The sequence below is a fragment of the Microlunatus sagamiharensis genome, assembly GCF_900105785.1.
GTDB classification, from domain to species: domain Bacteria; phylum Actinomycetota; class Actinomycetes; order Propionibacteriales; family Propionibacteriaceae; genus Microlunatus; species Microlunatus sagamiharensis.
On the sequence record NZ_LT629799.1, the window covers coordinates 569,749 to 626,511 of the forward strand.

Below are 56,763 nucleotides of genomic sequence, written 5' to 3' on the forward strand. Positions count from 1 at the left end.
GACGCCGACCTCGACGTCGGCCAGGGGCTCGGCGTCGGGGCCGAGCCGGGTCCAGCCGCCGTGGTTCTCGAAGCCGGTCAGCAGCGCTGAGTCGTCGGAGTCCCCGGAGCGGCCGCGCCAGCGGCTGAGGATCTCCCCGACGGCCCGCCGTGGTCCGCGCGTCGTGGTGACGTCGAGCAGGCCGAGGCCCTCGATGACCTGGTCCTCGCCCCCGGGCACGGTCGGGTCGCCGACGGTGAACGTGCGCCCGGCGATCTGGTAGCCGGCGCACACCGCGAAGACGACGGCGCCGCGGTCGACCGCGCGGTGCAGCCCACCGTCGGCCTGGAGCGCGCGGACGGCGGAGATCTGCGCGGCGTCCTCGCCCCCACCGAGCAGGTAGACCTGCCCGGTGTCGGGCAGCGGCTCGCCCGGCTCGACGACGGTGAGCACCGCGTCGAACCCGCGCCAGGCCAGCCGACGGGCCAGCACGGTCGCGTTGCCGCGGTCGCCGTAGATGCCGAGCAGCGACTGGTAGACCAGCACGACCTCGACGCGGGGCCCGTCGCCCGGGCCGTACTCGCCGGAGACGTCGGCCAGGAGCGCGTCGCCCATCAGATCCCTCCGAGCTTGCGCAGCCGCTGGAACGGCGTGTACGTGGCGACGACGTCGACCGGCTCGGTGTGCCCGCGCAGCGCCTCGGCCAGGTCGGGGACGACCCGGTGCTCGACGCCGGCGTACGCGAGGCGCACGGCGAGGTCCTGCGCGCGGGGTCCGGTGGCGACGACGGTGCGGCCGGCCAGCTGCTCGTACTCGACGTCCCACAGCCAGGACACGTCCCGGCCGTCGGCGGCGGCCGAGTCGATGGCGAGCACGACGGTGGCCGAGGTGGCCAGCGGCAGCGCCTCGGCCCAGCCGGCGGGGTTCTTGGCCAGCAGCAGGCGGGCCGTGCTGCCCGAGATGGTGGCGGTGCCGAAGCGGCCGGCGGGCGCGCTGACCGTGCGCATGCCGGCGACCGCGGTCGCCGGGTCGATGCCGAGCAGCTCGGCCGCGGCTAGCGCGCACGCGGCGTTGGAGACGTTGAAGCCGCCCGGGACGTTGAGCTCGGGGGTGACCGACGAACCGTCCGGCCGCACGATCGTGTCGCCGACGACGCGGTAGGCGGCCTCGGGCTGCGCGAGGTCGCACCCGGTGCAGCGCCAGCCGGTCCCGTCCTCGCGGACCAGCGGCGAGCCGCACTGCGGGCAGAGCGCGGCGTCCTGCGTCCAGGTCGTGGCGGTGTCGACCCACACGACGCGGCGGGCGGTCTTCACCGCCCAGACGATGAGCGGCTCGTCGGCGTTGGCGACCACGACGGGGCCGTCGTCACCGGCGGCGGCGAGCGCGTCGCGCCAGCTGCGGCCCAGGCCCTTGATCTCGTGGTTGCGGTCGAGCTGGTCGCGGCTGAAGTTGAGCAGCACGAGCACCTCGGGCCGTCCGAGCCGGACGAGGTCGGCGACGACGCGCTCGTCGGTCTCGAGGACCGCCAGGTCGGCGCGCGGGTGCTCGCTGAGCGCGGAGGCGATGCCCGCGTGCAGGTTGGCCCCGTCGGCGTTGTGCACCAGCCGGTGCGTGTCGGCACCGAGGGCCTGGCGCACCGCCGCCGCGATGAAGTGCGTGGTGGTGGTCTTGCCGTTGGTCCCGGACACCATCGCCACCCGGCGGCCGGCGACCAGCTCGCCGAGGGCGGCCGGGTCGAGGCGCAGCATCACCGAACCGCGGATCGACGTCCCCGAACCTCGCCCTGTCAGCCGCGACGTCACCGCCGCGGCCCGGCCGGCCCAGATCGCGCCGCGCAGCCGTACGCGGGCGAGCGGCGGGAGTGCGGGTCGGCGGACCGGGGCGGGCAGCTCAGCCGCGATGGTCGGGCTCCCACGGCGAGCGGGGCAGCGGGCGCGTCGGCTCGGTGCCCAGGGGGTCCACGGTGGTCGGCTCGGGGTCGGACCAGGCGCGCGGCGCCAGCGCGGCCGGCGGGGCCGACCAGGGCTGCGCCGGGCGCGGAGCCTGCTCCCACGGCTGCGGGACCTGCTGCCACGGCTGTGGCGTCTGCGCCCACGGCTGCGGCGGGTGAGGCAGCGCTGGGGGTGCGTACGCCTGGACGACGACCACGGGGCGGTCGCTGCCGCAGGCCATGACCAGGGCCACGACCCAGCCGATGACGGTCCAGCCCAGGAAGAGGTTGATCAGAGCCGTGGCGGCGACGTTGCTGCGGTTGCGGGTCGCGGCGACCGCCCAGGGCAGCAGGTAGAGCCCCGTCAGCGCGGTCAGGACCCACGCGATGACGACGTGGGCGGTGGAGCAGCGGTAGGGCTGCACGAGCACCTGGGTCTGCGGAGCCAGGTAGCCGTACGGCTGGTAGCTCACAGGCTGGTCTCTCATGCGCGGCCCCTGACGACGAGGTGGACCCGTGGTCGCCCGATCGACGACGTGGGGTGAGTGACGGGACTTGAACCCGCGGCCACCTGGACCACAACCAGGTGCTCTACCAACTGAGCTACACCCACCGTGGCAGCGCGTGGCCGAGGCCGGTGCGCTGCGCGTCGACGAGTGTAGTGGTCACGGGCGTCAGCGCCGAACTCATTCCGCCGCGGTCGTCGCGGACGGGTCCTCGGGGCCGTCGGCGGGGTCCTTGCGGGGCCGCCCGCCGGTGGCACCGGTGATCGCGCCCTGGTGCCGCGCGGCGATCTCCCGGGCGCTCGCCGAGTCGGGGCCGGGCAGCGGGACGAAGACGGCGTCGCGGTAGTAGCGCAGCTCCTCGATCGACTCCTGGATGTCGGCGAGGGCGCGGTGGTTGCCGCTCTTGGCCGGTGAGGCGTAGTAGGTCCGCGGGAACCAGCGCCGGGCGAGCTCCTTGACGCTGGAGACGTCGACGTTGCGGTAGTGCACGTACGCCTCGAGCGTCGGCATCCCGACGGCGAGGAAGGCCCGGTCGGTGCCGATCGAGTTGCCGGCCAGCGGTGCGCGGCGCGGCTCCTTCACGAAGGTGCGGACGTGGTCGAGCACGAGCTCCTCGGCCTCGGCCAGGCTCAGCCCGCCGTCGAGCAGCGGCAGCAGCCCGGAATGCTCGTGCATGCCCCGCACGAAGTCGCCCATGTGGTCCAGCGCGGCCGCGCTGGGCTTGACCACCACGTCGATGCCGTCGCCGAGCACGTTCAGGTCGCTGTCGGTCACCAGCGCGGCGACCTCGACGAGCTCGTCGTGCGCGAGGTCGAGGCCCGTCATCTCGCAGTCGACCCAGACCAGGAAGTCCTTCACCGCCGTCACTCTAGACGTGGCTCAGCCCGTACCGGCGGGTCGCCGCGGGATCCACCTCGCGAGCCAGGCGACGCCGGTCCAGGTGAGCAGCCCCATGGTGACGGCGGCGGCCGCGAGCGGGGCGACGGCGCTGACGGCGCTGACCACGAGCGGACCGGTGGCGTTCCCGACGTCGGCGCACAGGCGCCAGCCGCCCAGGAATTGCGTACGCGACTCGGCGGGGGCCGCGTCGGCGCCCAGGGTCATCACCACCCCGGCCGAGATGCCGTTGCCGAGCCCCATCAGGCCGGCGACCGCGGCGATGGCGGGCGTGACGTGGGTCAGCGGGAGGAGCAGGAAGCCGAGGCCCAGCACGAGCATCGACGGGACGGCGACGAAGACCCGCCCGTAGCGGTCCATGATCGCGCCGCCCGGGTAGAACAGCAGCATGTCGACCCCGGCCGACACCCCGTAGACGAGGCTGACCGTGCTCGGGCTCAGCCCCTGCGAGGCGGCCCACAGCGGGACGATCGTCTGGCGCGTGGCCCGGGCGGCGGAGATCACCAGCACGCCCGTGCCCAGGGTCAGCAGCGTGCGCCGGTGCTGGCGCAGCACCGACAGCACCGTGGCGTGCGCCTCGCCGGTGCCGGCGCGCGCCCGGCGCTGCGTCCGCGTCACGTCGGGGAGGAAGGCGGTCAGCAGGGCGGCCGAGAGGCTCATCGCGGCGGCGAACGCGTACGCGGTCCCGACCCCGCGTCCCGCGACGAGCGCGGCGCCGATGAACGGGCCGATGAAGAGCCCGACGCGGAAGGTCCCGCCCAGCGTGGACAGGGCGCGGGCCCGCATCCGCATCGGCACGGTCTCGGTGAGGTAGGCCTGCCGGGCGAGGCTGAAGACCGCCCCGGCCAGCCCGGTCACGAAGATCGCCAGCGCGAGCACCCACAGCGAGTGGGCGAGGAAGGCGCCGACCAGGGCGAGCGCGTCGACGGCGCAGGCGCCGACGAGGGCCTTCTGCTCACCGATCCGCGCGGCCAGCGCCCCGGCGGGCAGGTCGCCGACTAGCTGCCCGATCCCGATCAGCGCGACGACGAAGGCCGCGACGCCGACGCTCGCGCCCAGGTCGCGGGCCGACAGGGCGACGAGGGGGAGCGTCGCGCCCTGGCCGATCGAGACGAGGATCGTCGGTCCGTACGCGGGCACCGCGATCTGGCGCCAGCTGACTCCTCGCTCTGGCTGGCTCACCGGCCCCAAGGTACTGAGCCTGGCGAAGCTTTCGTCGCTCGGTGGACGCTCACACCGCGTCGAGCCCGTGGCGCCGGATCTCCTCGGCCCGGCTGAGGGCGCCGCGCGCGAAGCGCTCGGTCAGGCGCGTGTAGGTCTCGACGTCGGCGGCGTCCCAGTCGCTGAGGACCTGGTCGGTCAGGCGGTCGCCGAGGTCGTAGAAGCGCTGGGCGACGTCGAGCCCGGCCGGGGTGAGCAGGACGCGGTAGGCGCGGGAGTCGCCGGGGTCGGGCTCCCGGGCGACCAGGCCGCTCGTCTCCAGGCGCTTGACCATCTTGCTCACGTTTGAGCGGCCGGTGCCGAGCTCGTCGGACAACGCGGACGGCCGCATCGGTCCGCGGAAGCTCAGGTGCCGCACCATCCGGTGGCAGGCCTCGTCGAGCGGGACGCCGTCGTCGACGGTCACCTCGAGGTGGAACTCGGGGAGTCCCAGAGGTTCAGCAGCGCGCCCAGGCTGGCCATGAGGTCGGAGCGGTAGGGGAGCTCGACGACGTCGCGCTCCGCCGCCGGCCGGTCCTGCGCGGCGAGCGGACGTCGGCTGCGCCCTCGGGTGGTCATGGCCAGGTCACCCTAGCGACCACGAGGAGGGCAGGGCGTGAGCCGCCTCACTTGACGGCGAGCGCGTTCGGGGGCGATGCGATGCCCCCGACCTTGTTGAGGGGCGCCGAGGTCAGCAGGAACTCGTAGACCCGGTCCTCGGCGCAGTCGCGCGCGAGCTCGTCGAGGAACCACATCTCCCCGATCGGGATGCCGAGGAGCGCGAGGACGTCCATGTGGAGGTACTCGCCCGGGCGGAAGCGGTGCGGCCAGGCCTCGGAGGTCGAGGTGTCGGTGGCGGCGCCGGCCACGTGGGTGTCCCACAGGAAGCGCGCCATCTCCTCGCTGCACTCCAGGCCCGGTCCCTCCATCGTCTGGGCGACCGCCACCCGCGCGACCTCGACCCGCTCCTCGTACGTGGTCGACTCGTACCACTCCATCCACCCGGTCCGCACGAGCAGGATGTCGCCCTCGCGGAGCTCGGTGCCCTGCGCCCGCGCGATCGCCCGGAGGTCGGTGACGGTGAGGTCGCGCGTGCGCGTCGGGTGGATCGGGTCGCCGGCCGCCGCGAAGTGGCGCCCCGCGTCGAGCAGCACCCCGCGCCCGACGATGCCCCGCCGCGCCCAGTGCTCCACACCGTTGCGCGCGCCCGGACGTCCGGTGAAGTCGGCCGGCGTACGGCCGTTGTAGTAGCCGTACGTGGAGTGGCCGACGTGGCTCAGGCCGTCCCACTGGCTCGACTGCTGGGGGTAGAACGCGTCGTAGTAGTCGTCCTGGCCGTCGCCCTGGTCGATGACGGTGTGGCGCAGCGGCCCGCGGCCGTAGAAGGGCGGGTCCGGGAGCTCGAGGTCCCAGTTCAGCGCGAACACGGCGCCGCGACGCACGAGGGCGGCGCCCTCGCGCACCCGCTCGGGGGTCAGCAGGTTGATCGCTCCCACCTCGTCCTCGTCGCCCCACACCCCCCAGGCCGAGCGCGGCGGGAGGTCCGGTCGGACCGGCAGGTCGTCGTAGTCGGGCAGGTGGGTCACCGGGCCGCCTCCGCCGCGGCCTGCAGGGTGCGGGCGGCCTCCTCGGGCGAGGTCTTGCCCGTCGCGACGGTCACGCCGGCGTCCCCGATGGCGGTGGCGAGGTCGGCGTTCGCGAGCAGGCGGTCCTCGGTGACCGTGCCTGCGTCTCGGATCAGCGCCTCCAGCGCCGGCTGCTGCCGGTCCTGGTCGACGAGTCCGTCCAGCTGCGGCGTCACGCCGTTCAGCGCCGGCACGTCGGCGAGCGAGTCCGCGACGATCTGCTGGCCGGCCCTCGCCGACGACAGCCAGACCGCGAAGGTGGTGGCGGCGTTCTTGACCCGCGACTTGCGGTTCACGGCCAGGCCGTAGTCCGGGCTGCCGAACAGGGCGCCCGGCCGACCGGTGTCGGTCGCGGCCGGGAACGGGATCGGCATGGCCGTGAACGGCTTCGCGTCACGGACGCCGGCCGCCTTGATGGCGGCGGCCATGGTGTCCCGCTTGGCGTACTGGGCGTACCAGAAGCCCATCTGCACCATCGCGTAGCGGCCCGAGAGGAAGCCGTTGTTGGCGTCCGGGTACTGCTGCTGGCCGAGCGCGCCGGACTGCATGATCCCGTCGGAGAACATCGAGCCCCACACGGTGAGCGCCTGCACGAGGCCGGGGTCGGTCCAGCTCGCCCCACCCCGGGTCGCGCGGGTGAACAGACCGGGCTCGATGGTGTCGGCGATGGCCTGCAGCGTGTCCTGGTTGAACGCCACCTGGGACGCGCCCTGGACGAAGCAGCCGACGTCGTGCTGCGCGAAGGTGCGGCACACCTGCTTCCACTCGGTGAAGTTCCGCGGGGGCTGGAGGTCGTAGCGGTCGAAGAGCTCCTGGTTGATCCAGACCGGGCCGGCGAAGCCGAGTCCGACGGGCAGCGCCTTGAGCTGCTGCTGGTCGTCGGTGAAGGCGCTGACGCCGATGGGCGCCATCGAGGAGCTCCACTCCGGTCCGCGCGCCGCCTCGACCGCGGGCCGCAGGTCGATGCCGGCCGACTTGAACTGCTCGAACTGCGCGCCCGAGGCGACGTCGAAGACGTCCGGGCCGGCGTCGGAGGCGAGCGCCGGGCGGATGGCGGCGGCGTAGCCGTCGATCGTGAGCAGCTTGTAGTTGACCGTGATGTCCGGGTACTCGCGGTTGAAGGCGGCGATGTACTGCGGCGCCAGGTCCGCCTCCGGCACCCACCCCCACCACTCGACCGTGCCCTGGGTCGCGGGGTCGTCGGCGGGTGCCTCCGCCGCCCGGGTGCCGCAGGCCGCGAGGGCGACGACGGTGAGCGCGACCACGGCGCGCAGTGCGTGGCGGAGCAGAGGGTGCTGCACAGGGGACTCCCGGGAGGTGGGCGGGGCGGCGAGGGTCACGACCTCGGGGCTGCGGCCGTCGTCGGCCGACGGTATTGGTGTCCTCAGGACACCGTCAAGTGTCGTGTGGACACCATCTCGCCCTTCGGGGCTCGCCCGGTCTAACCTTGACGAGCACCTCGCGCGCGAGCGCCTGTAGCTCAACTGGACAGAGCAGCGGGTTTCTACCCCGCCGGTTGGGGGTTCGAGTCCCTCCAGGCGTGCTCCACGGGCCCGACCGGTCGCGCTCCGCCAGGCCGTGCCGGCCAGTACGGGAGACATGGCCTAGGGTTCACGGATGCCGAACGTGCAGCTCGCGAACGGGCCGGTGCTGCGCTACCGGGAGTGGGGCCGCCCCGACGGGGCCGTCCTCCTCCTGCTGCACGGCACCACCGCCGACGGCAGCACCTGGGACCACGTCGCCCCCGTGCTCGGCGAGCACTTCCGCGTCATCGCCCCCGACCTGCGCGGGCGGGCCGACAGCGAGTGGACCGACGACTACTCGATGCAGCTCCTCGCCGACGACGTCGTCGCCCTCTTGGACGCGCTCGGGGTCCTGGGTGCCGTCCTCGTCGGCCACTCCACGGGAGCGTCGGTCGCCTTCCTCGTGGCGAGCCAGCACCCCGAGCGGCTGCGGATGCTCGTGCTCGAGGAGATGCCACCGCCCGACGCGGCCAAGCCGCGCCTGGAGCTGCCGCTGGGTCCGGACCCCGAGGGCCGCTGGGACTGGCGCTTCGTGATCATGATGCGCCGCTGGCTGAACGAGGCGCACCCGGACTGGTGGGAGCTGGCCAACAAGATCACCGTGCCCACGCTCGTGATCGCCGGCGCCCGCAGCGCCGCCGACGAGGGTCGTCAGCACGACCTGGCCCGGGCCATGCCGGACGCGACGTTCCGCAGCCTCGACCTCGGCCACACCCCGCACGCGGAGCGCCCGAGCGCCTTCCTCCAGGTCGTGGGGCCCTTCCTGGACCCGCTCGCGAAGTAGCCCGCCCCTCGCCGGACCGCCTCCGCTGCGCCGGGCCCCGCCTATCCTTTGACCCATGTCCGCCCCGGTCGCCGTGCGCCGTCCCGCGAACCGGAGCCGGGACGAGGCGCGCAACGGCCTCCCCGTCGAGCCCGACACGAGCCAGCCGCTGCCCAAGCGGCTGCTGCGGACACCGCTCGCCTGGCTGACCGCGCTCGTGGTCGTGGGGTACGCGGTCTGCCTGGTGCTGCTCTACCGCCAGGTCGTGCCGGACCAGGAGGTGCCCGGCGGGGTGCTGCCCGGGCTCGGGCGCGAGGCCGTGCCGATCGCGGCGCGCTACGCCGCGATCACGGTGATCCCGCTGACGCTGCTCTTCCTGTGGGCCGACCGGTTCCGCCCGCAGCGCTTCTGGGTCTGGTTCATGACCTTCGGCTGGGGCGCCTGCGTCGCGACCTTCTTCTCAGCGCAGGTGAACAGCTGGGCGGCCGCCCACCTGTCGATCATCGGCGACGGCGACCCGGCGACGGGCGCGCGGGCGGCGATCTTCGTGGCGCCCTTCGTCGAGGAGGCGGCCAAGGGCACCGTGCTCTTCTGGCTGGCGATCCTGATCCGCTACGCGTGGGTCAGCCGGCTGAGCGGCATCGTCCTCGCGGGACTCTCGGGCGCCGCGTTCGCCTTCGTCGAGAACATTCTCTACTACGGCCGGGCCTACCGCTACGCCGCGCGGACCATCGGCTCGGTGCCCCCCGAGGAGGCGCTGCGGCAGGTCTTCGTGCTGCGCGGGCTGCTCACCTTCTTCGGCCACCCGCTCTTCACGTCGATGACCGGCATCGGCCTGGCCGTGGCCATGCGCTCGAGGTCGAAGACCGTACGGGTCGTCGCGCCGCTGGCCGGCTTCTGCTGCGCCGCGCTGCTGCACATGACCTTCAACACGGCGGCGAGCCTGCTGTCGGGCCGCCAGCAGCTGATCGTGTTCCTCTTCGTCGCGATCCCGCTGGTCCTCGGCTTCGTCGGCTTCGTCGTCCGCCAGCTCCTCGCCCAGGGCCGCCTGATCCGTACGCGGCTGGGCGACTACGTCCGCGTCGGCTGGCTCGAGGCCGACGACCCGGTCCCGCTGTCCCGGTTGCGCACCCGCCCCCGCGCGCTCTGGCACGCGCTGTTGCGGGGCCCGTCCACCTTCCTCGCGACCCTCCGGTTCCAGCGCGCCGTCACCGAGCTGGCCTACCTGCGCGACTCGATGGACCGCGGGCTGGTCGACGCCGCCGGGCACGCCCGCGAACGCGTGCTGCTCGCCAAGATCAGGACGCTCCGGCCGGCCGCGGTGATCCAGCCCGTCGGCGCCGCCGACTACCCGTGGAGGCGCTTGCGCCGGCGCGGCCGCGTCGCCGCGGTGCCCGCGTACGCGCCGCCGGCCTTCCCGGGTCCAGCCGGGCTGGCCGGGAGCTACCCGGCCGCTCCCGGGACCCCGGGCGCGCCCTCGGCCGCGCCCGGCCCGTTGGGGCAGACTGCTACCCGGTACTCGGAGGTCGACCCCACCTGGAAGCCTCCCGGCGAGCAGTAGCGAGGGAGGCGGAGCCGTGACCGAGCTCGTGCCGACCCGGGAGCGCACGCCGCTCGAGGTGTCGCTGGTCCGCCTGCGCGAGGTGCTGGGCCGGGCCCGCCTGCCGCTGCCCCTGCCGGGCGCGGTCGAGCAGCAGGGCGCCGCCGAGTCGATCGGCGCCCAGCTCGACGACTACGTGCTGCCGCGGCTGGCCTCCATCGACGCGCCGATGCTCACCGTCGTCGGCGGGTCCACGGGGGCGGGCAAGTCGACGCTGGTCAACTCCCTCGTCGGGCACCGCGTCACCGAGCCCGGCGTGATCCGCCCGACCACACGGGCGCCCGTCCTGGTGCACCACCCCGACGACGCGCGGTGGTTCACCGACGACCGCGTCCTGCCCGGGCTGGCGCGCTCGACGGGGTCGGGCCGCGCCGCCACCGGTCTGCAGCTCGTGCCCCTGGCCGCCGTGCCGCGCGGGCTGGCCGTGCTCGACGCGCCCGACGTCGACTCGGTCGTCGTCGAGAACCGACAGCTGGCCGCGCAGCTGCTCGAGGCGGCCGACCTGTGGCTGTTCGTCACCTCGGCCGCCCGCTACGCCGACGCCGTGCCCTGGGACTACCTGAGTGCCGCCGCGGGCCGGAGCGCCGCCGTCGCCGTCGTGCTCGACCGGGTGCCGCCGCGCGCGATGCGCGACGTGCCGCCGCACCTCGGGCAGATGATGAGCGAGCGCGGCCTCGCCGACTCGCCGCTGTTCGCGGTGCCCGAGACCGCCGTCGACGCCGACGGGCTGCTGCCCGACGCCGCCGTCGCGCCGATCCGCGGCTGGCTCTCCGCCCTCGCCTCCGACCGTTCCCGCCGGGCCGCCGTGGTGCAGCAGACGCTCGACGGCGCGGTCGGCTCGCTCGTCGCGCGGACGCCGTCCCTGGCCAGGGCCGCCGACGAGCAGGCCGAGGCGCTCGACCGGCTGCGGTCCGAGGTCGACCGCTCGTACGCCGAGGCGGTGCGGACCGTCGGAGTCCAGACCGAGGACGGCACGCTGCTGCGCGGTGAGGTGCTCGCGCGCTGGCACGACTTCGTGGGGACCGGCGAGTTCTTCCGCGCGCTCGAGCAGCGCGTCGGCTGGTTGCGCGACCGGGTCGTCGCCGCGATCAAGGGCGAGCCGCCGGGCGCGCGCGACCTCAAGGTCGCCGTCGAGTCGGGCCTGGAGTCGCTGCTGCTGCAGGAGGCCGACGCGGCCGCCGAGCGGGCCGAGTCGTCGTGGCAGTCGACGGCCGCCGGACGCGACGTGCTCGGTCGGACGCCGGCCGACCTCTCCCACAGCTCGCCCGAGCTGCGGACGCGCGCCGCACAGGTCATCCGCGACTGGCAGGGCGCGGTGCTCCAGCTCGTCGCCGACGAGGGCATGACCAAGCGGTCCCGGGCCCGGTTCCTCGCCTTCGGCGTCAACGGCATCGGCGTCGCGCTGATGATCGTGGTCTTCGCCCACACCGGCGGGCTGGTCGGTGCCGAGGTCGGCGTCGCCGGCGGCACCGCCCTGCTGGCCCAGCGTGTCCTCGAGGCCGTCTTCGGCGACCAGGCCGTACGCCGTCTGGCCGAGACCGCCAAGACCGAGCTCGACTCCCGGGTCGAGGCCCTGATGGCCGAGGAGCTGCTGCGCTACCACCGGCTGCTCGACGGGCTGGCCGTGGACGCCGGCCTGGGGTCGGCGCTGCGCGACGCGGCGGGTGCCGTGGACGAGGCGCGGCAGGTGCTCCCTGCCGGCTCGTCCGGAGTGGCCGGGTCCTCGGCGCTGCGCGTGCCCGAGCCGGCGCCCGCGCTGACCGCCGGACCCGGTGCGGGTCCGCTGGGCGGCTCCGACGATGCCGACGACCTCGGGGACGACGTGGTCGACGCCGAGCTCGTCGAGCCCGACCGCGCGCGCGAGCTGCGCTGATGGCCGGGTCGCTGGTCGCCCGGGGTCGCGCGCTGCTGCAGCGCGAGGACCCGACGACGGCTCTCGTCGACCGCGTGCGGGCGCTGCGGGAGGCGGCCGACGCGTGCGAGGGCCGGGTGTCGGGCGAGGCGGTCGACGAGGCGTACCGGGTCGGCCTCCAGGTCGACCGACGGCTGGCGATCTCCGGCGGCGCGACCGTCGTGGCCCTGGCCGGGGCGACCGGGTCGGGCAAGTCGAGCACGTTCAACGCGCTCACCGGGACCGACGCCGCGACCGTCGGCGTCCGGCGCCCGACCACCTCGGTGACGATGGCCGCCACGTGGGGCGCCGAGGCGGGGGAGGAGCTCCTCGACTGGCTGCAGGTCCGGCGACGCCACGTCGTCGACACCGGCGCCTTCGCCGACGCGGTGGCCCTCGACGGGCTGGTGCTGCTCGACCTGCCCGACCACGACTCGACCGCGGCGGAGCACCGGACCGAGGTCGACCGGCTCGTGGCCCTCGTCGACGTCCTCGTCTGGGTGGTCGACCCGCAGAAGTACGCCGACGCGGCCCTGCACGAGCGCTACCTACGCCCGCTCGCCGGGCACGCGGCCGTGATGCTCGTCGTGCTCAACCAGGTCGACACCCTCGCTCCCGACGCGCGGGCCGCGTGCCTGCGCGACCTCCGCCGGCTCCTCGACGTCGAGGGGCTCGGCGGCGTCGAGGTGCTCGGTGTCTCGGCGGCCACCGGCGAGGGCCTCGACGCGCTGCTCGCCCGCCTCGGTCACGTGGTCGCCGGCAAGCGGGCCGCGGCGGCGCGGCTCGCCGCCGACGTCGGGGCCGCCGCAGACCGGCTGGCGACGGCGTCGGGTACCGGACCCGCACCGGAGCTGTCCCGACGGACGGTCGCCACCCTCGACGCCCAGCTCGGCGAGGCCGCAGGCGTCCCGGTGGTGACCCGGGCCGTCGACCAGGCCTGGCGCCTGCGCGGCGGGCTCGCCACCGGCTGGCCGGTGCTGGCCTGGGTGGCCAAGTTCAAGCCGGACCCGCTGCGCCGCCTGCGGCTCGGCGGCGGAGGGCGCCGCGAGATCGCCTCGCCGACCGCGACCTCGCGCACCTCGCTCCCGTCCAGCTCGGGCGTCCAGCAGGCGCGGGTGGACTCCGCCCTGCGGACCCTGGCCGACGAGGCGTCGGCGGGGCTCACCCGCGGCTGGGCCGACGCCGTGCGCGCGACGACGCGACGCTCGTCGGAGGGGCTGGCCGACGCGCTCGACACCGCCGTCGCGACCACCGACCTCGACGTGGAGCGGCACCGGCGCTGGTGGGGCGCGGTCCGGGTGCTCCAGTGGCTGCTCGTCGCGGCCGTGGTGGCCGGGCTCGGCTGGCTGGGTTCGGCCTTCGTGCTCGCCTACCTGCAGCTGCCGCCGCTGCCGCCGGTCACCTGGTGGCGCTTCCCGGCGCCGACGGTCCTCGTGGTCGGGGGCGTGGTCGCCGGGCTGCTCGTCGCCGCGCTCGCCCGCATCGGGGTCGCCGTGGGCGCCCGCCGACGGGCCCGGCTGGCCCGCCAGCGCCTGCTCGCCGCGGTGTCCCGCGTCAGCGCCGGGTCCGTCGTCGCGCCCGTACGGGTCGAGCTCGAGCGCTACGAGGCCGCACGGGCGGCGATCCTGCGCGCCCGGGGCTGACGTCGCGCCGGTTTTCTTACCGCAGTGCGGCGGTTCGGCCCTCGACCGGCCTGTCGCCGCGATGCGGGTAAGAAAATCGGCGGCGACGGGCGCCGACCGGCCGGAGGCGGTGGAGGGGCCTCGTGCTCAGCTCTGCAGGGTCGCGTCGGTCACGGTGACGGTCTCCGCGACCCGGACGACCAGGGTTCCTTTGAGGTCAGCGCCCTGAGACCAGCAACGGAAGACGACCGCGCCTAGCTCAACGTTCACAGAGACCTGGACGACCAGCTCCCGATAGACCGTCAGACGCTCGGCGTCTGCCGATCTCCACCAGACGGTGAACGACCGGGCGAGGACGTCCCACGTGACCTTGACGCTTTCGCCGTCCTTGGCCCAGGCCCTGACCGACAAGACCCCGAGATCGTCCTCGGAGAGGATCTCGACCGGCAGGTGCTCGAGGTCTGCCCGGGTGGGGGCCTCGAACGGGTGCTTCGACATGTCGTCTCCCTCAGAGTGGGCGTCATCGGGCCCAGGTCTCGGACCAGGCGCGACCTCGCCCCACTGGCATACTGGGTGGTCGCCCGTGCCGCAGGGCTGACCGCGCACGCCGAACGCTCTCCAGACGAAAGCACCCATGCCTGAATTCATCTACTCGATGCACAACGTCCGCAAGACGCTGGGCGACAAGCTCGTGCTCGACAACATCACGCTGTCGTTCTTCCCGGGCGCCAAGATCGGCGTCGTCGGGCCGAACGGCACCGGCAAGTCGACGCTGCTCAAGATCATGGCCGGGCTGGAGAAGGCCAACAACGGCGACGTGATCCTGGCCAAGGACGCCACCGTCGGCATCCTGCTGCAGGAGCCGCCGCTGACCGCCGGCAAGACGGTCCTCGAGAACGTCGAGGAGGCCGTCGCCGACGTGAAGGCGCTGCAGCGCCGGATGGACGAGCTGGGCGAGGCCATGGCCGACCCGGACGCCGACTTCGACGCGCTGATGGCCGAGATGGGCGACGTCCAGACCGAGCTCGACAACCGCAACGCGTGGGACATCGACTCCCAGCTCGAGCAGGCGATGGACGCGCTGCGCTGCCCGCCGCCGGACGAGATCGTCGACGTCCTCTCCGGTGGTGAGCGCCGACGCGTCGCGCTCTGCAAGCTGCTGCTCCAGCAGCCCGACCTGCTGCTCCTCGACGAGCCCACCAACCACCTCGACGCCGAGAGCGTGAACTGGCTCGAGGGCCACCTGAACTCCTACCCGGGCGCCGTCCTGGCCGTCACCCACGACCGGTACTTCCTCGACAACGTCGCCCAGTGGATCCTCGAGATCGACCGCGGCAAGACGCACCCGTACGAGGGCAACTACTCGACCTACCTCGACACCAAGAAGTCGCGGCTCCAGGTCGAGGGCAAGCGCGACGCCAAGCGGGCCAAGATCCTCGAGCGCGAGCTCGAGTGGGCGCGGTCCAACCCCAAGGCGCGCCAGGCCAAGAACAAGGCCCGCCTCGCCCGCTACGAGGAGATGGCGGCCGAGGCCGACCGCAACCGCAAGCTGGACTTCGAGGAGATCAACATCCCGGCCGGCCCGCGCCTGGGCAGCCAGGTGCTGGACGCGGAGAAGCTGGTCAAGGGCTTCGGCGACCGGCTGCTCTTCGACAGCCTCGACTTCACGCTGCCGCGCGCCGGCATCGTCGGCGTCATCGGCCCGAACGGCGTCGGCAAGTCGACGCTGTTCCGGATGCTCGTCGGCGAGGAGCAGCCCGACTCCGGCGCGCTGCGCATCGGCGAGACGGTCAAGGTCAGCTACGTCGACCAGGGCCGCTCCGGGCTCGACCCGAAGAAGAACGTCTGGGAGCTCGTCTCCGACGGCCTCGACTTCATCAAGGTCGCGAACTTCGAGATGCCGTCGCGGGCGTACGTGGCGTCGTTCGGGTTCAAGGGGCCGGACCAGCAGAAGCCGTCCGGCGTGCTCTCCGGCGGTGAGCGCAACCGCCTGAACCTCGCCCTCACGCTCAAGATGGGCGGCAACCTGCTGCTCCTCGACGAGCCGACCAACGACCTGGACGTCGAGACGCTCCAGTCGCTGGAGGACGCGCTGCTCGAGTTCCCGGGCTGCGCCGTGGTGATCTCCCACGACCGGTGGTTCCTGGACCGCGTCGCCACCCACATCCTCGCGTGGGAGGGCGACGACGAGGAGCAGGCGAAGTGGTTCTGGTTCGAGGGCAACTACGCCGACTACGAGGCCAACAAGATCAACCGGCTCGGCGCCGAGGCCGCCCGGCCGCACCGGGCGACGCACCGCCGCCTGACGCGCGCCTGATCTGCCGGGACCCGGCCACGGTCCCTGAGCTTGTCGGAGGGCGCCCCTCGACGAGCTCAGGGACCGTGGTCGTGCAACCGCTCCGTCGTCAGTCGTGGGCGCCGGGGACGACCTGGTCCCAGTCGATGACGGAACCCGTCACCACGCCGCTCTCGGGCGAGAGCAGCAGCACGACCAGGCGCGCCGCGTCCTCGACCTGACCGAGCTTGCCCATCGGGAGCTGCTCGGCCGCCCGCGCGAGCCAGTCGTCGCCCGCGCCGTGGAAGCGCCGCTGCGTCTCGTCCTCGCCGGGCGTCTCGGTCCAGCCGATGTTGACGCCGTTGACGCGCACCCGGTCGAAGCGGTGCGCGTGCGCCGCGTTCTTCGTCAGGCCGACGAGCCCGGCCTTCGACGCGACGTACGGCGCGAGGTACGGCTGGCCGCCGTGCGCCGACATGGTGATCACGTTGACCACCGAGCCCGGCTCGCCGCGACGGACCATGTCGGCGACCGCGGCCTGCATCAGGAAGAACGGCGCCCGCAGGTTCACGGCGACGTGGGCGTCGAACAGCTCCGGCGTCGTGTCGAGCAGGGTGCCGCGGTCGGTCAGCCCGGCGGCGTTGACGAGCCCGTCGACCCGTCCGAACCGTTCCACGGTCGCGGCCACGCTCGCCCGGGCCTGCTCGACGTCGGTCACGTCGGCCCGCACGAACGTCGCCGGGTGGCCGCCGAGCGCGTCCAGCTCGGCGACGAACGCCTCGCCGACCTCCGCCCGCCGCCCCGTCACGACGACGTGCGCGCCAGCGGACACGGCGGCGCGGGCCACGCCCGCGCCGACGCCCTGCGTACCGCCGCTGACGAGGACGACGAGGTCCTGCAGCGATCCCGGCATCAGATCTCGTCCGTGCGGTGGCGCACGTCGTAGGTGTCGAGCGTCTCGGCGAGCGCGTCCGGCTCGACGTCGTCGGCCAGGGCCTGGGCGACGATCTCCGCCTGCGAGAGCGGCGTCAAGCCGTTGACGTTCGCGTCGAGGTCGAGGTTCGTCGGGAACGGGTAGCCCTCAGCGGACGCGGCGAGGGCGTTGGCGAGCGAGGCGGCGTCCACGCCGGCCGCGCGCCGGGCCCGCAGCACCGGGTAGACCGCCCGGACGACCTTCGAGCGGTCCACCGTCTCCATGGCCCGGCCGAAGGCCGAGCTGACCTGCAGCAGGTTCGCCATCCGCTGCACGTCGGCGGAGACGTTGGTGCCGGCCCCGTGGAACAGCGCCGGGTTGAAGAACGCCGCGTCGCCCTTGGCCAGCGGCAGCTGCACGTACGAGCGCAGGAAGTGCTCCCGGAACTCCGGCAGGCGCCACGCCAGGTAGCCGGGGGCGTACTGGTGGCTGTACGGCAGGTACATCGTCGGGCCGCTCTCGACGGGCATGTCGGAGTGCGCGACCGCGCCCTGCAGGGTCAGCACCGGGGACAGCAGGTGGACGTGCGCGGGGTAGCGCGCCGCCGTCTCGTTCGACAGGAAGCCGAGGTGGTAGTCGCGGTGCGGGTCCTGCGCCTGGCCGCCGGGGCGGACGACGTTGACCTGCGAGGTGACCTGGTAGGCCGGGCCCAGCCAGGCCGACGACACCAGCGCGAGCAGGTCGTTGCCGTAGTAGTCGACGAACGTGCCGGGGTCGCGCACCGCGAGCTTCTCCAGCGCGTTCCACACGCGGTCGTTCGCGCCGCTGCCGAAGTGGTCGTTGCCGCCGGCCCCGCCGGCCCGCTCCGCCGTGATGATCTCCTCGAACGCGGCGGTGGCGCGGTCGACCACCGCGGTGTCGGGGAACGCGCCGCGGAAGGCGACGACGCCGGGCCCGTCGGTGAGGGCGCGGACGAGCTCGGCCTGCACGGTCTCGCGGCCCGCGTCGTCGACGGCGACCCGGCGCAGCGTGGCCGCGTCGTAGACGAGCACGTCCTGCACCACCTCGGCGGCGTGCGGGTAGTCGGCGACGTCGGTTCGCTGCTCGAGCAGGGCGAGGAAGTCGTCGAGCCGGCAGTCGGCCTCGGTGAACCGGGCGGGGAGCTGCTGGGAGCCGGGGCGCTGAGCGGTGACCGTCATGGTCTCTCCTGGTGGGTAGGACGGGTGGCGTACGCAGAACAGTAGGGGAGCGTGAGAGGCTGGCGACCTCATCAAACCCCTCAGAAACACCTCAGAACGAGGTCAGGCCGTGCCTCACCACCCCTACCGGATCCGCGAGATCGCCGAGCAGTCCGGGCTCAGCCCCGCCACCGTCGACCGCGTGCTCAACGAGCGTCCCGGCGTGCGGGCGAGCACCGTCGCCGAGGTGCGCCAGGCGATCGTCGACCTCGACCGGCAGCGCGACCAGGTCCGGCTCGCCGGGCGCACCTTCCTCGTCGACCTCGTGATGCGGGCGCCGCGGCGGTTCACGGCCGGTGTCCGCGCCGCGCTGGAGGCGGAGCTGCCGACGTTGCAGCCGGCGCTCGTGCGCGCCCGCTTCCGGCTGCGGGAGGAGGGACCGGTCGCCGAGGTGGTCGAGACCCTGGACGCCATCGCCCGACGCGGGTCGCACGGCGTGCTGCTCAAGGCGCCCGACCACCCCGACGTCGTGGAGGCGGTGGACCGGCTGGTGGCCCGCGGCATCCCGGTGGTCACGCTGGCCACCGACCTCCCGCTCAGCCGGCGGGCGGCGTACGTCGGCATCGACAACCGCGCGGCGGGGGCGACGGCGGCCTACCTGCTCACGCGGACCGGCGGCGCCAGCGCGGCGCCGGTCCTGGTGACGCTGAGCAGCACGAGCTTCCGCGGCGAGGAGGAGCGCGAGGCGGGGTTCCGCTCGACGATGCGGGAGATGGCGCCCGGTCGGGTGCTGCGCGAGGTCTCCGAGACCGACGGGCTCGACGCCTCCATGCTGCGGGCCGTCGGCGACGTCCTCGACGCCGAGCCCGACCTCGACGCGGTCTACTCGATCGGCGGGGGCAACACCGCGGTGCTGGAGGCCTTCCGCGCGCGGGGGCGGGTCCCGCAGGCGTTCGTCGGCCACGACCTCGACGAGGACAACCTGACGCTGCTGCGCCGCCACCAGATCACCGCGGTCCTGCACCACGACCTGCGCGCCGACGCCCGGCAGGCGTGCCGCCTGCTGCTGCAGTGGCACGGCGCCATCCCGGGCGTCGTGTCGTCCGCGCCGTCGGCGATCCAGGTCGTCACGCCCTTCAACGTGCCGCTCGACGCCGGTCGAGGTGGCTCGTAGCGCCCGTGGTCCTGACGACCGGGAAGACGTACGCGGTCGTGGGCCCGTCGACGGACCCCGGGGAGTGAGGTCCGGGTTCAGTGCCGGGCGGCCCAGTGCGGGTTGCTCATGAACCCCAGCACGTTGTCGAAGGGGTCGACCACCGACGCCGTCACGAAGCCCTCCCCGCGCGGGGTGACGGGCTGCCGCTGGGTGGCACCCAGGGCGACGAGGCGGTCGAGCGCGGCCTGCGGGTCGTCGACGTGCCAGCTGAGGACGGCCCCGCCCGGCGTACGCGGCTCGTCGGCCGGGGCGTAGCGGGCGTCGATGATGCCGAGCTCGTCCTCGTCCGGCCCGACGCGGAACTCCACGTAGCCCGGGGTGACGTGGTAGGGCTCGACGCCGAGGACCTCGGCGTACCACCGGGCCGCAGCCTCGAGGTCGGCGGCGTAGACGTTGACGTTGGACATGCCCTGGAGCATCGGTGTGCCTCCTGCATCGGTTCGGCTGACTCGACCAGGGTCGCGGAGAAAGTGATCACCTCCCGATCACTTTCTTCACGAGGATGAGCGGGTGCGCGCGGACCGCCTGGTGAGCCTCCTGCTCCTGCTGCAGTCACGCCGACGCCTGACCGCGGCCGAGGCGGCGCAGGAGCTCGAGGTGTCCGTCCCCACGGTGCGGCGCGACCTCGAGGCGCTGTCGGCGGCGGGCGTGCCCGTCTACGCCCAGCCCGGTCGCGGCGGGGGCTGGTCGCTGGTCGGCGGGGCGAGGACCGACCTGAGCGGGCTCACGGCGCCGGAGGTGCGGGCGCTGTTCCTGCTGGTGGGCCCGGGGAGCGACGTGTCGCCGGCCGTCCGGACCGCGCTGCGCAAGCTGGTGCGGGCGCTGCCGTCGACGTTCCGGGAGCAGGCCGAGACCGCCGGGTCCGCCGTCGTGCTCGACCGACGGCGCTGGGGCGCCGAGCCGGTCGCCCGCCCGCCGCACCTGGACGCGCTCGAGCGTGCCGTCGTCGAGCGGCGTCGGGTGCGGCTCGCCCACGCGGGCTCGAGGGGCGGCGCGACCGAGCGCGACGTGGAGCCGCTCGGGCTCGTCGACCACGACGGGACCTGGTACCTGCTGGCGGGGACGGTGGCCGGGCAGCGCACGTTCCGGGTCGACCGGGTGAGCGCCGTGACGGGACCGGCGAGCGGCGAGGAGCGGTTCGAGCCGCCGCCCGGCTTCGACCTGGGCGCCGCGTGGGCGGCGGTCGCGGCCGGGATCGAGCGGGCCCGCTCCGCCGTCGAGGCGACGCTGACCCTGCCCGAGGACCGCGTGGGCGCCTTCCGCGACGTGCTCGGCCCGGCCTACGTCGACGTGGTCGGCAGCGAGGCGGGGCGCACGCGGCTGCGGGCGCGCGCCGACACGGCGACGATGCTCGCCCGTCAGCTCGCCGGGTGGGCCGACCTGGTCGTGGTGGAGGGACCCGAGGAGGTGCGCGCCGAGCTGGTCCGCCTCGGCGCGTCCCTGACCACGGCGTACGGGACCTGAACCGGCTCAGCGGATCGCGCGGACCCCGACCGGCTGCACGTACGGCACCCCGGTGCGCAGCGTGGCGGAGAAGGCGTCGTCGGCCCAGACCAGCAGCGTGTGGTCGCCGGGCTGCAGGCGGTAGACGGAGTCGTTGGGGAAGAAGGGCTGGAGGCCGGGCTGCCCGTCCGGGGCGTACACGATGGCCCGGTTCGCCGCGGCCGGGCTCGGCACCACCCGGTAGAGCCCGGCGCGGGTGACCCGCAGCGTCAGCAGGGCGTAGCCGCCGTCGGTGAAGGTCACGTCCCGCACGACGTCGGGGTCGAGGACGCCGGAGGGCACGTCGCTCCGCTCGGCGTTCAGGACCATGAGGACCTGCGCGCGGCTGAGGCCGCGGGCGTAGCCGAGGACCGCGTCCGCCACGCTCTCGGGCAGGCTGGTGCGCCACCCGTCGCCGTCCTGCACCGCGGTCAGCGAGAAGGCCCCGTCGTGCCCGAGCAGCTCGAGCGCGCCGAGCGTGCCCGCTCCGCCCGCGTAGCGGTACGGCGTCGGGCGCAGGCACGAGGTCCGGCGGCCCACGGTCGCGCACGGACCGGCCAGGTCCAGCGACGTCCCGAGGCGGAGCGCGCCGACGCGGACGACGGTGCGCCCGCCCTCGCTCGGCCCCGGCGTCGTCAGCAGCCCGGACACCTGCGGGGAGGAGCGGTCGGGCCCGCTGAGGGCGAGCCGGCCCGCCCAGAGCTGCACGACGTCCGACCCCGACGCGTCCAGGGTCCGGGCGAGCGGCACCGCGTCGCGCCGGGCCTGCGGGTCGAGCAGGGCGCGGAGCGTCGACTCGACCGCGGCCTGCGGGTCGGGTGCGGGGGTGGGTTCGAGGGCCTCGACCGCGGTGGGGCTGCCGGCGGGGACCGCGGGCCCGAGCAGCGTGGCGAGCACGCTCACGTACCACCGGCCGCCGCGCTCGACCGCGACCAGCCCCGTGCGCCGCCCGAGCCCGGGCAGGTCGCCGACGCCGTACGACTCCACCTCAGGCTCGCTCACCCGCTCGCGGGCGAGCCAGGTCCGCAGCAGCCCGTGGGCCCGGGCGGGGTCGCTGCGCACGCGGACGACCAGGTCGCCGAGCCCGACGACCGCGACGCCGCCGCCCTCGGACTCCACGCGCGGCGAGGCGCCGGTGAGGGTGAGATCGAGCCCGTCGAGCGGACGGGCGTCGTCACCGGCGCGGCCGCCGCCGACGGCCTGGGGGAGGTCGAGGTCCACCAGGCGCTGGGCGAGCGAGGAGCCCAGGCGGGCGAGGGCGGCGCGCTCGGAGGGTTCGACGAGGCGGGCCAGGGCGCCGAGGTCCTCGTGGTCGAGGGCCGTGACGACGCCCGAGGCGAGCCGGGTCGGCGAGGACGCCCCGCCGCGCAGCCGGTCGACCACCGCGAGGCCGCCGAGCACGAGGGCGACGACCAGCACGCCGACGCCGAGGACGAGCAGCAGCCGTCTGTCGACCGGACGGGGCTCGACGGCGAGCACCTCCGGACCTGCCGGTGCAGGCGCCTCAGGGGACGTCGACGGACTCCTGGTCCAGGGTCGGGCGCTGCTGAGAGGTCGGCGGCTCGGCGGTGGCGGACCCGTCGTGTCGGTCGGCCGGGGCCGGTGGCGCGACCGCCGGGTGCGGCCCGCGCGGGGCCCGGAAGCCAGGGGAGAGCAGCTCGGCCAGGGTGACGGCCTGGCGGTCGGCGAGCTCGGCGAGCTGGGTGCGGCAGGAGAAGCCGTCGGCCAGCACCACCGCGTCCGGCCGCTGCCGCACGGCGGGCAGGAGGTCGTGCTCGGCGACCGCGACGGAGACGTCGTAGTGGCCCTGCTCCACGCCGAAGTTGCCGGCCAGCCCGCAGCAGCCGCCGACGGTGGTGACGGTGGCCCCGGTCGCGGCGAGCAGGGCGGCGTCCGCCCGCCAGCCGATCACCGAGGCGTGGTGGCAGTGCGGCTGCGCGACGACCTCGACCTCGCTCAGGTCGGGCGCGCTCCAGCCCGGCGTGCGCTCCAGCAGCTCGGCGAGGGTGTGGACGCCCGCGGCCACCTCGGCGACGCGCGGGTCGTCGAGCAGCTCGGCGGCGTCGCTGCGCCACACGGCCAGGCAGGACGGCTCGAGGCCGACGACGGGGACGCCCGCGGCGATCACCGGGTGCAGCACGTCGAGAGCCTGGCGCAGCTGGCGCCGGGCCCCCTCGCGCTGGCCGGTGCTGATCCAGGTGAGCCCGCAGCAGGCGTTGCGCTCGAGGAAGCGCGGCGCGTAGCCCGCGGACCGCAGCACCTCGACGACCGGTCCGGCGCCCGCGCCCTCGAAGCAGTCGGAGAAGGAGTCGACCCACACGACGACGTCCTGGCCGTCGGCCGACGGACGCCCGAGGTCCACCCGGTCCCGCGCGGGCCGGGCGGAGAAGCGGGGGAGGGAGCGGCGCTGGTCGACCCCGGCGCCCCAGCGCAGCAGGTGCCGGAGGCCGGGCGTCGCGCCGGTGACGTTGATCAGGGCGGACAGGCCGCGGACCTTGGTGATCAGCCGTCCCCAGCGCGGCAGCCAGCCGAGCGCGTAGTGGCTGCGCGGGCGCAGCCGTCCGGCGTACGCGTGGTCGGTGGCGATCGACTTGTACGACGCCATGTCGATCCCGGTCGGGCAGTCGCGGGCGCAGCCCTTGCAGGACAGGCAGAGGTCGAGGGCGTCGTGCACCTCGGGCGCACGCCAGCCGCCGGGCAGCGTGCCCTGGACCAGCTCTTGGAGGACGCGGGCGCGGCCGCGGGTGGAGTCCTTCTCCTCCCGGGTGGCCTGGTAGGAGGGGCACATCACGCCCTGGGCGCCGGTCGTGTTGGCCAGGCACTTGCCCACGCCGGAGCACTTGTGGACCTCGGCGGAGAAGTGGCGGCTGACCGGCAGCGGCCGCCCGACCAGGCCCGAGGCCCGCAGGTCGGCGTCGACGGGGGCGGGGTCGACGAGCACGCCGGGGTTGAGCAGGTCGTCGGGGTCGAAGGCGGCCTTGACCTGGCCGAAGAGGGCGATCGCGGCGGGAGAGTACATCGCGGGCAGCAGCGCCGAGCGCGCCCGGCCGTCGCCGTGCTCGCCGGACATCGAGCCGCCGTACGACGCGACGACGCGTGCCGCCTCCTCGACGAAGCGCCGGTACGTCTCCGAACCGCCCGGCGAGGTCAGCGGGAAGTCGATGCGGGCGTGCACGCAGCCGTCACCGAAGTGCCCGTACGGCAGCGCGTCCAGCCCGAACTCGGTGAGCAGGGCGTCGAAGTCGCGCAGGTACGCCCCGAGGCGGGCGGGCGGCACGGCCGCGTCCTCCCAGCCGGGGTACGCGGGCTGCTCGAGGCTGACGCCGGCCAGGCCGGCGCCGTCCTCGCGGATCTTCCACAGCGCGAGGGCCTGGGTCGGGTCGGTGACGACCGAGCCGTCGAGGGCTCCCGCGTCGGCGAGCACCCGCGCGGCCCGGGCCTCGACCTCGGCCGGGTCGTCGCCGACGACCTCGACGAGCATGAAGCCGTCGCCGCGGGGCAGCGGCGGCACCGCGGAGTCGCCGCGGCGACGGCGGACGACGTCGACGATACGGCGGTCCAGGCCCTCGACGGCGGTCGGACGGTGCGGCAGGACGGCGACCACCGCGTCCGCGGCGTCGGCCATCGTGGCGTAGCCCAGCGCGACCATCCGCTTGTGCGGGGCGTCGGCGACCAGGCGCACGGTCGCGCCGGTGATCACCGCGAGGGTGCCCTCGGTGCCCGCGAGGAAGCGGGCCACGTCGAAGCCGCGCTCGGGGAGCAGGTGCTCGAGGCTGTAGCCGGACACCTGGCGGCCGAAGGTGCCGAGCTCGGTGCGGATCGTGCCCAGGTCGCCGGCGACGACGTCGCGCAGCGCGGCCAGGCTGGTCGCCTCCGGCGCGGCACCGCCGTGCTCGAGGTGCAGCCGCTCGCCGCGGCCGGTCACGACGTCGAGGGCCATCACGTTGTCGGCCGAGCGCCCGTAGCCGAGCGCGCGCGGCCCGCACGCGTTGTTGCCGATCATCCCGCCGATGGTGCAGCGGTTGTGCGTCGAGGGGTCCGGTCCGAACCGCAGCCCGTACGAGGCCGCCGCGGCCTGCAGCGAGGACTGGACGACCCCGGGCTCGACCCGGGCCGTGCGCGCCTCGGGGTCGACCTCCCCGATCGCGGTCAGGTGCCGGCCGACGTCGACGACGAGGCCGGGCCCGACGGCGTTGCCCGCGCAGGAGGTGCCGGCGCCGCGGGTGGTGACCGGCACCCGGGCCGCCCGGGCCGCGTCCAGCACCGCCACCAGCTCGTCGACGTCGCGGGGCCGGGCGACCGCCCGCGGCACGACGCGGTAGAGCGAGGCGTCGGTGGAGTAGAGCGCGCGGGCCAGCGTGGAGGAGTCCAGCGCGCCGAGCGCGTCACGGGAGCGGAGCTCGCGGGTCAGGTCGCCGAGACCGTCGGGGACGTCCCCGTCACCGGGGGCCAGGAGCAGGGGTGCGGGCGAGGACATGGTCGTGCCCGATCGTAGTCGGGCGGTGGCGCCCGGACGTCCGACCGGCGTCAGTCCTGGGACGTGGCCACGACGGCCCGGAAGACCCGGCCGACGGCCTCGAGGTCGGCGTCGTCCACGGCGTCGACGAAGTTGCGCCGCACGCACTCGACGTGGCTCGGCGCCGCGTCCTCGAGGAGGCGGTAGCCGGCGTCGGTCAGGTTGGCCCACACGCCGCGCCGGTCGACCGGGCAGGTGGAGCGCTCGATGAGCCCGCGCTTCTCCATGCGGGTCACGGTGTGGGTCAGCCGCGAGCGGCTCTGGTGGACCGCGTCGGCGAGCTCGGCCATCCGCAGCTGGCGGTCGGCGGACTCGGACAGGGTCACGAGGATCTCGTACTCGGCGAGGTCGAGACCGTGGTCGCGCAGCTGGGCGTCGAGGCGTTCGCTGAGGACCGCGCTGCCCAGCAGGTACGCCCGCCAGGCGCGCTGCTGGTCGTCGGTGAGCCAACGCGCTGCCGGGGGTGCAGTGGTGGTCATGGTGAGGAAATGATAGGTCGTTGATGAGCCAATCACCTACGCCGGCGTCACACCCGGCGCGACGGTGTCGTCCCCGTGGGTGACAGGACCGCGCCGGGACTGCTCCGGGGACGCGGGGCCGGTGTCCGGTAGCCTGACGCGACCAGCCTTCACCGTGGCCGGCTGACGCTTTCGAGGCGGCCCGTACAAGCATGCGGAGCCCTCATGGACCTTGCCGACCACACCGACCGCGCCGCCGAGATCCTCGCGAGCCGGCCGTCCTCGATGGGGGCGATGCTGCTCGAGCAGGTGGCCGCGTCGGGTGAGCGGGAGGCCTTCCGGCACCTGCAGGACGGGCGCTGGGTGTCGCTGACCTGGAGCGACACGCGCGACGCGGTGTTCGAGATCGCCGCCGGTCTCCTGGCCGTGGGGGTGGAGCTCGAGGACCGCGTGGCGATCGCCTCCGGCACCCGCATCGAGTGGGTCCTCGCCGACCTGGCGATCATGTCCGCCGGCGCCGCGACCACGACCGTCTACCCCACGACCCAGCACGAGGACGTCGCCTTCATCCTCGGCGACTCCGGTGCCCGCGTCGTCTTCGCCGAGGACCAGAGCCAGGTCGACAAGATCGAGGCGCACGCCGACGAGCTGACCGACCTCGAGACGATCGTGCAGATCAGCGGCACCCCGCGCGGGGGGCGGACGATCTCGCTCGACGAGCTGCGCTCGCGCGGGCGCCAGCGGCTCGCGGAGCACCCGGGCTGCGTCGAGGACGTGATCGCGCGCACCGGGCCCGACCACCTGGCGACCCTGATCTACACCTCGGGCACCACCGGGACGCCCAAGGGCGTCCGGCTCGTGCACGACTGCCTCACCTACGAGGGCGCGGCCGTCGAGGCGTACGACATCATCTACCGCGACGACCTGCAGTACCTGTGGCTGCCGCTCAGCCACGTCTTCGGCAAGGCGCTGCTCGCGATCCAGCTGCGGATCGGCTTCGCCAGCGCGGTCGAGGGCGACATCGACTCCCTCGTGGAGAACCTCGGCGTCGTGCAACCGACCTTCATGTGCGGGGCGCCGCGCATCTTCGAGAAGGTCCGTGCCCGCGTGATGACCAGCGCGTCGTCGGGGCCGAAGAAGCGGATCGTCTCCTGGGCCTTCTCGGTCGGGCGCCGGACCTCGCCGCTGCGGCTCGCGGGCGGGCGTCCCAAGGGGCTGCTCGCTGCCCAGCAGGCCCTGGCCGAGCGGCTGGTGTTCTCGGCGATCAAGGCCCGCATGGGCGGCAAGATCAGGTTCTTCGTGTCCGGCTCGGCGGGCCTCAACCGCGAGGTCCAGGAGTGGTTCCACGCCGCGGGGCTGCTCGTCCTCGAGGGCTACGGGCTCACCGAGACCAGCGCGGCGACGTTCGTCAACAACCCGCGCGCGACCCGCTTCGGCACGGTCGGACCGGTGATGCCCGGCTCGGAGGTCAAGATCGCCGACGACGGCGAGGTCATGATCAAGGGCCCGGGGGTCATGCGCGGCTACCACCACCTGCCCGAGGCCACCGAGGAGGCCTTCGTCGACGGCTGGTTCGCGACCGGGGACCTCGGCGAGCTGGACGACCACGGCTACCTCAAGATCACCGACCGCAAGAAGGACCTGATCAAGACCTCCGGCGGCAAGTACGTCGCGCCGTCCGAGGTCGAGGGCGTGATCAAGGCGGCGAGCCCGTACGTCAGCCAGGTCGTCGCGCACGGCGAGGGCCGCAAGTACATCTCCGCGCTCATCGCGCTCGACCCGCAGGCGATCGCGGAGTGGGCCGACGGGCAGGGCCTGTCCTACGGCTCGACGGAGGACCTGACCAGGGCCCCCGAGGTGCGGGCGCTGATCGACGGTCACGTGCAGGCCGCGAACCGCAAGCTCGAGCGCTGGGAGACCGTCAAGCGCTGGGCCTTCCTGCCCGGCGAGCTCGACGTGGAGAACGGCGAGGTGACGCCGAGCTTGAAGGTGCGCCGCGCCGAGGTCGAGCGCCGCTACCGCGACCTGCTCGACTCGCTCTACGACCTTGACTGAGCCGGCGGCCGCACCGACCCGCTTCGTCCACCGCTCGCCCCGGCGCTGGGGCGACCTCGACGCGCAGGGACACGTCAACAACGCGGTCTACCTCGACCACCTGCAGGACGCCCGCGTGGCGTTCCTGCACGCGGGGGCCGAAGGGCTGGCCGACATGCTCACGACCGGGGTGCTCGTCGTGTCGCACCAGGTGGAGTACGTGGCGCCGGTCGGCTACGGGCCCGAGCCGCTCGAGGTGTCGGTGTGGATCGACGCGCTCGGCGCCAGCCGCTTCGTCGTCGGCTACGACGTGCTCGACAGTGGGCGCGTGGCGGCGCGCGCACGCACCGCGCTGGTGCCCTTCGACCTGGCCGGCGGCGGGATGCGCCGGCTCCACGAGGTCGAGCGGGCCGCCTTCGCCGCCTACCTCGACCCGGCCGAGCCGCTGCGCCCGCTGCCCAAGGTCGGCGTGGGGGAGGGCGCGGCACGCTACCCGCTCACCGTGCGCTGGTCGGACCTCGACGCGTACGGCCACGTCAACAACGTGAAGTTCTACGACTTCGTCCAGGAGGCGCGCGTCGCGATCATCAGCGCGACGCTCGACTGGTCGGCCGGGGTCGTGTGGTCGGTCGTGCGCCAGGACCTCGACTACCTCAAGCCGCTCGACTTCCGCTGCGAGCCGTACGAGGTGGCGACGAGCGTGGTCGCGGTCGGCAACCGGTCGTTCACCCTCGCCGCGGAGATCCGCGACCCGGCGACGGGCACGACGTACGCTCGCGCCCGCACCGTCGCCGTCGGGCCGCGACCCCTCGACGACGGGGAGCGACGCGCCCTGTCGACCTGGGCGCTGCCCGGTGCGGTGGGGGTTCCGGGGGCCTGAGCCGCTTTCAGCCCTCGGTGGGCCGACGCGGCTGCAGCGAGACCGTGCGGCCGCCGACGGGCAGGCCCATCGAAGGAGCGGTAGGGGCCGCGCCCCCAGACTCACCGGGGCTGTTGACCATGAACTGCGCCGCGCGCTCGAGGTAGGTCCACATCTCGTCGCGCTGGGCCTGCGGCAGGTCGAGGGAGTCGACGGCGTCGCGCATGTGGGTGATCCAGCGGTCGCGCATGTCGGGCGTGACGTCGAAGGGCGCGTGCCGCATCCGCAGGCGCGGGTGGCCGCGCTGCTCGCTGTAGGTCGTGGGCCCGCCCCAGTACTGCTCGAGGAAGCCGCGCAGCCGGTCCTCGGCCGGCGCGAGGTCCTCCTCGGGGTAGAGGTCGCGGAGCGGCTGGTCGCCCGCGACGCCCTCGTAGAAGCGGCGGACGAGGGCGACGAACGTGGGGTGCCCGCCGACCGCGTCGTAGAAGCTGGTGACGGGTGCGGCGGAGGGCGCAGGGCTGGCTGACGGCTCGGACATCGCCTCCATCATCCCCCTCCCGCGCCGACCGCCGGGTGGACGAGACCGCCCGGCGCCGCCGAGGACGGCTTTGGCACGATGGGTCGCGGACGACCGACCCGGTCGCCCGACGCACGCGCCGGCCACCGCCGGCGACCCACGATCACGCAAGGAGCTGCACATGGCTGTCGTCCGTACCGCCGAGGCCCACTGGGAGGGCTCGCTCATGGAGGGCCAGGGCGAGGTCGAGCTGGTCTCGTCCCAGGTCGGGAGCTTCGAGGTCAACTGGCCGTCGCGCGCCGAGGAGCCGAACGGCAAGACGAGCCCCGAGGAGCTCATCGCCGCGGCCCACTCGACCTGCTTCTCGATGGCGCTCTCGCACGGCCTCGCCACCGCCGGCCACGCGCCGACGAGCATCGACACCAAGGCCGAGGTGAGCTTCCAGGCCGGCAAGGGCATCACCGGCATCAAGCTGACCGTCGTCGGCGACGTCCCCGGCATCACCGCGGACGAGTTCGACGCGGCCGCCAAGGAGGCCAAGGAGAACTGCCCGGTCTCCCAGGCCCTCACCGGCACGACCATCACGCTGGAGTCCAGCTTTAAGGGCTGAGCCCCGCACGCCGAGCACCCCGTACGCGCCTGCGTACGGGGTGCTCGCGTCTTCGGGGCCGGTGCTGCCTCGGCTCAGTCCTCGGGGCGCGCCGGGGTCTGGGTGACGGGGTCGACGAGGCGCACTTTGGCTGTCCCGTGGTCCGGGCCCGGGCGGCCGGTGCCGCCCTGGCTGAAGTTGCCGACCCGGACGATCTCGCCGTTGCGGACGTACCAGGCGTTGCCGCTGTCGTCGCGCAGCGTCGTGGTCCGCAGGCCGATGGCCTCGACCGTCCCCGAGGCCTCCTTCATGTCGATGTAGTCACCGACGCCGAACTGGTCCTCCACCAGCATCGTCACGCCCGCCACGAGGTCCTTGACCACGTTCTGCAGGCCGAAGGCGATCGTCACGGCCACCACCGAGGTGCCGGCGACCAGCGAGGTGATGTTGAAGCCGAGCTCGGAGACGACCATCAGGATCGTCACGACCGTGATGAGGACGGTCGAGGCGTTGCGGGCCAGGGAGCCCAGCGCGCGGATGCGCGAGTCGCGACGACCCACGGCCGACGGGTCCGGCTCGCGCAGCGCCCGCAGCGGGCGGATCCGGATCCGACGCCGGTCCCCGGTGGTGTTGCGGACGGTGCGGTCGATCAGGCCGTTGACCACCGCGCGGGCCACCAGCGCCAGGACGATCAGGAAGACGATGCGCAGCGGCACGAACTGGGTGGCCTGGGCCAGGGTCCGGGGGAACCACTCCGGCAGGTTGTCGGGCATGGCCCACACCCTAGGAGCCGCGGACGGCGCGGGAAGTGTCTGAACGGCCTGCGATCCTTCGGTCCGTGGTCACCGTGCAGCAGTCGTCCGCGCCTCCGCAGGGGCTCGGCCGCCTCGGCCTGGTCGCCGTGGTGGTGACGGTGCTCGCCTGGGCCTCGGCCTTCGTCGTCATCCGCCTCGCCGGCCCCTGGCTCAGCCCGGGCGCCCTGTCGCTGGGCCGTCTGCTGGTGGGCACGGTCGCGCTCACGGCCATGACCTCCCTGCCGCGCTTCGGCGGCGGCCGGCGGCTCGCCTCGCTGCGGGCCCTGCCGCAGCGGGTCCGGTGGCTGCTCGTCTTCGTCGGGCTGGCCTGGTTCGCGCTCTACAACGTCGCGCTCAACGCCGGCGAGCGCCACGTGGACGCCGGCACCGCGTCGATGATCATCCAGATCTCGCCGGTGCTCGTCGCGGTCCTCGCGGGCACGGTGCTCCGCGAGGGCTTCCCGACCCCGCTCGTGGTCGGGCTCGCCGTCGCGCTGGCCGGGACGCTGCTCATCGGTCTCGCCTCCGGAGCCGCGGGGACCCGGGGGACCTCGCCCGGCCTCGGCGTGGCCCTCGTGCTCGTCAGCGCGGTCGCGTACGCCTGCGCCCTCGTCGCGCAGAAGGTCGTGCTGCGCCACCTGTCCGGCCTCGTCGTCACCTGGGCCGCGTGCACCGTGGGCACGATCGCCTGCCTGCCCTTCGCCGGCGAGCTCGTCCACGACCTCGCCGCCGCGCCCGCCAGGGTCTGGTGGTCCGTCGTCTACCTCGGGCTGGTGCCCACCGCGCTGGCCTTCTCGACCTGGGCCTTCGCCATGGGCCGCAGCGACACCGGTCGGCTCGCCACGACCACGTACGCGGTCCCGCCGGTGGCGATCGCGCTCGGCTGGCTCGTCCTCGGGGAGGTCCCGCTGCTGCTCGCCGTCCTCGGCGGCGTCATCAGCCTCGTCGGCGTCGCGATCGCCCGGCGCCCCGGACGGCGCCGTCGGGAGCCGGTGGCGACGGCCTGAGAGCGTCGCTGGCTGGACGGGACCGCGAGCGTGGTCGTCGGCTCAGGTCGAGCTGGGCCAGTCGGCGCCCACGCGGTCCCAGGCCTCGTCGAGGTGGGCGACGACCTCGGGCGGCAGCGGTCCGGCGGACGCGGCCTCGACGTTCTCGCGCAGGTGGTCCAGGTGGGCGGTGCCGACGATGGAGGAGTGCACGCCCGGGGCGTGCGCGGTGAAGCGCAGCGCGAGCGCGGTCCAGCCGAGCGGGCCCGGGTCGAGCCGCAGCTGCTGCAGCCGCTCCCAGTAGAGCTCGGCGTAGTGGCCGGTCGGCCGCTCGTCGAACCGCCACGGGGCGTTCGCCACCGGCCGCTTGGCGATGACGCCGAGGGCGGGGTCCTGCCCGACGACGTGGTGCAGGTTCCAGCGGTCGGCGACGTTCACGCTGCACTCCAGCGCCCCGAAGCGGCTGGAGGACGCGGCGTACGCCAGCGCCTCGTTGTCCCCGCTGTAGCCGGCGACGACGACCCGGCCGGCCTCGACCTCGGCGTCGAGGGCGTCCTGGGCCTCGCCGCGCTCGAGCACCTCGAGCGAGCAGGAGTGCAGGAAGAAGACGTCGACGCGCTCGGACCGCGTCCGGCGCAGCGTCTGCTCGACGCTCGCCCGGACGGCGCCCGCCGACCAGTCCTCGTGCCCCTCGACGCCCGAGCCGCCCTTGCTCGACAGCACGAAGTCCCCGCGCCGGTCGTGGAGGTGGCGCCCGATGCGCTCCTCGCTCGCGCCGTACGACAGCGCCGTGTCGACCAGGGTCACCCCGAGGTCGAGCGCGCCGCGCAGGAGGCGCTCCGCCTGCGGCTCTGTGACGTCCCGCTCGCCGACCTGGCCGGCACCGAGGCCGATCCGGGAGACGGTGAGGCCGGTGGAGCCGAACGGTCGCTGCTCGATCACCCCGTGATCATCTCCTCAGGACCGGGCGAAGGTCCGGCGGCCCCGCCACCAGGTCGCGACGACCGGGTCGGGCAGGTCGCGCCCGTGCCACGGGTTGTTGCGCGACAGCGACAGCGAACCGTCACGGTCCACGACCGCGCGGCGCCCGGGGTCGACGAGGACGAGGTTCGCGGGCTCGCCGACGGCGAGCGGACGGCCCTGCCCGGTCAGCCGGGCGATGTGCGCCGGCACCGACGACATCCGGGTCGCGACGTCGGCCCAGCCGAGCGAACCCGGCCGGACCATCGTCTCCACGACCACGGCGAGCGCGGTCTCGAGCCCGAGCATGCCGAAGGCGGCGTCGACGAAGGCGTGCTCCTTGTCGTGGCGGGCGTGCGGCGCGTGGTCGGTCCCGACCGCGTCGATGGTCCCGTCGGTCAGCGCGCCGCGTAGCGCGGCGACGTCCTCGGTGCTGCGCAGCGGCGGGTTGACCTTGTACGTCGGGTCGTAGCCGAGCAGCTCGTCGACGGTGAGCAGCAGGTGGTGCGGCGTCACCTCGGCGGTGACGGGGACGCCGCGGCCCTTGGCCCAGCGCAGCACGTCGACGGTCTCGGCGGTGGACACGTGGCAGACGTGCAGCCGGGACCCGGTCAGCTCGGCCAGCTGGACGTCGCGCGCCACGATCCCGGCCTCGGCGACCGCGGGCCAGCCCGGCAGGCCGAGCCGGCCGGAGGTCTCGCCCTCGTCGCAGCAGGCGTCGCGGCCGGCGAGCCCGGGGTCCTGCGCGTGCTGGGCGACGACCCCGTCGAAGGCGCGGACGTACTCCAGCGCCCGGCGCATCAGCCGGGCGTCGGATACGCAGTGCCCGTCGTCGGAGAAGACCCGGGTCCGCGCCGTCGAGCGGGCCATCAGGCCGAGCTCGGCGAGCTCCTCGCCGGCCAGGCCCTTGCTGACGGCCCCGACGGGCACGACCTCGGCCGAGCCGACCCGGGCGGCGAGCGCGGCGAGGTGCTCGGCGGCGTCGGCGGTGTCGGTCACGGGGTTGGTGTTGGCCATGGCCAGGACGGCGGTGTAGCCGCCGCGGGCGGCCGCGCGCGTGCCGGACTCGACCGTCTCCGCGTCCTCGCGGCCCGGCTCGCGCAGGTGCGTGTGCAGGTCGACCAGGCCCGGCAGCGCGACGAGCCCCTGGGCGTCGACGCGGAGGGCGTCGCCGTGGGCGTCGCCCGGGTCCGCGAACCGTCCGTCACGGACCAGGAGGTCGCCAGGACCACCCCCGGCCAGGTCGGCCCCGAGCACGAGGACGTCGCGCCCCTGCCCCTCGTCCTGCGTCACCGCACCGCTCCTGTCGTGTCGCCGGCGTCGTCCTGCCCGCCGAGCAGCTGGTAGAGCACGCTCATCCGCACCGCCACGCCGGCCGCGACCTGGTCGAGGACCAGCGAACCCGCCGAGTCGGCCGCGTCGGCCGAGATCTCCAGGCCGCGGTTCATCGGGCCCGGGTGGCAGATCGGCGTCCCGGGGCGCAGCAGCCCCAGGCGCGTGCGCGTCAGCCCGTAGCCGACCGTGTACTCCCGTGGGGTGGGGAAGTAGCCGCCCGACATCCGCTCGCGCTGGACGCGCAGCATCATCACGGCGTCGACGTCGGGCAGCACCGCGTCCAGGTCGTGGCTGACCTCCACCGGCCAGGTGCCCACGCCCGACGGCAGCAGCGTCGGCGGGGCGACGAGCACGACCTCCGCCCCGAGCGTGGTCAGCAGGAGGACGTTGCTGCGCGCGACGCGGGAGTGCGTGATGTCGCCGACCACCGCGACCCGCCGACCGGCCAGCGCGTCGGACCGGCCGGGGTCCTGGGCGCGGAAGTGCCGCCGCAGGGTGAAGGCGTCGAGCAGCGCCTGCGTCGGGTGCTCGTGGGTGCCGTCGCCGGCGTTGACGACGTGCACCCCGAGGCCCTGCGCGGCGAACCAGCGCGCCACCTGCAGCGGGGCGCCGCTGGCCATGTGCCGCACGACCATGGCGTCGATGCCCATCGAGGCGACGGTCAGCACCGTGTCGCGCAGGGACTCGCCCTTGGAGGCCGACGAGCCCTTGGCGCTGATGTTGATCACGTCGGCGGAGAGCCACTTGCCGGCCAGCTCGAAGGAGCTGCGGGTGCGCGTCGAGTCCTCGAAGAACAGGTTGACCACGGTGCGGCCGCGCAGCGCCGGCAGCTTCTTCACCGGGCGGCTCTGGACGAGCGCCATCTGCTCGGCGAGGTCGAGGATCTCAGCGACCTCGGCCGCCTCGAGGTCGGCGGCGGACAGCAGGTGGCGCATCAGTCCTCGTCCCCTTCCGTGGAGCCGGTCGTGTCCGGGGAGCCCGGCTCGGCGTACGCGTCCTCGGGGCCGGCCTCGGGCAGCCCGGCCGGGGCCGAGATCGTCACCTCGCTGGTGCCGTCGACCTCCTCCAGGCGCACGGACACCCGCTCGCCCGAGCGCGTCGGCAGGTTCTTGCCCACGTGGTCGGCGCGGATCGGGAGCTCGCGGTGCCCGCGGTCGACCAGGACCGCCAGTCGTACGGCGCGGGGACGGCCGAGGTCGCCCAGGGCGTCCAGCGCCGCGCGGACCGTGCGGCCGGAGAAGAGCACGTCGTCGACGAGCACGACCACGGCGCCGTCGACCGGGACCGGCACCTCGGTGCGCCCGACCGCCCGGGTGGGCTGGCGGCGCAGGTCGTCGCGGTACATGGTCACGTCCAGCGAACCCACCGGCACCGGGCGCTCGAGGCCCGGCTCGGCCTCGGCGATGGCCCGGCCGAGGCGCCGGGCGAGCGGCACGCCGCGGGTCTGGATCCCCAGCAGCACCAGCCCGGCCGCGCCGCGGTTGGCCTCGAGCACCTCGTGGGCCATGCGCGCGCAGGCCCTGGTGATCTGCTCGACGTCGAGGACCGTACGGCTCGTCGCACGGGGGTCGTCGGGCTCCGTCAGGGACACGCCCGCACTCCTCCAGTCGTCCGCCCGCTCCGGGCCCGTGGCCGGCCCAGCGGGCCGCCGACCCCGCTCTGACCAGGGGTCGCGTCGTCGTCGTGGGCCGCCGGATACCGTTGGTCCATGACGGTGAGCATGCTAGTGCCTCTCGACACGACCCTGTTCGGCTGGCCGGAGGTGCCGCCCACCTCCCCGCTGCAGGAGCTGGGCCTGCTCGTGGGCATCCCCCTCGTGGTGATCCTCATCGTGTTCGCGGTGTCCAAGGGCAACAAGGTCATGCAGGAGTCCCGGCGCGGGCCCGGTCCGCACGAGGACGACCCGGTCTGGATGGGCGGGCGCGCCCGCTCGATCATGGGCGGTGCCGACGACGAGCTGCCGGCCATCGCCGAGGGCGAGCGCCGCGAGCTCGAGGCGTCGCCCAGGACGGCCGGGCCGGCCACGGCCGAGGCGGACGCCGGGGGTGCCAGTGCCCGCTGGTGACGAGCTCACCCCGGACGCCGACCGCCGGCTCCGGCGGGCGGTCGAGATCGCCGAGGACGCGTCCGGGCTGCGCTTCTCCCTCTACGTCGGGCCGGCGGAGGAGGACGCCCGGGCGTTCGCGCTGCAGGTGCACGGCTCCCTGGAGGACCCGTCCGAGACGGTCCTCGTCCTCTGCGACCCCGACCTCCGGGTCCTCGAGGTGGTGACCGGCCCGGGCGCCAAGCGGGCGCTCTCCGACCGCGACTGCGCGCTGGCGGCCGCGTCGATGCGCTCGTCCTTCGTGGCCGGCGACATCGTCGGCGGCCTCTCGCACGGCATCACCCAGATGGGGGAGGCGGCCCGTCGGCCGCAGACCCTGCACGCCCGCACCGACGACGACTAGGCCCACGCGCGCGAGGCGTGGCGGCTCAGACGTAGGGCCGCCACAGGTGCACGGTCGCGTAGCTGCGGAACGGTGACCAGGCCTCCGTCGTCGTGATCCCGCGGGCCTCGAGCTGGCGGCGCACCGCGAGGTCGGTGCCGAGCAGGACGTCGCGCTCGCCGAGCGCCCGCAGCCCGACGACGTCCGCCGTCCACGGGCCGATGCCCGGCAGCGCGATCAGCGACCGGCGCAGCTCCGGCCAGCCGCGCTCCGGGTCCAGGACCAGCGACCCCGAGGCCAGGGCCGCGGCCAGCCCGACCAGGGCGCGGCCCCGGGCCCGGGGCATCGGGAGCGTCTCGGGGTCGGCCGCGGCCAGCGCGTTCGTCGTGGGGAAGAGCCACGCGACGCCGGAGGCGTCCGGTGCCTCGAGCCGCTCCCCGTACGCCTCGGTCAGCTTGGCCGAGCAGCGGGCGGCCGCGGCCATCGAGATCTGCTGGCTGACCAGCGCCTGGACCGCGGCCTCGGCCACGTCCGTCGCCCCGGGCAGGCGCAGCCCGGGGCTGCTCGCCACGTCGGGCGCCAGGTGCTCGTCAGCGCCGAGCCGCGCCCCGATCTCCGCGACCGCGGCGTCGGCGTCGACGAGACGACGGGTCCGGCGCTCGGCGTCCTCCTCGTCCGCCGGGTCGCCCGAGAAGGCGAAGCCGAGCACCGAACCGTCCCAGCGCACCCGCACCAGGCCGGGGCCGTGCGCGAGCCGCATCGAGCGGGCCAGCGTGCAGACCCCGTCGACCTCGGTGTGCGCCTCGACCCCCGGGACCGCGAAGCGGCGCAGGAAGGCGAAGAGCGTCGCGCCGTCGAAGGGTGTCGTCGTCGCGAGGGTGCGGTACGCGACCGGCTGCGAGCGGTCCGTGCCGGCGGAGGGTGCCACGTGCTACGGGCGCCCCGCCGCCTGCTGGCAGCGGAGCGAGCGCAGGGAGTCGTCGCGCCGCTCGCGCACGATCCGGCTGACCGAGGCCGACAGGTCGACCTCGCCCAGCCACGCGTCGAGGCGGGCCAGGAAGCCCTCCCGGTCGGCGGGCAGGGGGAAGAGGCCGCGGACCGCACTCGTCCGCAGCACCGCGCCCTTGCTCTGCCAGACCCCGCCGAGCGCGGAGGCCTCCTCGACCATCGCCAGGTAGCGCTCGACGTAGGGCGCGAGCACCTCGTCCTGGCCGCGCTGCACGAAGGACGCGCAGATCGCGGACTGGACGCTGTTGGTGACCTCGTCGCTCTCGCAGGCCAGGCGCCACGCCTCGGCCTTGGCCTCGGGCGTCGGTCGGGCGGCCCGGGCGCCCGCGGCCAGCTCGGCGCCGGTGTTGGAGTTGTCGCGGGCCTGCTCGGCGTCGATGGCCGCGCCGTCGAGCCGCCCGAGCCGGGCCAGCTGGCCGACCAGCAGCCAGCGGAGGTCACGGTCGACGACGAGCCCCTCGGGCACGTCGCGACCCTCGAGCCACCCGGCGACGACGTCGGAGCCCCAGCCCGGGTTGGCCGCCGCGGCGAAGGAGCGGGTGAAGGCGAGCTGCTCGTCCGAGCCCGCCCCGGCCGCCTTCAGGAGAGCGAACAGCCCCGCCTCGAGGCGGCCCTGCACCTCGGCGCGCTCGCCCAGCCCGGTGTAGGAGTTCGCGGCGAGCGCGGCCTGGGCGAGGACCAGCCGCAGCTGGGTCGGGACCGTCTCGACGGCCGCGGTCCGCAGCACCACGTCGACGTAGTCGCGTGCCGGCAGCTCGGCGTCGCGGCAGGAGTCCCACAGGGACGCCCACACGACGGCCCGCGCGAGCGGGTCGCCGACCTCCGGCAGGTGCTCGACCGCCGCACCGCGGGAGCGCTCGTCCAGGCGGACCTTGGCGAAGGTGAGGTCCCCGTCGTTGGGCAGCAGGAGCGCGGGGAGGGGGCGCCCGACCAGGTCCGGCACCGGCGTGCGGCTGCCCTGGACGTCGAGCTCGACCCGGTCGGTCCGCGTGAGCCGGCCGTCCACGAGGCCGTACGCGCCGACGGCGAGACGGTGCGGGCGCAGCGTGTCGTGCTCCGGCGGAGCCGTCTGCACGACGTCGAGGGCGGTGACCGTGCCCGCCTCGTCGGTCTCGACCTCGAGCGCGATGGTGTTGACGCCCGCGGTCTCCAGCCACGCCTTGCTCCACGCGGTGAGGTCGCGTCCCGAGGGCGGCTCGAGCGCCCGCAGCAGGTCGGCCAGGCTCGTGTTGCCGTACGCGTGCTCGGCGAAGTAGTCGCGGGCGCCGGAGAGGAACGCGTCCCGCCCGACGAAGGCCACGAGCTGGGCGAGCACGGAGGCGCCCTTGCCGTAGGTGATCTGGTCGAAGTTCGTGCTGACCGCCTCGAGGTCGACGATGTCGGCGGAGATCGGGTGCGTGGAGGGCAGCTGGTCGGCCCGGATCGCGCCGGTCTTGGAGCCCGCGCTGAACGTCGCCCAGCTGGTCGCCGGGTCGCCGGTGATCGCCTCGGCGGCGAAGTTGGAGCACCAGGTGGCGAAGGACTCCTTCAGCCACAGGTCGTCCCACCAGCGCATGGTCACCAGGTCGCCGAACCACATGTGCGCGAGCTCGTGCAGGATCACCTCGCGCCGGTAGTCGCGGGAGGCCTGCGTGACCCGGCTGCGGAAGACGTACTCGTCGCGGAAGGTGACGAGCCCGACGTTCTCCATCGCGCCCGCGTTGTACTCCGGCACGAAGGCCTGGTCGTACTTGCCGAAGGGGTAGGCCAGCCCGAAGCTGGCCTCGAAGACGTCGAAGCCGCCCTGGGTGACCTCGAGGATCGCCTCGGGGTCGAGGCTGTCGACGAGCGAGCGGCGGCAGATGATGTTCGCCGCGACCGGCCCGGCCGTGCTGGTGAGCTGGCCCTCGACGACGGCGTAGTCGCCCGCCAGCAGCGAGGTGAGGTAGGTCGAGACCGGCTTGGTCTCGGCGAACGTGGTGAGCGTGAGGTCGGCGTCGTCCGCGTCGGGCGTCTGGGACACGACCGCCCCGCCGGAGACGACGGTCCACGACGACGGTGCCAGCACCGAGAAGGAGAACCGCGCCTTGAGGTCGGGCTGCTCGAAGCAGGCGAAGACCCGGCGGGCGTCGGCCGGCTCGAACTGGGTGTAGAGGCAGACCGCGCCGTCCGCCGGGTCGACGAAGCGGTGCAGCCCGTCGCCGCTGCGGCTGTAGCGCACGACCGCGTCCACGACCAGCTCGTGCTCGCCAGGGGTGACGTCGAAGGGCAGCCGCGAGTCCACGAACCTGGCCGGGTCGAGGGCGACGCCGTCGAGGGAGGCCGAGCGCACGTGGTCGGCGATCAGGTCGACGTGCAGCGAACCCGCCTCGCGGGCGGTCAGGCGGATCGTCGTGGTGCTCGTGAAGAGCCGGGTGGCGTCCTCGACCTCGCGACCGGAGAGGTCGACGTGCACCGCGTACGTGTCGGTGCCGATGAGCGCCGAGCGCGCCTGCGCCTCGGCCCTGGTCAGGTTGTCGGGGAACATGCGGCCGATCCTTCCACGACGCCCGTACGCGGTCGGTGGCCGATGGCGGTCGGTGCCTAGGCTTGGGCCATGGCGAAGCCGACCAAGCAGAAGAGCAAGCAGACGGACGCCAGGACCGAGATCGAGGCCCTGGGCAAGCAGACCCGCAAGGCGTTCGACGCCCTCGTCGCCGAGGTGCGCCAGCTGGGCGAGGAGGTGCGGGCGCGCACCGCCGACGCGACCAGCCAGGTGGCGGGCCGGGTCGCCGGCCAGGCGGGGGACCAGGCGGTGCAGACCGTCGACTTCTGGTTCGACCCGATCTGCCCGTGGGCGTGGATGACCTCGCGCTGGATGCTCGAGGTCGAGCAGGTCCGCCCCGTGAAGACGGTCTTCCACGTGATGAGCCTCTCGGTGCTCAACGCCGGGCGTGACCTGCCCGACGGCTACCGCGAGATGCTCGACCTCGGCTGGGCCCCCGTCCGCGTCGCGATCGCCGTGGAGGAGCGGTACGGCCAGGAGCAGCTGCGCGCCTTCTACACCGCCGTCGGCACCCGGATCCACAACCAGCAGCAGGGCTTCGGCCGCGACACCCTCGAGGCCGCGCTGCGCGAGGTCGGACTGCCCGCCGAGCTCGCCGACGCCGGCGACGTCGGCGACAACGACGAGGCCCTGCGCGCCTCGCACCACCAGGGCATGGACCCGGTCGGCCAGGACGTCGGCACGCCGGTCATCCACGTCGGCGACGTCGCCTTCTTCGGCCCTGTCATGTCGCCCGCGCCCAAGGGCGAGGAGGCCGGCCGCGTGTACGACGGCGTGCTCGCGCTCGCCTCGTACCCGGGCTTCTTCGAGCTCAAGCGCACCCGCACGGTCGACCCGATCTTCGACTGAGCCCGCCGCGGCGAGCCTCCGCTACACCTCGACGAGGTGGCGCGGGGGCTCGCGGTAGAGGGGGTAGAGCGGCCCGACCACGCGCTCGGCCGCCGCGTAGGAGAACCAGGCGGGACCGCCGAGCCGCTCCTCGGCCTTGGCCGTGAGGACGACGCGGTCCGGGTGGCTCTCGGTCGGTCCGTCGCCCAGGCGGACCAGCCCCAGGTCGGTGGTGAGGAGGTCGGCGACGCCGGCCTCGCCGATTCGGCCGTAGGACATCGTCTCGACCTCGAGGCCGCCCACGAGGACCTTGGCCACGTGCACCTCACCCACCCGCGTGGTCGCCGCGAGGACGTCGTGGCCGGCCAGGGTCGCGAGCAGGCCGGTGAGGGTCCCGTCGGCGGCGTCGCCGGCCGGCACCTCGATCGCGTCCCGGCCGACCGTGCGTGAGCGGTCGGGCGCGGTCAGCTCGCGCAGCCGCTGTGCGCCCAGGTCGTGCCACGCCCGCATGGCGCTGACGGCCCGGGGCTCGCCGGTCGCCCCGCCGCGCTCGACCGCGGCCCAGTAGTCGGGGTCGGCGACGGCCCTCGCGGCCGCCCGGTCGCCGAAGCAGAACGCCTTGCGGGCGCGCGAGTTCGCGTGCTCGAGCAGGGCCTTGAGCAGGCTGCGCTCGACCGACTCCTCGGCCGCCTCGCCGCAGGCGGTGAGGCGGATCGGCGAGGAGTCGTCGTGGTCGACGCCCATGACGTAGGTCGAGCAGGCGCCGAAGGACGTCGCGGCGTGCTTGAAGACCGCCTCGACGCCCTCGGCCGCGAAGCGCGCGGCCAGCGCCGCCACCTCGCCGTCCGGGTCGAGCCCGCTCGGGTCGATCTCGGGCGAGCGGAGGTCCAGCGCCCGGAACCGCAGCCCGTTCGTGTGGCGCTGCAGGATCTCGAGGATCCCGTGGCGGACGGGGCGCTCCGCGTCGAGGCCCGCGCCGAGCCCGTTCGTCACCGGCGTGACCAGGGCGGGGGAGCCGGCGTCGTCGCGCTCGGCCGGGTCGCTGGCGACGAGGTCGAGCGGGGCCCAGACCTCCTCCCCGGTCCGCACGCGGACGACCGGCACCCAGGTGATCGGCGTCGCGGGCGTCCACGGCGAGCCGGCGGGCAGGCAGAGCGTCGCCGGGTCGGCGACCCGGTCGACGCCCTCGCGCCGGACGAGCTCCTCGAACGACCCGCGGACGGCCCGGGCGTGCAGGCTCCGCACGTGGTCACCCGCCAGGACGCCCTCGGCGAGCTCGCCGAGCCCACTGAGCCGGGCGTCCTCGCTCGTCAGCCCGTAGCCGTTGCCGTTCATGGCGAGCCGGCCGTCGACGATCAGCGAGCAGCTCGTCACCGGGACGCCGAGGTGGTCGAGGGCGGAGATGTCGAAGTCGACGACCTGGCCGCCGCGGCCCAGCACCTCCCCGTACGCCGTCACCGCGTCGGACGCACCCTGCTCGAGCACCTGGTCCCCCTCGTCTGCGTGCTGCTTGACTGTCGGCCTCACCACCACGCACGACGCGAGAGGCAGGGTCCACAGTGCAGCACGGCGACGTCAGCCACGCGGGCGACGGCGCCCGCCTGCGCGACCTGATCCTCGCGCAGACCCACCGCGGCGCCGGCGTCCCGGTGCTGCTGCGCACCGCGCCGGCCGGTCCCGAGGAGGCCGAGCCGTACGGCGCCGCGGCCTACCAGGTGCAGGTCGACCTGGCGGCCCGGATGCTCGACGGAGAGGACCTCGGTACGCCGGAGCCGGGCAGCCTGGCGGCGCGGCTGCTCGAGCGGCCGCTGCTGGCCCTGAACTTCCACCGGATCCGCGGGCGCAACCAGGAGGTCGTGCGCGAGCAGCTGCGCCGCGCCGCCGCCCTGGGCTCGAGCTTCGACCTGGACGCGCCCGAGCAGCAGGTCGGCGAGGTCCGCGTGCTCGTCGGCTTCTACGACGGCTTCGCCCGGACCGCGGAGTTCGCCGCCGAGCTGTCGCGCTCGCTCGGGCTGCGGGCTGTGTTCCTGCCGATCTTCCACGCGCCCACGTCGGGCCGCCTGCTCACCGACGCCCAGCTCGGCGAGATCGCGACCGCCCACGAGGTCGGGGTGCACACCACCCGCCACGTCGCGGCGGCCGAGGTCGACGAGGCGACCGTCGGACCCGAGGTGGTGGAACCCTTCCGCCGCATCGAGCGGGCCACGGGCCGGGCCCCGCGCATCGCCGCGTGGCGTGGCGGGACGCGCTTCGACGGCTCGCTGCTGGGCAACCGGACGCTGGTCGAGCTCGGCGTGACCCACCTCGTCTCGAACTGGTCGGTTGAGAGGATCTGAGGCAGCCGAGGCGCGCTCGAGCCCTTCGGGACCGCCCCCGGGGGCTCTGCGAGACTGCAGCCATGCGCGTTCACATCGGCAGCGACCACGCGGGCTTCGAGCTGAAGGGGCACCTGGTCGAGGCGCTGCGGGGCGACGGCCACGAGGTCGTCGACCACGGCCCGGTCGAGTACGACGCCGAGGACGACTACCCGATCTTCTGCATCCCCACGGCCGAGGCCGTCGTCAAGGACCCGGGCTCGCTCGGCATCGTCATCGGCGGCTCGGGCAACGGCGAGCAGATCGCGGCGAACAAGGTCCAGGGGGTGCGCTCCGCGCTGGTCTACGACCAGGACACGGCCTCGCTCGGCCGCCAGCACAACGACGCCAACGTCATGGGCATCGGTGCCCGCATGCACAGCGAGGAGGAGGCCGTCGCGCTGGCGCGCACCTTCCTCTCGACGCCGTTCAGCGGTGAGGAGCGGCACGCGCGCCGCATCGCGCTGCTGGCCCGCTACGAGGTGATGAGCCGGGCCGCCCAGCAGGACGACCAGGACGGCACCGCGGACGAGGGCGTCTAGCGGGCGTACGCCCGCGCGCGCCGTCCGTCGACGCGGGCGAGCAGGCTGTCGACGACCTCGGCGGCCTCGAGCTCGTCGGCCATCGTGGGCCGCGAGACGTCTCGGGCCCGCATGGCCCGGTCGAGGGTCACGAGGCCGGAGGCTCCGTCCCGGCCGAAGTCCCGGGGGAACAGGTCCCGGTCGGCGTGGGGGTGGTGGGCTCGACGCCCGTGGTCACTCGGCACATGATCCACGCTAGGAGCGCGGGACGGCCCAGCCGAGGGCGGACACGCAAGCGTTATCGAGCCGCGATGATTCGCCACGCGTGCGAAACCGGTGGACCTCCACGAGCCTGGCGGTCCTGAGGCAGGAGGGACGTGAGAGATGTCAGAGCACGCTGAGGCGGATGTGGTGCTGGAGGCTCCGGGGCTGCTGCTCCGCGTCGGACCTTCCGGCTCGGTCGAGGCCACCGACGTGGTGTCGGGCGTGGCATGGCTCGTCGACGCCGGCGTCCTGGAGGTGGCCGCCGCCACCGGTCCGCTCGCGCTGGGGAGCCCGCAGGTGCGCGCCGACGCCGACGAGGTCGAGGTCGAGGTCGGCGGGGACGGGCTCAGGGCGCTCGTGCGGCACGCGGTCGACGACGCGTGGACCGTGCGGGTCGTGCTCGCGAACGAGTCCGACGTCGCGCTGGAGCTGACCGGCGTACGCCTGAGGTGGCGGCCCGCGCCGGGTGCGGTCGCCACGGCGCTGGCGGCCGGGGCGGTCGGGGCGTACGCGGTGCAGCCCGCCTCGGGGTCGGGTCGGCTGCTCGTCGGGCGGCTCCGGGCCGGGGTCCAGACCGGGGTCGACGAGGACGGGCTGCTGCTCGGGCCGCTGACCCTGCCACCCGGTCACCGCGCGGCCGTGCAGTGGCGGTGGGAGGTGCTGGCGGAGCCGCGCCTGGTCGACCGGTCGGCGCTGCCGGCGACGCCGTGGCTGGAGCTCGGCCAGTCGGTCGTCCTGCCCGCCGGTCCGGACGTCGCGGTCGTGGCGCCGGGCCTGCACGTCGAGGTCGGGGAGGACGCCGTGCGGGTCGAGGCCTTCGAGCCCGGTCCGGCCACGGTCGAGCTGCGCGGCGTGCGCGGGACGACCACCCACCGCCTCGTCTGGGCCCCGGACCTCGACGACCTCCTGGACTCCGAGGCTGCGGCTCTCCTGGCCGGGCCCACCACGCCGTCGGGGACGGTGCGGCTGCCGGGAGCAGCGGCCGCCCTGGTGGTGCAGGACGCCCTGCGCCGGGGCGGGGCGGGGAGCGGCGACGTGGCCGCCGAGGCGCTCGAGCTGGCCACCGGGCTGCTCGTCGAGCAGCTCGACGAGCACCCGACGGGCGCGGCAGCCGTCGATCCGCTGGCGCTCGCCCTCCTGGCCCGCGAGGCCGACCGCGTCGCCGGGCCCACGGCGCGGGCGACGCTCGACGCCGCCACCCGTGGCCTGCGGGGCGTCGCCCTGCCCGCGCCGGGCGTCGGCCTGGCCGGTGTCGCCCTCGCCCTCGCCCGGCTGCGGTCCGGCGAGGACCCGGCACCGGCGGTGGACCACCTCGCCGGCCTCCTCCGGGCCTCGAGCCCCGCCTCGGACGCCGGGCTGGAGCTCGCCGTGCTGCTGCGGCCCGGCCAGGTCACCCCGGAGGCCCTGGTCGCGGGGTTGCGCCGCCTCGGCGCGGCGCTCGGCGCAGGGCTCCCCGGGCGGTCGGTCCCGCCGACCGGGCTCGAGCGGCTGGCCCTGGCGTCGGCCGTCCTCGGCCTCGTGGACGAGGCCACGGGTGAGCGGCTGCGCGGGGTCTGGGGCACCGGGGCGGCGGAGGTCGCGCGGCGGGCGTCGGCCCAGGTGCGCGCCCGCGTGGCCGAGCGACCCGGGGGAGCGGCCGCGGGGCGCGCGCTGGCGTGGCTGGTCCTGGGCGGCACCCCCGCCTGAGCACGCGCTGGGCGGCGTACGGCTCCGAGGAGATGGCGCGGGAACTCACGGCGTGCCGGTGCCGTCTGCCACAGTGTGAGCGTGACGAGCACGACCGTCGGACCCCCCGCCGCCGGGCCTCAGGGCACCGTCGGCGAGCGGCCGGCTGCGGGCTCCGGCCGGTCCGGCTCGGTCCGCGGCACCCCCCGGATGCCGCGGCTGCCGCAGCTGGTGTCGCGGCTGTGCTTCCTCGCCGCCGTCGTGGTCGTGCTGGGCACGGCGTTCCCCGGGGTGGGGTGGATCGAGGCGCTCGTCGACCTCTGCTCGACCGTCTTCTTCCCCGTCGACGGGGCCTCGATCGGCTTCGCGGTCTTCCTGCTCCTCCTGGGGGCGGCGCTGGCCCGGCGCAAGCACGTGGCCTGGGTCCTCGCGCTGGTCATCTTCGGCTTCTTCCTGCTCACCGACCTGGCCGTGGTCACCGGCCTGGTCGCCTCCCTCTTCGCGGTCCAGACCGACTTCGGCTCGCTGCCCGTCTACGCCCGCTTCGCCCTGAACCTCGCCGCGCTGGGCGCGCTGACCGCCGCGATGGTCCACTACCGCGGCGAGTTCAGCGCCCGCCGCGCCCCCGGCAGCGTGCGCAAGGCGCTCCTGGTCCTGCTCGGCGGGCTGGTCGTCACCGTCGGCGTCGGCATGGCCCTGGTCACCGTGTTCCCCACCGAGCTGGTCGGCCCGCGCGGGCGCCTCGCGTTCATCGCGAACCGCCTGGTCAGAACCCTCTTCGGCACCGAGACCGACCTCGCCCCGCAGGCCGTCGCGAGCGCGCCCGGCTGGATCGGCACGGTCGTCGGGCTGCTGCTCGGGCTCACCCTGCTGGCCGCCGTCGTCGCGCTGACCCGCTCCCAGCAGCTCGCCGCGCTGATGTCGGAGGAGGACGAGCCCCGCGTCCGCGCGCTCGTCGCCCGCTCCGGGGACGACTCGCTGGCCTACTTCGCCACCCGCCGCGACAAGTCGGTCGTCTTCGCCCCCGACGGCGCCGCCGCGGTCACCTACCGCAACGACCTCGGGGTGTGCCTGGCCAGCAGCGACCCGATCGGTCCGCCCGAGCGCTGGGGCGGGGCCATCCGGGCCTGGCAGGCGTTGGCCGACACCTACGGCTGGACGCCGGCCGTCGTCGGGGCCAGCGAGGCCGGCGCGACCGCGTACGCCCGTGACCTCGGCCTGCGGGTGATCCGGATCGGCGACGAGGCCGTGCTGCACCCGCGCGACTTCCACCTCGCCGACCGCGACATGCGCCCGGTGCGCCAGGCCGTGCAGCGCCTCGAGCGCCTCGGCTACACGACCCGCATCAGACGCCACCGCGACATCCCGCCCGCCGAGCTCGAGGCCCTGGTCGGGCGCGCGGACGCGTGGCGCGACACCGAGAGCGAACGGGGCTTCTCGATGGCCCTCGGCCGGCTCGGCGACCCCGCCGACGCGGCCTGCCTGATGGTGGAGGCCCTGCTGCCGGTCGACCGGGCGGGCGTGGACGGCGGTGCGGCGAGCCAGGTCGCGGGGCTGCTGTCCTTCGTGCCGTGGGGGACCGACGGCTTCTCCCTCGACGTCATGCGGCGCAACCCCGACGCGGACAACGGCGTCACCGAGCTGATGGTCAGCGCGCTGATGGACGCCGGGCCCGAGCTCGGTGTCCGGCGCGTCTCGCTCAACTTCGCGGTGTTCCGCAGCGCCTTCGAGGAGGGCGCCCGGATCGGCGCCGGTCCGGTGCTGCGGCTGTGGCGCCGCCTGCTCCTGGTGGCCTCGCGCTGGTGGCAGTTCGAGTCGCTCTACCGCTCGAACGTGAAGTACCGCCCCGAGTGGCAGCCCCGGTTCCTGTGCTTCGCCGAGACGCGCGACATCGCCCTGGTCGGCACGGCGCTGGGCGTCGCCGAGGGGTTCATCGACCTGCCGTCCTTCCTCCGGCCCCGCGTCGAGCTGGGTGCCGCGCGCCACGTCCCGGCCGACGGCACGCTCGCCGTCGAGCCCCTCGTCGCACCGGTCGCCGACCCCGAGCCCGCGGGGTCGCGGCTGCCCGAGCAGGTCCGGCTGCGCATGGCGACGCGCGAGCGGCTCGTCGCCGAGGGCACCGACCCCTACCCGCCGTCCTTCCACCCGCAGGACACCGCCGACTCGGTCTCGCAGGCCGGCGACGCGGACCTCGGCCGGCCGGTCAGCGTCGCCGGGCGCGTGGTGGCGGTGCGCGACCTCGGCGGCGTCACCTTCGTGGTGCTGCGCGACTGGAGCGGCGACGTCCAGCTGCTGCTGAGCGCCGACGTGGCGGGGGAGGAGGCGCTGGAGCGGCTCCGCCGCGACGTCGACCTGGGCGACCACCTCGGGGCCGAGGGCACCGTCGTCCGCTCCCGCAGCGGCGAGCTGTCGGTCGGCGTCACCACCTGGCTGCTGACCGCCAAGTCGCTGCGCCCGCCGCCCGACGTCCGGGGCGGGGTCCGGGACCCCGAGGCCCGTGTCCGGCAGCGCTACCTCGACCTGGCGGTCAACCCGCTGGCCCGCCGGCGGCTGCGGTCCCGCTCGGCCGTGCTGCGCGCGGTGCGCGACACGCTCGACGCCCGCGGCTTCCTCGAGGTCGAGACCCCGATCCTGCAGACCATTCACGGCGGTGCGAACGCCCGGCCGTTCCGGACGCACATCAACGCCTACGACCTCGACCTCTACCTGCGGATCGCGCCCGAGCTGTTCCTCAAGCGGCTCATGGTCGGCGGGGTGGACCGGGTCTTCGAGATCGGCCGGAACTTCCGCAACGAGGGCGCCGACGCCACGCACAACCCCGAGTTCACGATGCTCGAGGCCTACGAGGCGTACGGCGACTACACGACCATGCGGACGGTCGCGCAGCAGATCGTCGTCAACGCCTCCCGTGCGGTGAGCGGCGGGACGCTGGTGCGCGGCACGGACGCGTCCGGGGTCGAGCACGAGGTCGACCTCGCCGACGACTGGCCGGTCGTCACGGTGAACGACGCGATCTCGGCCGCCGCCGGCACCACCGTCACCGCCGACACCCCGAAGGAGGAGCTGCTCGCGCTCGCGCGCGCGCTCGGCATCGCCGTCGACGGCTCGTGGACGCGGGGCAACGTGCTGCTCGAGCTCTACGAGCACCTCGTGGAGTCCCGCACCGTGCGTCCGACCTTCTACACCGACTTCCCCGCCGAGGTGTCGCCGCTGACCCGGCAGCACCGCGTCGACCCGCGGCTGGCCGAGCGCTGGGACCTGGTCGCCTTCGGCGCGGAGATCGGCACCGCGTACTCCGAGCTCGTCGACCCCGTGGAGCAGCGCGCCCGTCTCACCGCGCAGTCGCTGCAGGCCGCGGGGGGCAATCCTGAGGCCATGGAGCTCGACGAGGACTTCCTGCTCGCGCTCGAGCACGCGATGCCGCCGAGCGGTGGCCTGGGGATGGGGATGGACCGGCTGGTGATGATGCTGACGCAGGCCTCGATCCGGGAGACGATCGCCTTCCCGCTGGTCAAGCCGCGCTCCTCCGACGCCGCCCGGTGAACGCCGCCGACGTCGTGCGCACCGAGGGCTCGCACGTCACGACCCTCGGCGGGCGTCAGGTGCACCTCGAGGTCGCCCCCGGGCTGGGCGAGGACCTCGGAACCCCGATCATGCTGGTGCCCGGCTGCGCCGTCCCCTCGTACGCCTTCCGCCCCGTCCGCACAGCGATGCCCGGACGCTGGTTCGTCGCGATCGACCGTCCCGGCATGGTCGAGACGCCCTGGCCGGGACGCCTCCCGACGCTCGCCGAGGAGGTCGCCACCCTGCTCGAGCTGTGCGAGGCCCTCGGGCAGCCGCCCGTGGTCGTGGCGCACTCGATGGCCGGCCCGCACGTCGAGGCGCTCGTGCGGCAGCACCCCGGTTCCGTCAGCGGCCTCGTGCTGCTCGACGCCAGCATCGAGCTGGACGCGAAGCCGGCTCCTGCCGCGCTGGACCGGGCCTGGCTCGCCGCCTCCCGGCTCGCCCTCGAGGGCTCGAGGCTGCCACCGTTCGCGCTGGCCGCCTCGCTCTCGACCCGCGTCGCCGTGTGGTCGCAGAGCCACCGGCTGCCCATCGACTACGACCGCCCGCCGGGGACCGACGACCTCTTCCGGCGTCCGGACACCCTCGCCAGCGTGGTGGCCGAGCAGGCTGCGTACGCCGACCAGCTCGCCGACCTGCAGACCCTGCTGGAGACCACGACCTGGCCGGGCACTCCGTCGGTCGTGCTCACCGCCGGTTCGCGTGCGGCCTGGGTGCGCAAGCAGCGCGTGCTGGCCCACCGGGTCGGCGGCCGGCAGGTCGTGGTCGAGCGGAGCCGCCACCTGATGATGCTCGACCGCCCGGACGTCGTGGCCGAGGCCGTGCTCGGCCTGCTGCCCGAGGACGAGCGGGGGACGACCCCGGCCTGAGCCTCGTCAGGCCTGCGCCGACGAGGGGACGCGCTCCGCCGGCGTGCGGCGCGGCCACCGCCCCGGTCACCGGGAGCTGCTGGTCACCCGCGCCTCGTCCTGGGAGTGGTCTCGCGTGAAGCGACGACGCCCGAGCAGCACCGTCGCACCAGCGATCACCGCTGCACCCACGAACAGGGCCGCCACCGGCCAGGTCGCCCCGCCGGCCGTGGCGACGAGCCAGGCGGCGAAGGCCGGTGACGGGCCGGCGATCAGCGCGGCGGCCGGTTCGCGGACGAGGACGACCCCGGAGAGGCGGTGCTGCGGTGCGAACAGCCCGATCACCAGCGCACCCTGGATGGCGAACAGGGACGCCAGGCCGATGCTGATGCCCACGACCATGGTCACCACGATCACGGGTTCGCTCGCCGTGGCGAACAACGGGAACACGAGCGCACCGAAGAGCACGAAGACCCCGCAGCCGGCCAGCCAGACGCGCTGCCGGCCCACGACGTCGCCCAGGAAGCCGAACAGCGGCACCATCCCGATCGCCAGCGCCGAGGAGATCAGGTTGGCGAGCAGGCCGAAGCTCGCGGGCAGGCCCATGGTGGTGGTGAGGTAGGACAGCAGGTACACCTGCGTGAGGGACGAGAACAGCAGGTACGGGCCGAGGATCCCGTAGCCGAGGAGCACCTCGCGCCACTGCGTGCGGAGCGCCTCGACGAACGGGACGCGGACCACCTCACCGCGCGACCTGATCCTGGTGAACTCCTCGGTCTCCTCGATGCCGGAGCGGATCCACAGCGCGATGCCGACGGTGACGGCGCTGGCGAGGAAGGGCACCCGCCAGCCCCAGCTGAGCAGGTCGTCCTCCGGCAGCGTCGAGATGAGCGTGAAGACCGCGGTGGCGATGACGATGCCGGCGAACACCCCCATGCCGGGCAGGGCGACCCGCAGGCCCGCGCGCCGCTGGTTGCCGCTCTCGGCCAGCATCACCAGCGACCCCACGTACTCCGCGCCGGCTCCCATCCCCTGCAGGACGCGGCACACCGCCAGCAGCACGGGTGCCCAGACGCCGATGGAGTCGTAGGTCGGCAGCAGCCCGACGCCGACGGTCGCCACCCCCATCAGGAGCAGGGTCGTGATCAGCATGGGCTTGCGGCCGATCCGGTCGCCGAAGTGGCTGAAGAGCAGACCACCGACGGGGCGGCCGAAGTAGCCGATGGCGAAGGTGAGCAGCGAGCTGATGGTCGCTGCCGCCGGGTCCTGCTGGGGGAAGAAGAGCCGGCCGAACACGACCGCCGCGGCCAGCCCGAAGAGGGTGAAGTCGTAGTACTCGACCACGCTGCCGATGACGGCGGCCCAGCCCGTCCGCCGGACGTTGGTGCGTCGGCTGAGCGGGCTGGACTCGCTGCGCTGCGCTGGGTCAACCATTCGCGGATCTCCCTCGGTCCTCGGTGTGGTGCCGGCCCTGCGACGACGGCGACGAGCGCGACGACTGCGCTGCTGACGGATGTCGGGAACGGCGACAGCAGTGTGATCAAACGTTTGCTCAATGTCTAGTGTCGGCGCCGAGACGTCCGATCGCGTCGGTAGGAGGGCGTGCAGCTGGCCGGCCGTCGGGCGGCTCCTCGGCGTGGCGCACCTGCTCGCGGTCCTTGCCGCTGTGCAGGCGCCGGACGGCCGCGCGGTCGTCGGGAAGGCGGAGCTGACCGGCTGCGTCTCGGGGCTCACCCGGTCGAGCAGGGGTCACCTAGGCTCGCCACCATGCTGGGCCGCCGTCGGCAGCCCGCCGACGAGGGGGACCGCCGTGACCGAGCCCGAGGGCCTGATCGCCGAGCTCTGGTACGAGACCGCACCCGACCTGACGGACCCGATGCTCCTCGAGGGGCTGCGGGCCGTGTCGCCGGGCACGGAGGTGCAGGACGGCTCGCTGGTCGTGCCCTACGACGGCGGAGAGCTGGCGCCCCGACCGGCGGGCGACGCCGGCGAGCCGGCTCCGCGACGTCCGCTCGTGAGCCTGGTCCTGCCGGGGTCGTCCCTCGACGAGCCCGGCAAGTCCCTGCCTGATACCAGCCAGACCTGGGACTGGCCGGGCGCCGAGGAGGCCCTGGCGCCCGCCCGCGCGAGCGTGCTCGTCGTCGAGATGTACGGCGACGCGTACACCGCGCGCGACCGCGCTGCCGCGCTGGTCGGGGTGGTGCGCGCGCTCGCCGTGGCGACCCGTCCCGTCGCGCTGTCCTGGCCGACCAGCCAGCGGGTCAGCGACCCGGGCGAGCCCGCCGCCGACGGGCTCGGCGGCCTGCTGAACGTCCGCCTCTTCAGCGTCAGCGACGACGAGGACGAGCTCGTCATGGACACCCGGGGGCTCGCCCCCTTCGGGCTGCCCGACCTGCAGGTGCACTTCCGCGACCTCGAGCCGGGACGGCTGGGGGCCCTGCTCTACGCGACCGCCGGCTACCTCCTCGAGGAGGGCGACGTCCTCGGCGAGGGCCACACGATCTCGGGGATCGAGTCCGACGACCGCTGGACCTGCCACCACGAGGACTCGCTGATCGGCCCGTCGCGCCGCGTGGTCGACATCGACCCGGGCGACCCGTACGCGGCCGGCAAGCGGGCCCGCTGAGCCCTCTCGGCCTGGCTCGGCAGGCGGGCTACTCGTCCTCGGTGCTGGTCAGCCGTCTCCGCACCGACAGCAGCTCGACCTCGGGGCGGTAGGCCGCCAGGCGCTCCGCGGCGTCCAGCACCTCGACGACGTGCGCGCGGTCGGCGGAGACGAGTGCGACCCCGACCGAGGTCCGGCGGTGGAGGTCGGTGTGGCCGACCTCGGCCGCGCTCACGTCGAAGCGGCGCCGCAGCTCGGCGACCAGGGGCCGCACCACCGAGCGCTTCTCCTTGAGCGAGTGCACGTCGCCCAGCAGCAGGTCCAGCTCCAGCGTCCCCGTCCACACGCGGCCCATTGTGGCCGCTCGCGCGACACGACCTGACCCGGAGATCCGGGCGGGCGCGGATCTGTGATCATGGGCGCGTGCTGCCCCGTCCCGTGATCGGCCTCAGCACCTACCGCGAGACCGCCCGCTGGGGCGTGTGGACCGAGGTGGCCGACCTGCTGCCTGCCACCTACGTCCGCTCGGTCGAGGCCGCCGGGGGCACCGTGGTGCTGCTGCCGCCGCAGGCCCAGGGGGCCGAGGCGCTGGTCGGCCGGATCGACGGGCTCGTGGTCACCGGCGGGGCGGACGTCGAGCCCTCCCGCTACGGCCAGGAGCGCGGCCCGCACACCTACACCCGGCCCGACCGCGACGCGTGGGAGCTCGCGCTCCTCGACGCGGCCGCCGAGCGCGGCGTGCCGACCCTCGGCATCTGCCGCGGGATGCAGCTGATGGCCGTGCACGGCGGCGGCCGTCTCGAGCAGCACCTGCCCGACGTCGTCGGCCACACCGAGCACGGGCCGGAGGGCGACGCGTACGGGTGGACGTCCGTGCGCACGGTCGGCGGCTCGATGGTGGCGACCATGGTCGGCGACGCGATGCAGGTCAGCTGCCACCACCACCAGGCCGTGGTGGCGCACCCCGGCTTCGCGGTCTCGGCCCGCGCCGCCGACGGCACGATCGAGGCGATCGAGGACGCCGAGCGCGGCTACTGGGTCGGCGTGCAGTGGCACCCGGAGAGCGGTGACGACCACGGGCTCTTCGCCGGGCTCGTCGGCGCGGCCTCGCGGGCCCTCGTCACCCGCTGACCCGTCCGGCCCCTCCAGCGCGCCGGCTCAGGCGTCGCGCGTCGCGTCCCGGCGGCGCAGCGCCGGGTCGTCCTCGGCGAACGTCCGCACCGGGCCCGGCGCGGTGTCCCGGGTCTCGAAGCGGACGGTGACGCGCCCGACCCCCGCGCCCCAGACCCAGCCGGGCCCGTGCTCGTCGTGCTCCACGTCCAGGCCCGGCGCCCAGCCCGTCGCCGGCGGCCCGTACGCGTGGTCCTCGGTCGAGCCAGGGGGCTGCGCGGGCTCGACCGCCGCGGGCGTCGCCTCCTCCGCGTCGTCGTCCGGCGCCTCTTCCGACCCGGTCTCCTCCTCGGCGAAGAGGTCGTCCTGCAGCAGGTCGGTCAGACCGGCGACACCCACGCCGAGCAGGCGCACCCCGCCGGTCACCTCGACCGCGTCGAGCAGCGACTGGGCGACGGCGGTGATGACCTCGGCCCGGTCGGTCGCGCCGCGCAGCGTGCGGGCGCGGGTGATCGTGGAGAAGTCGGGCCGGCGGACCTTGATCGTCACCGTCCGGGCGAAGAGCTGCGCAGCGACCAGCCGCGAGGCCACCTGCCGGGCGTCGCGGCGCAGGATCTCGGCCAGCTCGACCCGGTCCTTGACGTCGGTGGCGAAGGTGTCCTCGACCGAGATCGACTTCGCCTCCCGCTCGGCCTCGACCGGGCGGTCGTCGCGGGCCCAGGCCAGCTCGGCGAGGCTCTCGGCGTGCGCGCGCCCGACCACCTGGGCGAGCTCGGCCGGCTCGACCTGGCGCAGGTCCGCGACCGTGCGCACCCCGATGCGGTCCAGCCGCTCCCGCGTCACCGGACCCACCCCGAAGATCACCCCGACGCTCATCGGACCGATGCGCTCGACCTCCGTGCCGGGCTCCACGACGGTGAGCCCGTCGGGCTTCTCGAGCTCGCTCGCGATCTTGGCGAGGAACTTCGACGAAGCCGCGCCCACCGACGCGGTGAGGCCGCTGGTCGCGGCGTGCACGTCGTCCTTGAGACGGGTGAGCAGCGTGCGCAGCCCGTCGGGGGAGAGGTCGAGCGGGGTCGGGGAGGCGCGCAGGTCGACGAACGCCTCGTCCAGCGACAGCGGCTCCACCAGCGGCGACAGCGCGCGCAGGAGGCCCATCACCTGGCCGCTCGCCACCTTGTAGACGTCGAAGCGCGGCACCAGGAACGCCGCGTTCGGGCAGCGGCGCCGGGCCTCGTGCGACGGCATCGCCGAGCGCACCCCGAAGACGCGAGCCTCGTACGACGCGGTCGCCACCACGCCCCGCTGGCCGACGCCGCCCACCACGACCGGCTTGCCCCGCAACGACGGCTTGTCACGCTGCTCGACGGAGGCGTAGAAGGCGTCGAGGTCCAGGTGGAGCACCGAGGCCTCGCGTCGCACCCGTCCATTCTGCCGACGACGTGACGCGTGGCGCGGGTCACGCCCCACGGGGCCGCGACCGCTCGGATGAGCGAATCCTGAGGTGACGCTGCGTGAAGCGACATCGTTGTCTCGAGGTTGAGGCATCAACATGATGGACGTCGGGCCGATCGGCACGGTCCGACACCTGCTCACGCGGCTGGTGGGGGCGATGTCCACGGGCGCTCCCACCAGCTCCTTGTCCAGGTGACCGGCCCGGGCCGCCCCTCGCGGCCCGCCGGTGCCGACGGTGCCTGTGGCACCATTCGTCCGCAGTGCGCTGGGCCCCGACGAGGTGGGCCGGCCGAGGGGCGCGTCGACGCGACGCCCCATCGACTCGACCCGAAGGTGACATGGACAACATCTGGCCAGGCAGGCCCTACCCGCTGGGCGCGACGTTCGACGGCACCGGTGTGAACTTCGCCGTGTTCTCCGAGGTCGCCGAGCGCGTCGAGCTCTGCCTCCTCGACGACGACCTCGCGGAGACCCGCGTCGAGCTCATCGAGGTCGACGGCTCGGTCTGGCACGGCTACGTGCCCGGCCTGCAGCCCGGCCAGCGCTACGGCTTCCGGGTGCACGGCCCGTACGACCCGGCCCAGGGCCAGCGGTCCAACCCCGCCAAGCTGCTCCTCGACCCGTACGCCAAGGCGATCGAGGGCATGATCGACGGCGACCAGTCGCTGTTCAGCTACGACTTCGCCGACCACGCGGCCTTCAACGCCGACGACTCGCGCGAGCACACGATGCTCTCCGTCGTCATCAACCCGTTCTTCGACTGGGGCCACGACCGCCCGCCGGGCCACCAGTACCACGAGTCGGTCATCTACGAGATGCACGTCAAGGGCCTCACGATGACCCACCCGGACATCCCCGAGGACATCCGGGGGACGTACGCGGCCGTGGCGCACCCGGCGACGATCGAGCACCTCAAGCAGCTCGGCGTGACCGCGGTGGAGCTGCTGCCCGTGCACCAGTTCGTGCTCGACTCGCACCTGGTCGACCAGGGCCTCACGAACTACTGGGGCTACAACACGATCGGCTTCCTCGCCCCGCACAACGGCTACGCGAACTCCGGCCAGCGCGGCCAGCAGACGACCGAGTTCAAGGCGATGGTCAAGGCGCTGCACGAGGCGAACATCGAGGTCATCCTCGACGTCGTCTACAACCACACCGCCGAGGGCAACGAGCTGGGCCCGACCATCGCGTTCCGCGGGCTCGACAACGCCTCGTACTACCGCCTCGTGGACGGCGACCAGGCCCACTACTACGACACCACGGGCACCGGCAACAGCCTGCTGATGCGCAGCCCGCACGTGCTGCAGCTGATCATGGACTCGCTGCGCTACTGGGTGCTCGAGATGCACGTCGACGGCTTCCGCTTCGACCTCGCCGCGACGCTGGCCCGGCAGTTCCACGAGGTCGACAAGCTGAGCGCGTTCTTCGACATCATCCAGCAGGACCCGGTGATCAGCCAGGTCAAGCTGATCGCGGAGCCGTGGGACCTCGGCGACGGCGGTTACCAGGTCGGCAACTTCCCGCCCCTGTGGACGGAGTGGAACGGCCGCTACCGCGACACCGTGCGCGACTACTGGCGCGGCGAGCCGGCCGCGCTGGGGGAGTTCGCCTCCCGCATCACGGGCTCCAGCGACCTCTACAACCACTCCGACCGGCGCCCCACGGCCTCGATCAACTTCGTCGTCGCCCACGACGGCTTCACGTTGCGCGACCTGGTGTCGTACAACGAGAAGCACAACGAGGCCAACGGCGAGGGCGGCAACGACGGCGAGAGCCACAACCGCTCCTGGAACTGCGGCGTCGAGGGCCCGACGGACGACATGGCGGTCAAGGGCCTGCGCCTGCAGCAGGTCCGCAACTTCATCACCACGATGATGGTCAGCCAGGGCGTGCCGATGCTGGCCCACGGCGACGAGCTGGGACGCACCCAGGGCGGCAACAAC

General features: G+C 74.4%; 51 protein-coding genes and 2 tRNA genes (2 of these 53 cut by a window edge). 23 read left to right on the forward strand and 30 right to left on the reverse strand.

Features of this window, described 5'->3' with window-relative positions:
- From BLU42_RS02615 to BLU42_RS02655, 10 genes are all read right to left on the reverse strand, one after another.
- Positions 1–594, reverse strand: the 5' portion of a protein-coding gene (locus BLU42_RS02615; RefSeq protein ID WP_091073139.1) for a type 1 glutamine amidotransferase. It extends 204 nt beyond the left edge of the window; only the first 594 of its 798 coding nucleotides appear in the window; it begins with the start codon at positions 592–594; its stop codon lies off the left edge, out of view.
- Positions 594–1,724 carry a Mur ligase family protein gene (locus tag BLU42_RS02620; RefSeq protein WP_091079150.1) on the reverse strand — a complete coding sequence of 377 codons (1,131 nt, stop codon included), beginning with the start codon at positions 1,722–1,724 and terminating at the stop codon, positions 594–596. Before BLU42_RS02620 ends, BLU42_RS02615 begins: the two co-directional genes overlap by 1 nt.
- Positions 1,725–1,869: 145 nt before the next feature.
- Positions 1,870–2,397: a superinfection immunity protein gene (locus BLU42_RS02625; protein WP_091073140.1), complete on the reverse strand. Its 528-nt coding sequence runs from the start codon at positions 2,395–2,397 to the stop codon at positions 1,870–1,872.
- 49 nt (positions 2,398–2,446) lie between these two features.
- A tRNA-His gene (locus BLU42_RS02630) sits at positions 2,447–2,522 on the reverse strand.
- 73 nt (positions 2,523–2,595) lie between these two features.
- The gene (gene orn, locus BLU42_RS02635; RefSeq protein WP_091079154.1) at positions 2,596–3,273 is read right to left on the reverse strand and encodes an oligoribonuclease; all 678 of its coding nucleotides are present in this window, start codon (positions 3,271–3,273) and stop codon (positions 2,596–2,598) included.
- A 21-nt stretch (positions 3,274–3,294) separates the two neighbouring features.
- Positions 3,295–4,494, reverse strand: coding sequence for an MFS transporter (locus BLU42_RS02640; protein WP_091073141.1), 1,200 nt, complete (start codon positions 4,492–4,494; stop codon positions 3,295–3,297).
- Between the two features lie 49 nt (positions 4,495–4,543).
- The gene (locus BLU42_RS02645; RefSeq protein WP_091073142.1) at positions 4,544–4,939 is read right to left on the reverse strand and encodes a MarR family winged helix-turn-helix transcriptional regulator; all 396 of its coding nucleotides are present in this window, start codon (positions 4,937–4,939) and stop codon (positions 4,544–4,546) included.
- Positions 4,936–5,091 (reverse strand): hypothetical protein, encoded by a 156-nt coding sequence (locus BLU42_RS20435; RefSeq protein ID WP_157719732.1) that lies wholly within the window; start codon positions 5,089–5,091, stop codon positions 4,936–4,938. Before BLU42_RS20435 ends, BLU42_RS02645 begins: the two co-directional genes overlap by 4 nt.
- Positions 5,092–5,138: 47 nt before the next feature.
- Entirely contained in the window at positions 5,139–6,098 is a 960-nt protein-coding gene (locus tag BLU42_RS02650; RefSeq protein ID WP_157719733.1) for a cyclase family protein, read from the reverse strand.
- The gene (locus tag BLU42_RS02655) at positions 6,095–7,438 is read right to left on the reverse strand and encodes an ABC transporter substrate-binding protein (RefSeq protein ID WP_172825739.1); all 1,344 of its coding nucleotides are present in this window, start codon (positions 7,436–7,438) and stop codon (positions 6,095–6,097) included. Before BLU42_RS02655 ends, BLU42_RS02650 begins: the two co-directional genes overlap by 4 nt.
- Before the next feature lie 168 nt (positions 7,439–7,606).
- Here BLU42_RS02655 and BLU42_RS02660 point away from each other — a divergent pair.
- From BLU42_RS02660 to BLU42_RS02680, 5 genes are all read left to right on the forward strand, one after another.
- Positions 7,607–7,680: transfer RNA gene (locus BLU42_RS02660), tRNA-Arg, on the forward strand.
- Positions 7,681–7,754: 74 nt separating this feature from the next.
- Positions 7,755–8,444, forward strand: a complete 690-nt coding sequence (locus BLU42_RS02665) for an alpha/beta fold hydrolase (protein ID WP_091073145.1) — start codon at positions 7,755–7,757, stop codon at positions 8,442–8,444.
- A gap of 55 nt (positions 8,445–8,499) precedes the next feature.
- The gene (locus BLU42_RS02670) at positions 8,500–9,984 is read left to right on the forward strand and encodes a PrsW family intramembrane metalloprotease (protein ID WP_091073146.1); all 1,485 of its coding nucleotides are present in this window, start codon (positions 8,500–8,502) and stop codon (positions 9,982–9,984) included.
- Between the two features lie 16 nt (positions 9,985–10,000).
- Positions 10,001–11,896, forward strand: a complete 1,896-nt coding sequence (locus tag BLU42_RS02675; RefSeq protein WP_197680587.1) for a P-loop NTPase family protein — start codon at positions 10,001–10,003, stop codon at positions 11,894–11,896.
- Entirely contained in the window at positions 11,896–13,557 is a 1,662-nt protein-coding gene (locus BLU42_RS02680; protein WP_091073147.1) for a GTPase, read from the forward strand. The genes BLU42_RS02675 and BLU42_RS02680 overlap by 1 nt, the downstream gene beginning before the upstream one ends.
- 126 nt (positions 13,558–13,683) lie before the next feature.
- On the opposite strand, the gene BLU42_RS02685 is transcribed toward BLU42_RS02680, so the two are convergent.
- Positions 13,684–14,034, reverse strand: a complete 351-nt coding sequence (locus BLU42_RS02685; protein ID WP_091073148.1) for a hypothetical protein — start codon at positions 14,032–14,034, stop codon at positions 13,684–13,686.
- Between the two features lie 136 nt (positions 14,035–14,170).
- On the opposite strand from BLU42_RS02685, the gene ettA reads away from it, so the two are divergent.
- Positions 14,171–15,853: an energy-dependent translational throttle protein EttA gene (gene ettA / locus BLU42_RS02690; protein ID WP_091073149.1), complete on the forward strand. Its 1,683-nt coding sequence runs from the start codon at positions 14,171–14,173 to the stop codon at positions 15,851–15,853.
- 88 nt (positions 15,854–15,941) lie between these two features.
- Here ettA and BLU42_RS02695 read toward each other — a convergent pair whose 3' ends face one another.
- Together BLU42_RS02695 and BLU42_RS02700 are read right to left on the reverse strand one after the other, a co-directional pair.
- Positions 15,942–16,724, reverse strand: a complete 783-nt coding sequence (locus tag BLU42_RS02695) for an SDR family oxidoreductase (protein WP_091073150.1) — start codon at positions 16,722–16,724, stop codon at positions 15,942–15,944.
- Positions 16,724–17,923 carry a phytanoyl-CoA dioxygenase family protein gene (locus tag BLU42_RS02700; RefSeq protein WP_091073151.1) on the reverse strand — a complete coding sequence of 400 codons (1,200 nt, stop codon included), beginning with the start codon at positions 17,921–17,923 and terminating at the stop codon, positions 16,724–16,726. The genes BLU42_RS02695 and BLU42_RS02700 overlap by 1 nt, the downstream gene beginning before the upstream one ends.
- 109 nt (positions 17,924–18,032) lie before the next feature.
- Here BLU42_RS02700 and BLU42_RS02705 point away from each other — a divergent pair, with 109 nt between their 5' ends.
- Positions 18,033–19,076 carry a LacI family DNA-binding transcriptional regulator gene (locus BLU42_RS02705; protein WP_091073152.1) on the forward strand — a complete coding sequence of 348 codons (1,044 nt, stop codon included), beginning with the start codon at positions 18,033–18,035 and terminating at the stop codon, positions 19,074–19,076.
- A 77-nt stretch (positions 19,077–19,153) separates the two neighbouring features.
- Here the strand turns inward: BLU42_RS02705 and BLU42_RS02710 are convergent, their stop codons facing one another.
- Positions 19,154–19,525, reverse strand: coding sequence for a VOC family protein (locus BLU42_RS02710; protein ID WP_231918406.1), 372 nt, complete (start codon positions 19,523–19,525; stop codon positions 19,154–19,156).
- A gap of 103 nt (positions 19,526–19,628) precedes the next feature.
- Here BLU42_RS02710 and BLU42_RS02715 point away from each other — a divergent pair, with 103 nt between their 5' ends.
- A complete protein-coding gene (locus tag BLU42_RS02715) occupies positions 19,629–20,582 on the forward strand; it encodes a helix-turn-helix transcriptional regulator (RefSeq protein WP_091073154.1) in 954 nt (317 codons plus the stop codon).
- Positions 20,583–20,588: 6 nt separating this feature from the next.
- On the opposite strand, the gene BLU42_RS02720 is transcribed toward BLU42_RS02715, so the two are convergent.
- Genes BLU42_RS02720 through BLU42_RS02730 form a run of 3 tightly spaced genes read right to left on the reverse strand, consistent with a single transcriptional unit; the run spans position 20,589 to position 25,595 of the window.
- A complete protein-coding gene (locus BLU42_RS02720) occupies positions 20,589–22,079 on the reverse strand; it encodes a hypothetical protein (protein ID WP_091073155.1) in 1,491 nt (496 codons plus the stop codon).
- 25 nt (positions 22,080–22,104) lie between these two features.
- The gene (locus tag BLU42_RS02725) at positions 22,105–25,077 is read right to left on the reverse strand and encodes an FAD-binding and (Fe-S)-binding domain-containing protein (protein WP_091073156.1); all 2,973 of its coding nucleotides are present in this window, start codon (positions 25,075–25,077) and stop codon (positions 22,105–22,107) included.
- 50 nt (positions 25,078–25,127) lie between these two features.
- Positions 25,128–25,595: a MarR family winged helix-turn-helix transcriptional regulator gene (locus tag BLU42_RS02730; protein ID WP_091073157.1), complete on the reverse strand. Its 468-nt coding sequence runs from the start codon at positions 25,593–25,595 to the stop codon at positions 25,128–25,130.
- Between the two features lie 204 nt (positions 25,596–25,799).
- Between BLU42_RS02730 and BLU42_RS02735 the strand changes: the two genes are divergently transcribed.
- Positions 25,800–27,629 (forward strand): AMP-dependent synthetase/ligase, encoded by a 1,830-nt coding sequence (locus BLU42_RS02735; RefSeq protein WP_091073158.1) that lies wholly within the window; start codon positions 25,800–25,802, stop codon positions 27,627–27,629.
- Complete coding sequence (locus BLU42_RS02740; protein ID WP_091073159.1) at positions 27,622–28,488, forward strand: acyl-CoA thioesterase; 867 nt, start codon at positions 27,622–27,624, stop codon at positions 28,486–28,488. Before BLU42_RS02735 ends, BLU42_RS02740 begins: the two co-directional genes overlap by 8 nt.
- A 7-nt stretch (positions 28,489–28,495) precedes the next feature.
- On the opposite strand, the gene BLU42_RS02745 is transcribed toward BLU42_RS02740, so the two are convergent.
- Complete coding sequence (locus BLU42_RS02745) at positions 28,496–29,005, reverse strand: globin (RefSeq protein ID WP_091079162.1); 510 nt, start codon at positions 29,003–29,005, stop codon at positions 28,496–28,498.
- Between the two features lie 160 nt (positions 29,006–29,165).
- Between BLU42_RS02745 and BLU42_RS02750 the strand changes: the two genes are divergently transcribed.
- A complete protein-coding gene (locus BLU42_RS02750; RefSeq protein ID WP_091073160.1) occupies positions 29,166–29,594 on the forward strand; it encodes an OsmC family peroxiredoxin in 429 nt (142 codons plus the stop codon).
- A gap of 74 nt (positions 29,595–29,668) precedes the next feature.
- On the opposite strand, the gene BLU42_RS02755 is transcribed toward BLU42_RS02750, so the two are convergent.
- The gene (locus BLU42_RS02755) at positions 29,669–30,346 is read right to left on the reverse strand and encodes a mechanosensitive ion channel family protein (RefSeq protein WP_091073161.1); all 678 of its coding nucleotides are present in this window, start codon (positions 30,344–30,346) and stop codon (positions 29,669–29,671) included.
- A gap of 65 nt (positions 30,347–30,411) precedes the next feature.
- Between BLU42_RS02755 and BLU42_RS02760 the strand changes: the two genes are divergently transcribed.
- Positions 30,412–31,374, forward strand: a complete 963-nt coding sequence (locus BLU42_RS02760) for a DMT family transporter (protein ID WP_231918407.1) — start codon at positions 30,412–30,414, stop codon at positions 31,372–31,374.
- Positions 31,375–31,416: 42 nt separating this feature from the next.
- Here BLU42_RS02760 and BLU42_RS02765 read toward each other — a convergent pair whose 3' ends face one another.
- The 4 genes from BLU42_RS02765 to pyrR are packed head-to-tail and all read right to left on the reverse strand — an operon-like array spanning position 31,417 to position 35,233.
- Positions 31,417–32,295 carry an aldo/keto reductase gene (locus tag BLU42_RS02765; protein ID WP_091073162.1) on the reverse strand — a complete coding sequence of 293 codons (879 nt, stop codon included), beginning with the start codon at positions 32,293–32,295 and terminating at the stop codon, positions 31,417–31,419.
- A 15-nt stretch (positions 32,296–32,310) separates the two neighbouring features.
- A complete protein-coding gene (locus BLU42_RS02770; protein ID WP_091073163.1) occupies positions 32,311–33,606 on the reverse strand; it encodes a dihydroorotase in 1,296 nt (431 codons plus the stop codon).
- Positions 33,603–34,583: an aspartate carbamoyltransferase catalytic subunit gene (locus tag BLU42_RS02775; protein ID WP_091073164.1), complete on the reverse strand. Its 981-nt coding sequence runs from the start codon at positions 34,581–34,583 to the stop codon at positions 33,603–33,605. The genes BLU42_RS02770 and BLU42_RS02775 overlap by 4 nt, the downstream gene beginning before the upstream one ends.
- The gene (gene pyrR / locus BLU42_RS02780; RefSeq protein ID WP_172825843.1) at positions 34,583–35,233 is read right to left on the reverse strand and encodes a bifunctional pyr operon transcriptional regulator/uracil phosphoribosyltransferase PyrR; all 651 of its coding nucleotides are present in this window, start codon (positions 35,231–35,233) and stop codon (positions 34,583–34,585) included. The genes BLU42_RS02775 and pyrR overlap by 1 nt, the downstream gene beginning before the upstream one ends.
- Before the next feature lie 123 nt (positions 35,234–35,356).
- Between pyrR and BLU42_RS02785 the strand changes: the two genes are divergently transcribed.
- Both BLU42_RS02785 and BLU42_RS02790 read left to right on the forward strand, forming a co-directional pair.
- Positions 35,357–35,713, forward strand: coding sequence for a hypothetical protein (locus BLU42_RS02785; RefSeq protein ID WP_157719734.1), 357 nt, complete (start codon positions 35,357–35,359; stop codon positions 35,711–35,713).
- Positions 35,694–36,095, forward strand: coding sequence for a DUF5130 family protein (locus tag BLU42_RS02790; protein ID WP_231918408.1), 402 nt, complete (start codon positions 35,694–35,696; stop codon positions 36,093–36,095). Before BLU42_RS02785 ends, BLU42_RS02790 begins: the two co-directional genes overlap by 20 nt.
- A 25-nt stretch (positions 36,096–36,120) precedes the next feature.
- On the opposite strand, the gene BLU42_RS02795 is transcribed toward BLU42_RS02790, so the two are convergent.
- Positions 36,121–37,002 (reverse strand): DNA-3-methyladenine glycosylase family protein, encoded by an 882-nt coding sequence (locus tag BLU42_RS02795; RefSeq protein WP_091073168.1) that lies wholly within the window; start codon positions 37,000–37,002, stop codon positions 36,121–36,123.
- A 3-nt stretch (positions 37,003–37,005) separates the two neighbouring features.
- Complete coding sequence (pepN, locus tag BLU42_RS02800) at positions 37,006–39,588, reverse strand: aminopeptidase N (RefSeq protein WP_091073169.1); 2,583 nt, start codon at positions 39,586–39,588, stop codon at positions 37,006–37,008.
- 69 nt (positions 39,589–39,657) lie between these two features.
- Between pepN and BLU42_RS02805 the strand changes: the two genes are divergently transcribed.
- Positions 39,658–40,455 carry a mycothiol-dependent nitroreductase Rv2466c family protein gene (locus BLU42_RS02805; protein WP_331715251.1) on the forward strand — a complete coding sequence of 266 codons (798 nt, stop codon included), beginning with the start codon at positions 39,658–39,660 and terminating at the stop codon, positions 40,453–40,455.
- A gap of 21 nt (positions 40,456–40,476) precedes the next feature.
- Here BLU42_RS02805 and BLU42_RS02810 read toward each other — a convergent pair whose 3' ends face one another.
- The gene (locus BLU42_RS02810) at positions 40,477–41,919 is read right to left on the reverse strand and encodes a YcaO-like family protein (protein ID WP_091073170.1); all 1,443 of its coding nucleotides are present in this window, start codon (positions 41,917–41,919) and stop codon (positions 40,477–40,479) included.
- Positions 41,920–41,993: 74 nt separating this feature from the next.
- On the opposite strand from BLU42_RS02810, the gene BLU42_RS02815 reads away from it, so the two are divergent.
- Together BLU42_RS02815 and BLU42_RS02820 are read left to right on the forward strand one after the other, a co-directional pair.
- Positions 41,994–42,770 carry a polysaccharide deacetylase family protein gene (locus BLU42_RS02815; protein ID WP_091073171.1) on the forward strand — a complete coding sequence of 259 codons (777 nt, stop codon included), beginning with the start codon at positions 41,994–41,996 and terminating at the stop codon, positions 42,768–42,770.
- A gap of 62 nt (positions 42,771–42,832) precedes the next feature.
- Complete coding sequence (locus tag BLU42_RS02820) at positions 42,833–43,330, forward strand: ribose-5-phosphate isomerase (protein WP_091073172.1); 498 nt, start codon at positions 42,833–42,835, stop codon at positions 43,328–43,330.
- On the opposite strand, the gene BLU42_RS21570 is transcribed toward BLU42_RS02820, so the two are convergent.
- Positions 43,327–43,461 (reverse strand): hypothetical protein, encoded by a 135-nt coding sequence (locus tag BLU42_RS21570; RefSeq protein WP_269458011.1) that lies wholly within the window; start codon positions 43,459–43,461, stop codon positions 43,327–43,329. The genes BLU42_RS02820 and BLU42_RS21570 overlap by 4 nt on opposite strands.
- Positions 43,462–43,693: 232 nt before the next feature.
- Here BLU42_RS21570 and BLU42_RS02830 point away from each other — a divergent pair, with 232 nt between their 5' ends.
- The 3 genes from BLU42_RS02830 to BLU42_RS02840 all read left to right on the forward strand — a co-directional run bounded on the left by BLU42_RS02830 (position 43,694) and on the right by BLU42_RS02840 (position 49,671).
- Positions 43,694–45,259 carry a hypothetical protein gene (locus BLU42_RS02830; protein ID WP_157719735.1) on the forward strand — a complete coding sequence of 522 codons (1,566 nt, stop codon included), beginning with the start codon at positions 43,694–43,696 and terminating at the stop codon, positions 45,257–45,259.
- Positions 45,260–45,448: 189 nt separating this feature from the next.
- Complete coding sequence (gene lysX, locus BLU42_RS02835) at positions 45,449–48,781, forward strand: bifunctional lysylphosphatidylglycerol synthetase/lysine--tRNA ligase LysX (protein WP_091079172.1); 3,333 nt, start codon at positions 45,449–45,451, stop codon at positions 48,779–48,781.
- Complete coding sequence (locus BLU42_RS02840; protein ID WP_091073175.1) at positions 48,778–49,671, forward strand: alpha/beta fold hydrolase; 894 nt, start codon at positions 48,778–48,780, stop codon at positions 49,669–49,671. The genes lysX and BLU42_RS02840 overlap by 4 nt, the downstream gene beginning before the upstream one ends.
- Positions 49,672–49,737: 66 nt before the next feature.
- On the opposite strand, the gene BLU42_RS02845 is transcribed toward BLU42_RS02840, so the two are convergent.
- Positions 49,738–51,084: an MFS transporter gene (locus BLU42_RS02845; protein WP_091073176.1), complete on the reverse strand. Its 1,347-nt coding sequence runs from the start codon at positions 51,082–51,084 to the stop codon at positions 49,738–49,740.
- 376 nt (positions 51,085–51,460) lie between these two features.
- Here BLU42_RS02845 and BLU42_RS02850 point away from each other — a divergent pair, with 376 nt between their 5' ends.
- Positions 51,461–52,276, forward strand: coding sequence for a DUF4261 domain-containing protein (locus BLU42_RS02850; protein ID WP_157719736.1), 816 nt, complete (start codon positions 51,461–51,463; stop codon positions 52,274–52,276).
- Positions 52,277–52,304: 28 nt separating this feature from the next.
- Here the strand turns inward: BLU42_RS02850 and BLU42_RS02855 are convergent, their stop codons facing one another.
- Positions 52,305–52,601, reverse strand: coding sequence for a DUF503 domain-containing protein (locus tag BLU42_RS02855; RefSeq protein WP_091079176.1), 297 nt, complete (start codon positions 52,599–52,601; stop codon positions 52,305–52,307).
- A gap of 77 nt (positions 52,602–52,678) precedes the next feature.
- On the opposite strand from BLU42_RS02855, the gene BLU42_RS02860 reads away from it, so the two are divergent.
- Positions 52,679–53,386, forward strand: coding sequence for a gamma-glutamyl-gamma-aminobutyrate hydrolase family protein (locus BLU42_RS02860; RefSeq protein ID WP_231918410.1), 708 nt, complete (start codon positions 52,679–52,681; stop codon positions 53,384–53,386).
- Between the two features lie 27 nt (positions 53,387–53,413).
- Here the strand turns inward: BLU42_RS02860 and BLU42_RS02865 are convergent, their stop codons facing one another.
- A complete protein-coding gene (locus BLU42_RS02865; protein ID WP_091073178.1) occupies positions 53,414–54,787 on the reverse strand; it encodes a DNA polymerase IV in 1,374 nt (457 codons plus the stop codon).
- Between the two features lie 371 nt (positions 54,788–55,158).
- Here BLU42_RS02865 and glgX point away from each other — a divergent pair, with 371 nt between their 5' ends.
- Positions 55,159–56,763: the 5' portion of a glycogen debranching protein GlgX gene (gene glgX, locus BLU42_RS02870; RefSeq protein WP_091073179.1), read on the forward strand. It continues 594 nt past the right edge of the window; the window shows 1,605 of its 2,199 coding nt (coding positions 1–1,605); the start codon lies at positions 55,159–55,161; its stop codon lies beyond the right edge, outside the window.

Coding starts and splice junctions, on each gene's coding strand:
- BLU42_RS02665 (WP_091073145.1), top strand. CDS start 7,755: ATGCCGAACGTGCAGCTCGCGAACGGGCCGGTGCTGCGCTACCGGGAG.
- BLU42_RS02785 (WP_157719734.1), top strand. CDS start 35,357: ATGACGGTGAGCATGCTAGTGCCTCTCGACACGACCCTGTTCGGCTGG.
- ettA (WP_091073149.1), top strand. CDS start 14,171: ATGCCTGAATTCATCTACTCGATGCACAACGTCCGCAAGACGCTGGGC.
- BLU42_RS02845 (WP_091073176.1), bottom strand. CDS start 51,084: ATGGTTGACCCAGCGCAGCGCAGCGAGTCCAGCCCGCTCAGCCGACGC.
- BLU42_RS02725 (WP_091073156.1), bottom strand. CDS start 25,077: ATGTCCTCGCCCGCACCCCTGCTCCTGGCCCCCGGTGACGGGGACGTC.
- BLU42_RS02775 (WP_091073164.1), bottom strand. CDS start 34,583: ATGCGCCACCTGCTGTCCGCCGCCGACCTCGAGGCGGCCGAGGTCGCT.
- BLU42_RS02820 (WP_091073172.1), top strand. CDS start 42,833: ATGCGCGTTCACATCGGCAGCGACCACGCGGGCTTCGAGCTGAAGGGG.
- BLU42_RS02680 (WP_091073147.1), top strand. CDS start 11,896: ATGGCCGGGTCGCTGGTCGCCCGGGGTCGCGCGCTGCTGCAGCGCGAG.
- pepN (WP_091073169.1), bottom strand. CDS start 39,588: ATGTTCCCCGACAACCTGACCAGGGCCGAGGCGCAGGCGCGCTCGGCG.
- BLU42_RS02755 (WP_091073161.1), bottom strand. CDS start 30,346: ATGCCCGACAACCTGCCGGAGTGGTTCCCCCGGACCCTGGCCCAGGCC.
- BLU42_RS02695 (WP_091073150.1), bottom strand. CDS start 16,724: ATGCCGGGATCGCTGCAGGACCTCGTCGTCCTCGTCAGCGGCGGTACG.
- BLU42_RS02750 (WP_091073160.1), top strand. CDS start 29,166: ATGGCTGTCGTCCGTACCGCCGAGGCCCACTGGGAGGGCTCGCTCATG.
- lysX (WP_091079172.1), top strand. CDS start 45,449: ATGCCGCGGCTGCCGCAGCTGGTGTCGCGGCTGTGCTTCCTCGCCGCC.
- BLU42_RS02670 (WP_091073146.1), top strand. CDS start 8,500: ATGTCCGCCCCGGTCGCCGTGCGCCGTCCCGCGAACCGGAGCCGGGAC.
- BLU42_RS02735 (WP_091073158.1), top strand. CDS start 25,800: ATGGACCTTGCCGACCACACCGACCGCGCCGCCGAGATCCTCGCGAGC.
- BLU42_RS02625 (WP_091073140.1), bottom strand. CDS start 2,397: ATGAGAGACCAGCCTGTGAGCTACCAGCCGTACGGCTACCTGGCTCCG.
- BLU42_RS02710 (WP_231918406.1), bottom strand. CDS start 19,525: ATGTCCAACGTCAACGTCTACGCCGCCGACCTCGAGGCTGCGGCCCGG.
- BLU42_RS02830 (WP_157719735.1), top strand. CDS start 43,694: ATGTCAGAGCACGCTGAGGCGGATGTGGTGCTGGAGGCTCCGGGGCTG.
- BLU42_RS02685 (WP_091073148.1), bottom strand. CDS start 14,034: ATGTCGAAGCACCCGTTCGAGGCCCCCACCCGGGCAGACCTCGAGCAC.
- BLU42_RS02745 (WP_091079162.1), bottom strand. CDS start 29,005: ATGTCCGAGCCGTCAGCCAGCCCTGCGCCCTCCGCCGCACCCGTCACC.
- BLU42_RS02805 (WP_331715251.1), top strand. CDS start 39,658: ATGGCGAAGCCGACCAAGCAGAAGAGCAAGCAGACGGACGCCAGGACC.
- BLU42_RS20435 (WP_157719732.1), bottom strand. CDS start 5,091: ATGACCACCCGAGGGCGCAGCCGACGTCCGCTCGCCGCGCAGGACCGG.
- BLU42_RS02730 (WP_091073157.1), bottom strand. CDS start 25,595: ATGACCACCACTGCACCCCCGGCAGCGCGTTGGCTCACCGACGACCAG.
- BLU42_RS02700 (WP_091073151.1), bottom strand. CDS start 17,923: ATGACGGTCACCGCTCAGCGCCCCGGCTCCCAGCAGCTCCCCGCCCGG.